General features: G+C 40.7%; 45 protein-coding genes. 23 read left to right on the top strand and 22 right to left on the bottom strand.

Going from position 1 to position 54742, the window contains the following annotated elements:
• Positions 1-506 precede the first annotated feature (506 nt).
• Positions 507-2687, top strand: a complete 2181-nt coding sequence (locus JIG41_RS15470) for a PHB depolymerase family esterase (RefSeq protein WP_199525057.1) — start codon at positions 507-509, stop codon at positions 2685-2687.
• Between the two features lie 39 nt (positions 2688-2726).
• Here the strand turns inward: JIG41_RS15470 and JIG41_RS15465 are convergent, their stop codons facing one another.
• Positions 2727-4805, bottom strand: coding sequence for a TonB-dependent siderophore receptor (locus JIG41_RS15465; RefSeq protein WP_065978976.1), 2079 nt, complete (start codon positions 4803-4805; stop codon positions 2727-2729).
• A 563-nt stretch (positions 4806-5368) separates the two neighbouring features.
• Between JIG41_RS15465 and JIG41_RS15460 the strand changes: the two genes are divergently transcribed.
• A complete protein-coding gene (locus JIG41_RS15460; protein WP_036972258.1) occupies positions 5369-5824 on the top strand; it encodes a globin family protein in 456 nt (151 codons plus the stop codon).
• Between the two features lie 61 nt (positions 5825-5885).
• Here the strand turns inward: JIG41_RS15460 and JIG41_RS15455 are convergent, their stop codons facing one another.
• Positions 5886-6764: an EamA family transporter gene (locus tag JIG41_RS15455; RefSeq protein WP_036972256.1), complete on the bottom strand. Its 879-nt coding sequence runs from the start codon at positions 6762-6764 to the stop codon at positions 5886-5888.
• Between the two features lie 363 nt (positions 6765-7127).
• Between JIG41_RS15455 and JIG41_RS15450 the strand changes: the two genes are divergently transcribed.
• Positions 7128-8477: a flagellin gene (locus JIG41_RS15450; RefSeq protein ID WP_199525056.1), complete on the top strand. Its 1350-nt coding sequence runs from the start codon at positions 7128-7130 to the stop codon at positions 8475-8477.
• Between the two features lie 15 nt (positions 8478-8492).
• Here the strand turns inward: JIG41_RS15450 and JIG41_RS15445 are convergent, their stop codons facing one another.
• The 7 genes from JIG41_RS15445 to JIG41_RS15415 all read right to left on the bottom strand — a co-directional run bounded on the left by JIG41_RS15445 (position 8493) and on the right by JIG41_RS15415 (position 14712).
• Positions 8493-9482 (bottom strand): Gfo/Idh/MocA family protein, encoded by a 990-nt coding sequence (locus JIG41_RS15445; protein WP_199525055.1) that lies wholly within the window; start codon positions 9480-9482, stop codon positions 8493-8495.
• Positions 9483-9484: 2 nt separating this feature from the next.
• Positions 9485-10285 (bottom strand): class I SAM-dependent methyltransferase, encoded by an 801-nt coding sequence (locus tag JIG41_RS15440; protein ID WP_036972252.1) that lies wholly within the window; start codon positions 10283-10285, stop codon positions 9485-9487.
• A gap of 4 nt (positions 10286-10289) precedes the next feature.
• A complete protein-coding gene (locus tag JIG41_RS15435; RefSeq protein WP_036972250.1) occupies positions 10290-10661 on the bottom strand; it encodes a hypothetical protein in 372 nt (123 codons plus the stop codon).
• 54 nt (positions 10662-10715) lie between these two features.
• The gene (locus JIG41_RS15430; RefSeq protein ID WP_036972248.1) at positions 10716-11135 is read right to left on the bottom strand and encodes a DUF3429 domain-containing protein; all 420 of its coding nucleotides are present in this window, start codon (positions 11133-11135) and stop codon (positions 10716-10718) included.
• Between the two features lie 114 nt (positions 11136-11249).
• Positions 11250-12785, bottom strand: a complete 1536-nt coding sequence (locus JIG41_RS15425; RefSeq protein WP_036972246.1) for an AMP-binding protein — start codon at positions 12783-12785, stop codon at positions 11250-11252.
• Positions 12769-13596, bottom strand: a complete 828-nt coding sequence (locus JIG41_RS15420; protein WP_118845251.1) for an SDR family NAD(P)-dependent oxidoreductase — start codon at positions 13594-13596, stop codon at positions 12769-12771. The genes JIG41_RS15425 and JIG41_RS15420 overlap by 17 nt, the downstream gene beginning before the upstream one ends.
• Positions 13597-13677: 81 nt before the next feature.
• Complete coding sequence (locus tag JIG41_RS15415) at positions 13678-14712, bottom strand: AraC family transcriptional regulator (protein ID WP_036972243.1); 1035 nt, start codon at positions 14710-14712, stop codon at positions 13678-13680.
• A gap of 150 nt (positions 14713-14862) precedes the next feature.
• On the opposite strand from JIG41_RS15415, the gene JIG41_RS15410 reads away from it, so the two are divergent.
• The 4 genes from JIG41_RS15410 (at position 14863) to ahpF (ending at position 18933) form a co-directional block, all read left to right on the top strand.
• A complete protein-coding gene (locus JIG41_RS15410; protein WP_118845253.1) occupies positions 14863-15864 on the top strand; it encodes an NAD(P)-dependent oxidoreductase in 1002 nt (333 codons plus the stop codon).
• A gap of 42 nt (positions 15865-15906) precedes the next feature.
• Positions 15907-16410, top strand: coding sequence for a 2,4'-dihydroxyacetophenone dioxygenase family protein (locus tag JIG41_RS15405; RefSeq protein ID WP_036972241.1), 504 nt, complete (start codon positions 15907-15909; stop codon positions 16408-16410).
• 206 nt (positions 16411-16616) lie between these two features.
• The gene (ahpC, locus tag JIG41_RS15400; protein WP_036972239.1) at positions 16617-17186 is read left to right on the top strand and encodes an alkyl hydroperoxide reductase subunit C; all 570 of its coding nucleotides are present in this window, start codon (positions 16617-16619) and stop codon (positions 17184-17186) included.
• 166 nt (positions 17187-17352) lie between these two features.
• Positions 17353-18933: an alkyl hydroperoxide reductase subunit F gene (ahpF, locus tag JIG41_RS15395; RefSeq protein ID WP_199525054.1), complete on the top strand. Its 1581-nt coding sequence runs from the start codon at positions 17353-17355 to the stop codon at positions 18931-18933.
• Between the two features lie 95 nt (positions 18934-19028).
• Here ahpF and JIG41_RS15390 read toward each other — a convergent pair whose 3' ends face one another.
• The 10 genes from JIG41_RS15390 to JIG41_RS15345 form a co-directional block, all read right to left on the bottom strand.
• Positions 19029-19499, bottom strand: a complete 471-nt coding sequence (locus JIG41_RS15390; RefSeq protein WP_199525053.1) for a DM13 domain-containing protein — start codon at positions 19497-19499, stop codon at positions 19029-19031.
• Complete coding sequence (locus JIG41_RS15385) at positions 19496-20308, bottom strand: hypothetical protein (protein WP_199525052.1); 813 nt, start codon at positions 20306-20308, stop codon at positions 19496-19498. Before JIG41_RS15385 ends, JIG41_RS15390 begins: the two co-directional genes overlap by 4 nt.
• Positions 20309-20344: 36 nt before the next feature.
• Positions 20345-21970, bottom strand: coding sequence for a methyl-accepting chemotaxis protein (locus JIG41_RS15380; RefSeq protein WP_065978983.1), 1626 nt, complete (start codon positions 21968-21970; stop codon positions 20345-20347).
• Between the two features lie 252 nt (positions 21971-22222).
• Positions 22223-24421 carry a carbohydrate-binding family V/XII gene (locus JIG41_RS15375; protein ID WP_199525051.1) on the bottom strand — a complete coding sequence of 733 codons (2199 nt, stop codon included), beginning with the start codon at positions 24419-24421 and terminating at the stop codon, positions 22223-22225.
• A gap of 88 nt (positions 24422-24509) precedes the next feature.
• Positions 24510-25346 carry a patatin family protein gene (locus tag JIG41_RS15370; RefSeq protein WP_065978985.1) on the bottom strand — a complete coding sequence of 279 codons (837 nt, stop codon included), beginning with the start codon at positions 25344-25346 and terminating at the stop codon, positions 24510-24512.
• 83 nt (positions 25347-25429) lie between these two features.
• Complete coding sequence (locus JIG41_RS15365) at positions 25430-25882, bottom strand: NfeD family protein (RefSeq protein ID WP_036972229.1); 453 nt, start codon at positions 25880-25882, stop codon at positions 25430-25432.
• 9 nt (positions 25883-25891) lie between these two features.
• A complete protein-coding gene (locus tag JIG41_RS15360; protein ID WP_065978986.1) occupies positions 25892-26845 on the bottom strand; it encodes an SPFH domain-containing protein in 954 nt (317 codons plus the stop codon).
• Between the two features lie 138 nt (positions 26846-26983).
• Positions 26984-27871 carry a bile acid:sodium symporter family protein gene (locus JIG41_RS15355; protein ID WP_036972225.1) on the bottom strand — a complete coding sequence of 296 codons (888 nt, stop codon included), beginning with the start codon at positions 27869-27871 and terminating at the stop codon, positions 26984-26986.
• 9 nt (positions 27872-27880) lie between these two features.
• Positions 27881-28636, bottom strand: a complete 756-nt coding sequence (locus tag JIG41_RS15350; protein WP_244887014.1) for a class II aldolase/adducin family protein — start codon at positions 28634-28636, stop codon at positions 27881-27883.
• A gap of 3 nt (positions 28637-28639) precedes the next feature.
• A complete protein-coding gene (locus tag JIG41_RS15345) occupies positions 28640-28960 on the bottom strand; it encodes a DUF962 domain-containing protein (RefSeq protein WP_036972220.1) in 321 nt (106 codons plus the stop codon).
• Between the two features lie 98 nt (positions 28961-29058).
• Between JIG41_RS15345 and JIG41_RS15340 the strand changes: the two genes are divergently transcribed.
• Together JIG41_RS15340 and JIG41_RS15335 are read left to right on the top strand one after the other, a co-directional pair.
• Positions 29059-30018 carry an AraC family transcriptional regulator gene (locus JIG41_RS15340; protein ID WP_143474465.1) on the top strand — a complete coding sequence of 320 codons (960 nt, stop codon included), beginning with the start codon at positions 29059-29061 and terminating at the stop codon, positions 30016-30018.
• A 163-nt stretch (positions 30019-30181) separates the two neighbouring features.
• Positions 30182-32116, top strand: a complete 1935-nt coding sequence (locus JIG41_RS15335; RefSeq protein WP_118844829.1) for a methyl-accepting chemotaxis protein — start codon at positions 30182-30184, stop codon at positions 32114-32116.
• Positions 32117-32212: 96 nt separating this feature from the next.
• Here the strand turns inward: JIG41_RS15335 and JIG41_RS15330 are convergent, their stop codons facing one another.
• On the bottom strand, positions 32213-33652 hold the full coding sequence (locus JIG41_RS15330) for a diguanylate cyclase domain-containing protein (RefSeq protein ID WP_036972214.1): 1440 nt from the start codon (positions 33650-33652) through the stop codon (positions 32213-32215).
• Positions 33653-33864: 212 nt separating this feature from the next.
• Between JIG41_RS15330 and JIG41_RS15325 the strand changes: the two genes are divergently transcribed.
• A complete protein-coding gene (locus JIG41_RS15325; RefSeq protein ID WP_036972213.1) occupies positions 33865-34776 on the top strand; it encodes a cation diffusion facilitator family transporter in 912 nt (303 codons plus the stop codon).
• 138 nt (positions 34777-34914) lie between these two features.
• Here the strand turns inward: JIG41_RS15325 and JIG41_RS15320 are convergent, their stop codons facing one another.
• Positions 34915-39450, bottom strand: a complete 4536-nt coding sequence (locus JIG41_RS15320; protein ID WP_312000533.1) for an EAL domain-containing protein — start codon at positions 39448-39450, stop codon at positions 34915-34917.
• Positions 39451-39620: 170 nt separating this feature from the next.
• Between JIG41_RS15320 and JIG41_RS15315 the strand changes: the two genes are divergently transcribed.
• From JIG41_RS15315 to JIG41_RS15290, 7 genes are all read left to right on the top strand, one after another.
• Positions 39621-40175, top strand: a complete 555-nt coding sequence (locus tag JIG41_RS15315; protein ID WP_036972211.1) for an isochorismatase family protein — start codon at positions 39621-39623, stop codon at positions 40173-40175.
• A 77-nt stretch (positions 40176-40252) separates the two neighbouring features.
• Positions 40253-40732, top strand: a complete 480-nt coding sequence (locus JIG41_RS23310; protein ID WP_409372744.1) for a hypothetical protein — start codon at positions 40253-40255, stop codon at positions 40730-40732.
• Positions 40733-40780: 48 nt separating this feature from the next.
• Positions 40781-41719 carry a methyl-accepting chemotaxis protein gene (locus JIG41_RS23305; RefSeq protein WP_409372743.1) on the top strand — a complete coding sequence of 313 codons (939 nt, stop codon included), beginning with the start codon at positions 40781-40783 and terminating at the stop codon, positions 41717-41719.
• On the top strand, positions 41703-42239 hold the full coding sequence (locus JIG41_RS15305; RefSeq protein WP_075593216.1) for a DUF6436 domain-containing protein: 537 nt from the start codon (positions 41703-41705) through the stop codon (positions 42237-42239). Before JIG41_RS23305 ends, JIG41_RS15305 begins: the two co-directional genes overlap by 17 nt.
• Positions 42240-42299: 60 nt before the next feature.
• Positions 42300-42476, top strand: a complete 177-nt coding sequence (locus JIG41_RS23180; RefSeq protein WP_312000534.1) for an RHS repeat-associated core domain-containing protein — start codon at positions 42300-42302, stop codon at positions 42474-42476.
• Positions 42477-42611: 135 nt separating this feature from the next.
• Positions 42612-42890 carry a hypothetical protein gene (locus tag JIG41_RS15295; RefSeq protein WP_409372742.1) on the top strand — a complete coding sequence of 93 codons (279 nt, stop codon included), beginning with the start codon at positions 42612-42614 and terminating at the stop codon, positions 42888-42890.
• Entirely contained in the window at positions 42890-43237 is a 348-nt protein-coding gene (locus JIG41_RS15290) for a hypothetical protein (RefSeq protein ID WP_199525050.1), read from the top strand. Before JIG41_RS15295 ends, JIG41_RS15290 begins: the two co-directional genes overlap by 1 nt.
• A 142-nt stretch (positions 43238-43379) precedes the next feature.
• Here JIG41_RS15290 and JIG41_RS15285 read toward each other — a convergent pair whose 3' ends face one another.
• Positions 43380-45656 (bottom strand): CHRD domain-containing protein, encoded by a 2277-nt coding sequence (locus tag JIG41_RS15285; protein ID WP_199525049.1) that lies wholly within the window; start codon positions 45654-45656, stop codon positions 43380-43382.
• 459 nt (positions 45657-46115) lie between these two features.
• Between JIG41_RS15285 and JIG41_RS15280 the strand changes: the two genes are divergently transcribed.
• From JIG41_RS15280 to JIG41_RS15255, 6 genes are all read left to right on the top strand, one after another.
• Positions 46116-46310 carry a (2Fe-2S)-binding protein gene (locus tag JIG41_RS15280; RefSeq protein WP_036972167.1) on the top strand — a complete coding sequence of 65 codons (195 nt, stop codon included), beginning with the start codon at positions 46116-46118 and terminating at the stop codon, positions 46308-46310.
• Positions 46311-46632: 322 nt separating this feature from the next.
• On the top strand, positions 46633-48174 hold the full coding sequence (locus JIG41_RS15275) for a phospholipase D family protein (protein WP_081759752.1): 1542 nt from the start codon (positions 46633-46635) through the stop codon (positions 48172-48174).
• 242 nt (positions 48175-48416) lie between these two features.
• Positions 48417-50672 carry an acyl-CoA dehydrogenase gene (locus tag JIG41_RS15270; protein WP_036972165.1) on the top strand — a complete coding sequence of 752 codons (2256 nt, stop codon included), beginning with the start codon at positions 48417-48419 and terminating at the stop codon, positions 50670-50672.
• A 403-nt stretch (positions 50673-51075) separates the two neighbouring features.
• Positions 51076-52587, top strand: a complete 1512-nt coding sequence (locus JIG41_RS15265; RefSeq protein WP_199525048.1) for a Fic family protein — start codon at positions 51076-51078, stop codon at positions 52585-52587.
• 67 nt (positions 52588-52654) lie between these two features.
• Positions 52655-53818, top strand: coding sequence for an RHS repeat domain-containing protein (locus tag JIG41_RS15260; RefSeq protein ID WP_199525047.1), 1164 nt, complete (start codon positions 52655-52657; stop codon positions 53816-53818).
• A gap of 12 nt (positions 53819-53830) precedes the next feature.
• Entirely contained in the window at positions 53831-54466 is a 636-nt protein-coding gene (locus tag JIG41_RS15255; protein WP_065978999.1) for a hypothetical protein, read from the top strand.
• Positions 54467-54742 lie beyond the last annotated feature (276 nt).

Raw genomic sequence — 54742 nt, 5'->3', positions numbered from 1 at the left:
GCCAGCGACTTGGAATACATTTTTTGCCAAATCAATTGATAATGTGCTAATTTTCATGACGGACGTTCCCTTTTAACTGAGTGTGAGTTAACCAGTTTGGCGCATTGACGCCGTTTAGGGGAGCGTCCATCTCATCACCCATTTGAACCAACTAGGTGCAACGGAGGTTGCTCAACTTGTGTTAACAGAATTAAAGAAGATGAATCACCCCTTGGTTGCAAAAGTTAGGAAGCCAGACCCTAAACACCTAAAGCGTTAAATTTGAGCGTTAAGTTGTATTTTTTACTGAAAGCCTAACAATAAGATTGTCAGGCTTTTTTATTGGGTTTTGTTAATCGGTTTTGGTGTAATTTCACATATTGATATTATAAACGCGTTGCTTCTTTTGGCTTTATTGTCCTTAATTTTATAGCACTATAGTTATAGTTCGCTTTTTTAATTGTTCTACTACATTGGGTTAGTCATCAACTGACAGACAGCAATGATAACAACTATAAAGGCGATATATGCAAAAAATAACACAATTATGTAAACGAAAATCAGCATCGTTTACGCCTGTGGCCGTGCTCTGCGCTGCTATTTTCTCACAGCCAAGTTTTGCAGGTAGTTGGCAGCAAAATGTCAGCATCGGCGGTTTCAATAATGTTCATATTTACACGCCAGATACGCAGTCGAGTATCGGTGATGGTCATTCATTAATGTTAGTCCTGCATGGCTGCGTGCAACCAATCAATAACTATTTAAGTGCCAATTTAGAAGAGGCCGCAGAGGCTCATGGCATGGTGATAGCCGTGCCTGATGCGATGAATAAAGCGGGGTATAGCTGCTGGTCCTATTGGCAAGGTGCAATAAACCGCAGCTCTGGCGATTATAAGAATTTGATTAATTTAGCCAATGCTTTAAGTGGTGATGTAGCCCGTAATATCGACCCGAAACAGGTCTATATTGCTGGCTTATCATCTGGGGCTGCGATGGCCGCGCAAACAGCATGTGTGGCACCTGATGTATTTGCAGGGGTTGCACCCAGTGCGGGTCCTACTATTGGTACCAGTTCAAGTGGCGCTATTTCGACCTGTGAAACAGTCTCTGAAAATACGTTTGTATCACGTTGTGAAAGTTATGCTGGTAGCTACAAAAATAGTTTTGAAACACAAATCGCAGTGGTTGCTCACGGCACAGCCGATACCACAGTAAACACATGTTATAACCAACAAAATGCCAATGGGTTTGCAGCGCTTTATGGGGTTAATCAGTTATCGGGGACAACAACAATTAGCGACGACGCCACTCGCACGGCAGAGCAATCACACTGGCAAGATAATCGAGTAGCTATGCTGTGGTTGAATAATTTAGACCACTCATGGTCAGGTGGGCAAGGTGCTTCGGGTGATTATGTCGCAGCAAATAGCATTAACTTTGCAACATATTTAGGCGAGTATTTTACAGCGAACAATAAACGTGTTGATCGCAACTCTGGCCCCGAAATCAGTAATTTAAATGCCACAGACAGTAACAGTCAGCTCACCATTACAGGCAGCGCAATCGACCCTGAAGGCAGTGTAACGAGTGTGAATATAAATGTGTATAGCCTGGCCGCAGGGATGACAAGCTTAATTGAATCTCTCAATGTGCAAGTCGATGCGAATAATGCCTTTAGCGGGGTGACAAGTGCACTCACCGATGGTCTTTATGAAGTGCGTGTAAGTGCCACAGATAATGAAGCTAAACAAGGTAATGAAGCAAATCTTACTGTACGTGTTGGGCCAGAACCTGCGGCCACAGCACCTGTACTCAGTGATACTGCGGCTAGTGTAAATGGGCAATGCGCTACAGTAACAGGCACCGTTATCGATGATAATCAAAACGTAAGCACGGTTGTGGTTAGCTTTAGCAATGGTGATGTGACTGCTACGGTGAATGGGCTTGAGTACTTTGCTGAGCAATGCAATCTAGCGGGTGGCAATAATACCGCAGTGATCACAGCAAGCGATGATACAGCCCTTACATCAACCGACAGCATTAGTTTTGTCATCGATGCTGGGGTTACTGGCGATTATAACTTGCACATTAATGAAGGCCATATTACGTGGGGAGAAGGTTATTCGGCGTGTTATTTAGCGTTTGGTACCGCAAGCTTCACGATGCGGGAGTATGCGGCAGGAACAGAACAATGTCAGTGGATTGCTGATGATGACTCAAGTTGTGCAGGGCCTTTACAGGCATGCAAAACCACCACAGAACCTAGTAATGACGCAGACAACGACGGTGTGCTCGACGGCGCAGATAATTGCCCGAATGTAGCGAATGCTGATCAAGCCGATAACGATAATGACGGGATTGGTAATGTGTGTGACAGCACTCCAGATGGTGAAACGAGTGACTCTGACAGCGATGGTGTCAGTGATAGCTTAGATAACTGCCCGCTGGTGGCAAATAGTGATCAGCTAGATAGTGATGCAGATGGTGTAGGTGATGCGTGTGATTCAACACCGAATGGTGATTACCAATGCACCGAAACCACTTCAAGCAACTATGCGCATGTGCAAGCAAACCGCGCGACGACGAATGGCTCTTACGCTTATGCGTTGGGCTCAGGTGATAACTTAGGTCTTTACAACACTTTTTATACCAGCACCTTAGCGCAAACTAGTGCGGGGTATTACGAGTTAGGCAGTTGCCCTAATTAATAAAATTGTGTCGCCCCGATGGGCGACACATCCACCCAGTTAAAACTTATAAGTTAAGGTTAGGCTGCCGTTTGTAGGCGCACCATAATAACCCACAGTTTGTAAACTATTAATGTACTGCTCGTCAGTGATGTTGTTGACGTTTGCTTGTATGTCAATGTTGTCGTTGATATTCCATCGAGCAAAGGCATTAAGTAAGCCATAACTTCCTTGTTTTACATTGTAGTCAGTGCTTTCGATTTTAGATTGCCAACGGCCATTTAAGCCCACAACCACCGCATCGGTCACCGCATAATCTACTGTTACACCTACAACATCACGAGGCGCCCATTTATTGGTATCATCACCATTTTCATCAGTTACATCAATATGTGTATAAGAAGCGACGATATTGATGTTGTCGGTAATCTTTCCAGTGACTTCAAATTCATAGCCTTCTGACTCAATAGACACGCCTTTATAGTAATAAATACCATCTTCTGTCAGGCCCGCGTATTGAGCAAAGTTATCTTGCTCAGCAGTAAAATAGGCAAACGTTGTCATTAGTGCATCGTCAAACCAAGAAGCCTTAACACCTGTTTCAAAGTTAGTGCCTTTGGTGGGGGCTAAGTATTGGCCGTTGTAATCTGCTTGCTCTTGCGGCTGATAAATATCAGAGTAACTTGCATATAAGTTTAAATCGTCGTTTAACTTATAAGTAAAACCAACATAGGGGCTCGTCTCGCTCTCGTCATTATCAATTGATGCACCGGCATTCATGCCTGAGCGCTCAAATTCAATAGTGTTAAAACCAACTACGGTAAATAATTTATCAGTAATGTTTAACTGAGCAGAGCCAAAGTAACGCGTTAGCTTTTGTTCGATATCAGAATATAAAACAGGCGCTAACCAATCTGGCTCAGGTATAGCATCTAAGTCATATGGAAATGCTGGGGTTGGACCATAGGCCGGTGTGTTTGCAAAATCAAATGGGTGTTGATACATCACGTCATCACTTTTTGCATGGCTTACACCAACGCTTGCCTGATGTTCTTTACCAAATAATTCAAAGGCACCAAATGCTTTGATTTCAAATAAGTCTGCATCTATATCACTGTCATAACGACCCGGCCAACCACTTAAGCCTAAGTGAGTGTCTTTATCAATCGTGCCGCTGGCATAAAATAGCTTGTCTTGCTCTTCAAAACCGCGGAAGTTATAGCTTGCTTGAAGTTGCCACGCGTTAGCAAAAATATAGTTGTATTCAATAAATGCAGAAGTGTTGATGGTGTCCCACATTGTCCATTCTTGGGTGGTTGTGTCGCTCACATCCCATTTTGCTTGGCTGCCATCTGTGTAGTTATACACCAGCCCACCCCATGTATTACCATCGGTATCAGCATCTTGATAAGAATAACCAGCGGTAACAGTGGAGTTATCTGTTAATTGACCATCGACAATAACAGAGAAAAACTCACGGTTATTTTCAAGCCCGTCAAGGTAAGATTCTTTATCTTCAGCAGCCGCAACAAAGCGGGCTGCCCAGCTCCCCGAATCAGTTAAAAGCAAAGAGTAATCTGCTTGAAGACGTTTAAAGTCCCATGAGCCAAATGAAACACCTACTTCACCACCATTTTCATTTTTTGGGCGCTTACGAACATAGTTAATCGTGCCCGATGCATTACCAACACCCGTTAAAAGGCCATTTGCTCCACGGATAACTTCAATGTTTTCGTAGCCATAGGCTTCCATAGCCCCGGTTACAATGCCCCAATCATTTGGCAAACCAACCCCATCAATTTGGGTGTTTTTAATTTCAAAGCCACGCGACGTGTAGTTAGTACGATTTGTTTCCCATTCTTCAACATTGATGCCTGGGGCTAAACGTAGCGCATCGTTGATATTAAAGGCTGAATAGTTTTTTAGTTGCTCTGCGGAGATGATACTGATTGATTGTGGTGTTTCATCAATCTCTAGTGCAAGGCCAGTTGCGCCTTCACTTATACGATTTTGGCGAACACCCACAATCTCAAGTGTTTCAATATTCGCTTCAGCCTCAGCAGTTTGCTGTGCGAAACTGAGTTGTGGATTCAATGCATAAATAATAGCGGTTGCAAGTGGCAACTGAGTTAATTTCATTCTTATCTCCGCGTGTTGTGAGCAGTAAATGGCAATGGTTGATTATTGTTTTGATTAAAATAATTCGCGGTAAACTTATCACAACTGATAATAATTATCATCAAGATTTAAATCTAAAGTGTTATGTTAATACAAATAAATGTAACAAAATATGTCAGTTTATTTTGTAAGAGGGCAGCTTATAAGGCGTATTTCATTTTGTGCTTACCGTCTATTTTAATAGTGGCTTATCGCTGCTTAGCAACATGTAAAATTATGAGTAATTTTAAGGAGGTATCACCATTTTACTCTTGGTCAAAATTGTTAGCGGAATAACGTGTGGAAGAGGGTGTATTGCGTGTGCTAAATGATGACATTATAAAATAAGCCACTGGCATAAAATCGAAGCCGTTGTGTAGGCTAGGTAAATAAAGTGCGGCGTCCAGAGTCGCTATTTTAAAGTTAATTCAGTATGCGTTATAAGGTTAATAAAGTGGGGTCATACAAAAATTGGGTATTTGAGGAGTAAAATCGTCTTTATGTACTAGTATGAAATAACAATCTTCATTATAAAAGGAATAGGCATGCTCAGCGCTTATCAAAAACAGTTAGTTCAAAATAGCTTTAAAAAGGTAGCCCCCATAGCCGACGACGCAGCAGCCATTTTTTATGCCAAATTATTTGAGTATGATCCTAAACTTAAAACACTCTTTAAAAGCGACTTAAGGTCACAAGGAAAAAAATTAATGATGACCTTAGGTATTGCAGTTAAAGGGCTCGACAATTTAGATGAGCTCGTGCCAGTACTTGAACAACTTGCACGAAAACATATTGACTACGGTGTAAGCGTGGATGATTACACACCGGTAGGAAATGCATTGTTATATACGCTAAAAACAGGCTTGGGGGATGATTTTACCCCTGAATGCAGAAAAGCATGGGTCATTACTTTTAAGGCCATTGCTGATGTAATGCGAACTGCGGCATACCCCAGTTTTGACCCCGCAACTTACAAAAATGTTAAGTATTATCACAAATAATTTTATTGAATCGGGTGTATTGATATAAAGCCCATTGCTCATGGGCTTTATAGTGAAAGTTTTAAGCGTTACTTTCAACTTTTGTTTGTTTTGAGGTCGACATTGAGCTTCCGACCGATGCGGTGATAACGAGCAAAATGGCTAACCATTGCCATACACTTAAAAACTCAGCCAAGATAATAAAGCCAGCGAGGGCTGCTACCGCAGGCTCCAAACTCATCATGATACTGAAACCCTGTGCGGGCATATTTCTAAGTGCAACCATTTCAAGTGTATAAGGCAGGGCACTTGACATAATGGCAACTAGAATACCTAAAGGTAAAACGTCCCAACTTAATAGCGCCATGCCTTGTGAAGCTGCACCATAGGGAACAAGTACAATAGCTGCAATGCTCATACCTAAAGCGACGGTCATGCCGCCTGAGCCTTGATTGCCCGTTTTTTTACCGAATAAAATATAAAATGCCCAACAGGCTCCTGCCGCTAGCGCTAAAATGACCCCAACAGGGTCGAGACTTTCCTCACCTTTCATATCAGGTAATAACAGCACAATACCTGCTATGGCGCAGGCAACCCAAAATAAGTCGCGCTTTTTACGAGATGATAAAAGTGCGACCGCTAATGGACCAGTAAATTCCAGTGCGACACCAATACCCAGCGGAATACGCTCGATAGCGTAGTAAAAAAGTATATTCATACCCCCTAAGCTTAAGCCGTAAATAATAATCGGCATGCGCTGGCCAATAGGAGGAAAGGCTCTCCAAGGCTTAAAAACTAAACACAGAATCGCCGCCGAAAAACCGAGGCGCAATGCAGTGGTCCCTTCAGGGCCAATCAATGGGAATAATTGCTTAGCGACAGATGCACCTGACTGAATGGTGACCATGGCTAATAACACGCAAATAACAGCAATCAAAAACGGGGGGATGGTACGCTGCATCACTGTCCTTATGAATAAATAAGAGCTGAAGTTTGGGGGCGATTTTACTGATGTTTTGATGATTAAGAAATGTTTTTCGTTAAACGGTAGCCGATTTTCGATGAAACCTAAGTTGTGGGGCATTCATAACTGTAATGTATTGATTATCAGAGATAAAGTGCATTTTCAGGTGCTCAGTCGCAACGGACTGAAAAACGCACGTCAGGTGCACAAAAATTTATCTTAAGAGTACCCGGCAGTATTTATTGTGATTATTTACTCGTGAACAAGCGATGTCTGAACAATGCGTCATTTCTAATTATAATATACTAGTAAATTGGTATGGGTTTTGCATTGTTTAAGTTTTTTGCCAAGGAAGACAAAATGTTGACGATCAATTCGCCACGACTACGTACGCCTAACTCACTACAAAACACGCAATCAATTACCTCGACTTATGAGAAGTTAGCCTCGGGTAAACGCATTAACTCTGCGAAAGATGACGCCGCAGGCTTACAGATAAGCCACCGCTTAACAACGCAAATCGCGGTGAAGCAACAAACGCTTCGAAACTTACAAGACGGTATTAGCTACGGACAGGTTGCCGATGCGGGTTTATCGGCGCTCACTGATGCGCTTCAAAGAATGCGAACATTAGCTCTGCAAGCTGCTAATGGCTCTAATACGGATATTGATAGAGCCGCTCTAAATGAAGAGTTTTCGCAATTAAGGGAGCATATAAATACCGTTGTAGCCGACACTGAAATTTTTGGTAAAAAGCCATTAATGTCAAAGCCAGAGCAGGAAACTAACTTGGACAATGTGCCGGTATTAAATGAAGTATTCTCGAATAATATGAGCTTAACTATGAGCTCAGGTGAAGTTTCATTAGGTTTAATTCCAGCTGGGTCTACAAATGTAAGAATTCAGATTGATAGTTTTTCTATGAATGATGATATCAATCTTTTCTCACAGTTTGGAGAGCACTTAGTTGGGCAAGACTTATCAAGTATGAAAGATGTTATTGAAAGTAATTTATTTACCCCCGCGAATGGTTATCAGGGAACAGAAACATACGATAATACTGATTTATTTAATGGTGATGGTTTTAATTATCCTGCGACAAATTCACAAACAGTGAAAGGAATGAACTTTAGGTACTCTGGAAATGGTAATCCAGGAAATAACTTTGAAGAAATTATAGTTGATTCAGTGACCGAGCCATTGTTATTAACTGTTTTTGGTAGTGGCTCTTTTAATATTACTGCTAGCTGGGACACGTTGGGGAGCTTAAATTCATCGTCAGCTGAGTCGAGTGACGGCCCGATGTTAGTTACATCAACCGACCGTGCTATTGGCGAAGAGGGGTATATTATGTTTGAAGATATTGATGCCAGTACGGGTTCTTTAACAATTGATGGTATTACCATAAGCAGCGAAAATTTAGCGCAAAATGCAATAACGAGAATAGACACCGCATTGTCACGTATTGGCGGCTTTAGGGCTGAAATAGGCGCAAAAATAAATGCGATTGAATCGACCATCCGTAATGAATCAAACCAGTCGTTGATGCTAAGTTCAGCGAATCAGCGTATTGAAGACACCGATTTTGCAAAAGTCATGGCTGAGAAAATATCACTCGATATCGTTCAGCAAGCGGGAGTAAGTGTTGCCATGCAAGCTCGCAATATTACAAAAGAGGGTATTTTGAGTTTGCTAGGGCAACTAGAGTAGTTGCCCTCAGACTTATTAGTCATTATCAGCAGGATACACGACACCTAATTGAGCTCTCGCTGTATCCAGCACGTCCATAACCTGTTTTGATAAGGTGTGTGTGTTTACAGCAGACTCAATGTGTCCGGCTTTGGCTGCTGCTATAAAGTGACTTACTTCATAGCGCATAAAATGCTCGTCAAATGGCTGAGCAAGTTCTTCAACCGTGCCATCATTACCAATAAACTGCATACGTTTTAACAAAGAAACCGCTTCGATTCTAATGCGGCCTTTTTCACCTTGAATTTCGGTAAAGTTGTCGCCTTGAGAAATTTTAGAATAACTAATAACTGCTTGTTTATCGGCATAATTTAATAGTACATCACCTGCACCATCAACCCCAGTTTCCAGCAAAACTCCACTGGCTTGCACACTCTGTGGGGCGCCCCAAAGAGCTAACAAAACATACAAAGGATAGATCCCTAAATCAACCAAAGCGCCGTTAGCAAATTCAGGCAAAAAGGTATTGGGTCTTTCCCCATTTTTGTATTTGTCGTAACGCGAAGAGTACTGACTATATTGACCTATATATTTGCGCGGCGTGCCTATTTTGGTAAGTGCGTGTTTAAGAATGGCGAAATTAGGCAGGTGAGTGGTCATCATCGCTTCCATATACAGGTGCTGATGCTTTTTTGCCGCGAGAATAATTTCATTTAACTCAGTACTATTTGCCGCTGATGGTTTTTCACCCAGTACATGTTTGCCTGCGGCTAAACACATAACCGCGTAGTGTTTATGCAGACTATTTGGCGCAGCAATGTAAACAGCTTCAACCTGATTATCGTGGCACACTTCGTCGATACTCGTGAAAACTTTGGCATTATTGCTGGTATGTTTAGCTAAAAACGAACGAGCAGTGCTCTCTTTACGAGAACATACACCGTATAAATCGAATTCTTCAACATGGGTTGCTGCGTCTAAAAAAGTGTCGCTTATAAAATTAGTACCCACAATGACAAATTTCATGTTTACTCCTCGCTATTAAGTGCAAGCCAAGCCTGCCAGTCTTGTTCAAACTTTTCCATTTGCAGGTGTTTTTTGCTGCGCAAATGTTTGTCTTCGTCTTCTTTTGCCATGTAGGGACCCACACGACACAATGCACAGTGTTTTTCACCCAAGTATGGCGGAATCGTTAGCATTGAGCAGATGTCGTTGTCTTTTTTACTGCTAAACACATACGTGATGCCGCTGGTGTCTTTTACATGCTTATCACGGTCGACGTTGCGAATTTTGTAACCTGGGAAACGGCTAATATCAAACGGCATTTGGCCAATATAATGACACGGTAAACCTTGGTTTAAACTCCCTTCAATGTTCCATTCTCGGTAAGGTTTAACGTCTTTTGAAGTAATAAAACACAGCATAGGGCCGTTTTTATCAAGTGCAAAGCGATGCGCATATTTTAAGTATTGATAAAGCAATGCGCGATTCAGCACATTCATGCTTCCAGAGCCTGTTTGTGCTTTAAAGGCGGCTTCACCTTTGAATGCAGGAATGAGTGGAAATTGAAAAATAACCACATCAAAACGTTGTTGGTCAAGGCGTTGCCAAGCACTGGGTTTCGTTACATCAAACTCTGTGAGCACACGAATACCTAACTTACGCAGTTGTGAAAGGGCGTTGTCGGCGTATTTATCTTCTATTGTCTGTGCTGCATCATAGGTTGAAGCAGTAAGCTGTGCTGGTTTTACATGCTTGGCAATGGCATGCGAAAACGATAAATCGCCATCACCGACCGTTAAAATACGCCACGTTGGATCCAAAAACATTGACTCAGTGACCTTGCTCAGCGAGGTCGCTATTTTCTAGTTTAGGGCACAAGGCTAAACGTGTTTTTAAACCCTCAATAGCGATTTGCTTTAAGATGAGGTTAAAACTTAACAGCACCGCAATCACGATATGAATAGGCCCGTGCGTAAATCCTGCATCAGTATCGAAGAGCATTAAGCCAAACAATAAAAACATAACGGCTAAGAATATTTCGATAAGTTGATTCGAGTAAAAGGTGATGAGCCCCTGATTTTTATGATCTTTCTTTATATGGATTGCACAAAAAAAAGGGATCACCTTTATTTTAAAGTGTGCACCTTTTTCAACGTAGTTCTCACCAAGATGGTCTAGTTTAGCGCGTAGTTGATCTATCATACCAAGTCCTTAAACAACTGAGCCGCGGATGTTACCGCAAACACACTGAAAGGGCTACTCAGGATAGACGCTAATACCAATTACAAATATATGGCAGACAAACACCACGCCGGTAAGTACAAAGCGCATTTTTTGATAGTCAACGTGGTAGTTTTGCCATTGAGGTGTGCTCTTTTCAAATAATAACACCAGCCAAAAGCTGGCTGCGAGCCAAGCCAGAATCCATGCTGGCGGTAGAAAGCTCAAAAAGGCAATAGGTATAATAGGCAAAACGGCTTTGATGGCATCGGCATAAGTTTGCTGGCCCGCATGCCATAAATTACCGGCCATAAATGCCAAAATTGCTATGCTGTAGAAAGTGAAAAATTCTAAATTAATGGCACTACTGCCCGTGATCAGCGGCCAGCCTACGCAGCCTAAAAACGGAAGTAGACCTAAGTAACCAAGTTGAATGTGATTGATGAACTTTTCCATAATTGCCTTTTAAACCGACATAAAATAAGTAAAAGCATACCTGCGGGTATGCTTTTTCTTTTAATCAAACTCGTTGTATTTTATACCAGTTAAGCGCCTAAAACGATCGCTTTATTATTTACGTAATTCACGACGCAATATTTTGCCAACCGTTGACTTGGGCAATTCTTCCATAAAAATAATCGACTTGGGTACTTTATAAGCACTTAAGTTTTCACGGCAATAGTCTGTTACTTGTTGCTCATCAATTGGCTCTTTTAAAGTGATGTAGGCACACACTCGCTCACCTGTTTTTTCGTCTTGAGCGCCAATCACAGCCGCTTCACAAATGGCTGGATGCTGACAAAGTACGTTTTCAACCTCGTTAGGGTAGACATTAAATCCAGAGACAATAATCATGTCTTTCAAACGGTCGACTATTTTGTAATTACCACTTGGCAGTTGTAATCCCACGTCACCGGTTTTGAAAAAACCACCTTTCATACACTTATCTGTTTCATCTTGGCGTTGCCAATAGCCCATCATGACTTGTGGGCCTTTCACAACAATTTCACCTGATTGACCTTCAGCCACAGGCTGATCGTTTTCATCCCAAATCTCTACAACGGTATTAGACAATGTACGGCCGATACTGCCGATTTCTTCTTTCTTGAAATCATTTAAGGTCGCAACGGGTGATGTTTCTGACAGTCCATACCCTTCGGTAATTGTGCAGCCAGTGACCTTCATCCATGCATCTGCAGCAGCATGGGTCAGCGCAGCTCCTCCGGAAACGGTCATTTTTAATTGTGAAAAATCAAGCGCTTTAAAGCCTGGATGCATGCATAAACCAATAAATAGCGTATTAATTCCTGAAAAGTAATTAATGGTGTGAGGCTCTACTTGTTTAACTAAAGCATCTAAATCACGAGGATTCGGGATCAGTACGTTAAACTGACCCATCGCGAATAAGCCAATCATATTCACGGTGAATGCGTAGATATGATAGAGCGGCAACGGACAAATTCCCGTTTCTTGGCCTGGCTGCATGATCTCAGCAAAACGCTCATTCATTTGTTCAGCGTTGGCTAAAATATTGCCGTGACTAAGCATGGCTGCTTTGGCAACCCCAGTGGTTCCACCTGTGTATTGAAGTACCGCTATATCATCGCGGTTTGCGTTGTGTACTTTAAGGGGGGCTAGTTGTTCACCTTGCTCAATAAGCTCAGGGAGAGAGAGTTGTGTGCCTTTGACTGCTGGTAAGCCAACCGCTGCGGTCACTATGACGGTATTAATGGATGTTTGGTCAATGATAGTCGTGAGTTTATCTGCTAAGCCGTCGAGGAGCACAATCGCTTTAACGCCCGCATCATTAAATTGGTGCAGCATTTCTCTTGCTGTGTAAAGTGGGTTGGTGTTTACAACAATTAAACCAGCGCGAAGAGCTGCATAGGTGACGATAGGGTAGTCGACAATATTGGGTAACTGAATCGCAATACGGTCACCTACTTGCAGGCCGCTGTGTTGTTGAAACCATTGTGCCAAATAGCGAGATTGCTGCTCTACATCACTAAAAGTTAATGTTTTACCTGCACTATTGTAGGCCGGTAAGTCAGCATAAGTTTGACAGGTATGGTCAATTAGCTGTGTGAGATTATCGTGTGTGTTCATTCGGACTCCTTAGCATATTGTTCTTATTAGAGTGTTTGATGATGCGCTTCATTACAGGGGTCATCATCCAAGCAGGTAAATAACGGCTTAAGCTATAAGATAGTCTAGATTGAAAGCCGAGTATCACCATAAATTTTTGCTTATCTAATCCACGCATCAGTCTGGTGACGCGACGGTCTTGTGTTAAGTAACGACTTACTTTATTGATGATTTTAGTGTTTGTGTGTGCGCAGTTGTGTTGGTCACACTCACTTAAATAAGGGGTCTCTGGTGCATAAATTACACTGACTTTAATGCCATCCGGTTTTAATTCTTGGCGTTGTGTTTTGGCAAAGTTCAAGATTACATCGTCAGCAATACGTTGATCTTGCACGTATTCAAAAGGGGTCATGGGGGCATGTGAAGTGATAAGTGCAAGGTGGCTATTCATGGTGAGGTACTGACGAATTACGGCGCTAAAGTTAAGAGTGCGAATGATATTAGCTTGTAGGCTACAATGATTGTTAGTGTCAGAGTGCTTTGCTAAAGACTCGATATTCTTAGTGCTGGGGCAGTATATCGCAACCTCAGGCTCACCAATGGCCACGACCGCATTGTTAACTTGAACAGCCAACGTTTGCGTATCGGCCATATCAACAGCAAAAAATTCAATGTATTGAGAATCATCGCTCAGTGTTCTAAGCGCATGTTTACTTTGCTGGCTAAAGCGTATATCAAATAATGCGACATCATCACCACGCTTTATGTATTGTTTAGCAAGTTCAAAGCCTAAACCACTATTTGCACCCGTAATAAACACCCTTCTTATCATTGCACGACCGCTTATCAGTGAAGTTAGCGAATCAATATATATAAATTGTTAACGCAATAATTAGCTTTTAGCGACCTATTTTTAACTTTTTACGCCATTATGCAGTAATGACTTACGGTAGTCTTTCGGAGGTACGCCATACCAACGCTTAAATGCGCGGGTAAATTCACTGTAGTTCGAAAAGCTTAAAATATCTGAAATATTCGACAAGCTTAAACTTGATTCTGTTAAGTACTGGTGCGCAAGATTACAGCGTATGTCATCAACAAGCTCACGAAAGGTTGTCCCTTGCTGAGTTAAGTGCCTTTGCAGGCTGCGGGAACTCATAGACAGTTTTTCAGCAATTAAGTTAACGCCAAATTGTTCGTGTAATAAATACTGTTTTATTAACACTTCAACGTGATCAGAAATATTTTCTCTTTTTGAGTCATTAAGGTGACCAAGTTGTTGGCTCAAAATTGAAAATAGTTGTTTATCAGAGTTCTTGATGGGTAGCTTTAGGTATTTTCTGTCAAAGATTAGCGCGGTGTGCGGACAATTGAACACTGGCACTTGCCCGAGTGCTTGACGATAAACACTGGTATTTGTATTGGCGCTGTGAGGGAGCTCGAGGCGGTGTAACTTTATCTGATCATCCGTAAGCTGTTTAAGTAAGTTAACGCCAACACTTAATGCTAAATCGGCTCCATGATACACACTGACCTTCAGTTTGCTGCGTACTAAAAACGACAGTTTCACGTAATCTTGGCCGATTTCGAGCAAAAGATCGGCGCTATTTTGATGGACATGATAATACTTAGTTAAGTTTTTTAGTGCCATTTCTAAGCTGTCACAGTTACCCATTAAATACCCAACCGAGCCGAGTATGTTCAAACTCTGCCAGCGACCAAGTTCTAATCCAAAATAAGGAAGGTCGAGCTCTTTTGCTGTGATTTCTAGCAGTTCGATTAATTGCTGATACTGAATGAAGTTGTTGGGCTCTTGTAATTGTTTTCTGTCTAACCCAACGCGCGATAATAGTGCATCAGGGTTAATGAGCTTGCTTTCAATTATTTCGATGTATCCATGTAGAGCCGATACTCTAATTAGGTCAGGTGTGTGGGGTGAACGGGGCATAATGTGCTCTTTTTTAGTGCGCTGGCGTAAAAAGTAAAAAAAATTGCGTAAAAAGTAAAGTAAATACAGCGATTAAAGTTTAACAATGTATTAACGATGATGGTCTACTATTTAAAATTAGGCCATTAACAGTACTTATAGGAATACGCAATGAATTACACAAAAGTCTTTATAAGTGGCGGTAATGGTTTTATTGGCCGCAAACTTGCGCAGTATTTTAAAGATAGAGGCGTACAAGTATGCGGTGTTGACTTGATGCCGTGTGATGAATTTAACATTGTGTCGGGTAATTTAAGTGAGCCAGCGAGCTTTAGTCACTTGATCAAAGACTGCGATTTAGTCATTCACACTGCGGCTATTGTGTCTAACGCATTGAGTTACAAACAAACATGGCAAGCAAACGTCGGCTGGACAAAAAATTTACTTGATGCCGCAGTACATGCTGGCACGGTGATGCGCTTTATTCATATTTCTTCAACGGCCGTGTACGGCAGCGATTGGCAAACAGCGATAAGCGAAGATGCACCATTACTCCCTGATGGGCGTGCTTATAACGATTCTAAAATGATGAGTGAACACTTATCTTTAAGTTATCACGCCAGTAAAAAGTTGAATGTAACAATTATTCGACCTGGCGATGTCTATGGTCCAGGGTCAAAACCATGGATAGCTTACCCCTTGCAAGAAATTGCAAAAGGAACCTTTATGGTGCCACAGGGTATGTTTGGGCCAGTTTATATTGATGACCTCGTTAAAGGAATTTATTTAAGTGCGATGAGTGAGCAGGCTAGCGGCGAAATTTTTAATTTGTCAGGGCCTGAACAAGTAACAAATCAAACATATTTTAACTATTTAGCGCAGGCACAGGGTCAACAGCACGTGAAAGTTGTTAATTTAAAGCTGGCATTGAAACTGACCGGCTTCATTGAGTGGTGTTATCACTTAGTTGGTAAAACGACAGACATTAACCCGTCGACAATGCGCATGCTTAGCCGTAAAAGTGCCGCTTATAGTAATGAAAAAGCAGAACGTTTATTAGGGTATAAACCTGAATTTAGTTTGCAGCATGGTATGCAGAGCGCACTGCAATGGGCATTTGAGCAAGGACTTTGTAAAGCGGCTCCAGAACAGCCTGCTGTCAAAGTTAACTAAACAATTAACAACATTTAAAGCAAGTGAAAAGAGGACACACACATGGCATTACCAGATATTATTAATCATCAAGACTTTCTATTAACGATTCATACCAATGATGAAAAACTTATAAAAAATGCATTACCGGGTGTTCATATTTACCCATTGATGCTTGATTCTGAAAACGGGGTATGGGTATTACGCGTTTTATTTGAACCCGGTACAGTATTACCAAAGCATTTTCACACTGGTGTTGTACATTTATATACTTTGTCTGGTAGCTGGCATTACACAGAGTACCCAGATGATGTGCAAAAAGCGGGTAGCTATTTATTTGAACCAGGTGGTTCTATTCACCAATTCCAAGTGCCTGAAGAAAACACCGAAGTTACTGATACGTTCATGGTGGTTATGGGCTCAAACATTAATTTTGATCCCGATGGTAACTACATGAACATTATGGATGCAGGCTGGATTGAACAAGTCATGTTAGCGGCTGCAAAAGAACAAGGTTTTGAACCTAAATATATTAAACCAAAGAGTTTGTACGGTTTTAATAAGTAATTTCGTTCCCACGAAAAGAAGCCCTCATTCATGTAAGTGATTGAGGGCTTTATTCTTTTTAAAGAATTTAGGTTTGCAATCTAAAAAATCAATTAATTTAATCTAAACAATCAATTTTATTTTAATCGCTCAGACCTCTATTGTATTAATCAAGCAGACGCAAGGCTGCGTTAATTAAACTTTTAAATACATCAATGAGGAAAACTATGAGCACTTCATTAATCAACACAAAATTACAACCATTCAATGCAACAGCTTACCACAACGGTGAGTTTGTAGAGCTAACAGAAAAAGATGTGCTAGGTAAATGGTCTATCTTCTTCTTCTACCCAGCAGATTTTACGTTTGTATGCCCAACAGAGTTAGGTGACGTTGCAGACTACTACGCACAACTTCAAGAAATGGGCGTAGAGGTTTACTCAGTATCAACAGACACTCACTTTACTCACAAAGCATGGCACGATACATCTGACACGATTAGTAAAATCAAATTCCCAATGATCGGTGACCCAACAGGTCGCATTACACGCAATTTCGGTGTGATGATCGAAGATGAAGGTCTTGCTCTTCGCGGTACATTTGTAATGAACCCTGAAGGTGAAATCAAAGTGATCGAAACTCATGACCTAGGTATCGGCCGCAGTGCAAAAGAGTTAGTACGTAAAGTACAAGCTGCACAATACATCGCGAACCACGACGGTGAAGTATGCCCTGCATCATGGCAGCCAGGTGAAGAAACATTGGCTCCTTCACTAGACCTAGTTGGCAAAATCTAAATTGCGACTGCACGTAAGTGCTTAAGCGAAGCCACGCTTCGCTTAAGCGAGCAATACGAATTTAATTGCCCATCACAACTCACACACATTAAGCACATTAGCGGGTGGTGGGCAGTTAATCCTGTCATTTTTCGAGATTATTTATTCTGAACTCAAGGGCTAAGCCATGTTAGATACAAATATCAAAAACCAATTAGCAAGCCACTTTGCTTCTATTACCAGCCCTGTTGAGCTGCTTATCGCCTTGGATGACAGCAATAAATCAACAGAACTTAAAAACTTAGCGACTGATTTAGCATCGTTAAGCGACAAATTTTCGGTGCGAGACAACCCAGACCAAGGTGTACGTCGTCCTTCAATGGTGGTGTCTTCACCTGTAAACAATACGCAAATCATTTTTGCCGGTGTGCCAATGGGCCACGAATTTACTAGCTTGGTTCTTGCATTACTGCACACAGGTGGCCACCCAAGCAAAGCGTCAGACGCTGAAATTGAACAAATTAAATCATTAACTGGCCCGCTTAATTTCGAAGTATATATTTCATTAAGCTGTCAGACGTGTCCGCAAGTAGTACAAGCACTTAACTTAATGGCGGCGCACAATCAGAACATAACAGCCACAATGATTGATGGTGCTTTGTTCCAAGATGAAGTGAACGAGCGCAATATTCTGGCGGTACCGGCTGTTTATTTAAATGGTGAATTGTTCAGCCAAGGTGCTGTGAACTTAACCGACATTTTAAATAAAGTAGACACCAAAGCTGCAGCACGACAGGCTGATGCGCTGAACGACAAAGCGTTATTCGATGTATTAGTTGTAGGGGGCGGCCCAGCGGGGGCTTCTGCGGCTATTTACTCAGCGCGTAAAGGTTTAAACACCGGAGTGGTCGCAGAGCGATTTGGTGGTCAGGTTGCAGACACATTAGCCATTGAGAACTTTATCTCTGTAAAAGCAACTGAAGGCCCTAAGTTAGTTGCGCAACTTGAAGAGCACGTTAAAGAATACGGTGTTGATGTGATGCAAAACCAACGTGCTGCGTCATTAACTAAACAGGATAACTATCAAATTACCTTAGAAAATGGTGCGGTATTAAATGCCAAATCGGTTGTATTGGCAACGGGTGCCCGCTGGCGTGAAATGAATGTGCCGGGCGAGAAAGAGTATCGCGGCCATGGTGTTGCATACTGTCCGCATTGCGACGGCCCGTTATTTAAAGGCAAAGCAGTCGCAGTGATCGGGGGGGGTAACTCAGGTATTGAAGCAGCTATTGACCTTGCTAACATCGTTGAGCATGTCACCGTGCTTGAATTTGCTGACACATTACGCGCAGATGAGGTACTTATTCGTAAAGCGAAAAGCTTAAGTAACATCACAATCATTAAAAACGCGCAAACAACCGAGGTTGTTGGCGATGGCAAGCGTGTAACAGGTTTAAGCTACATTGATCGTGTCTCTGGCGATGAAAAGTCGCTTGCACTGGCTGGCATTTTCGTTCAAATCGGTTTAGTACCAAACACTGAGTGGTTAAAAGACTCAGATGTGTCATTGACTCGCTTTGGTGAAATTGAAATCGACAGTAAAGGGGCGACTTCTTTACCCGGTGTGTATGCTGCGGGTGATGCCACGACAACACCGTTTAAACAAATCATTATTGCCATGGGCAGTGGTGCAACGGCAAGTTTAGGTGCATTTGATTATTTAATCCGCCACAGTGATGAGGCTCAACACACTGAAAATGCAGCCTAAATGGATAAATAAAGACTCTTGATTAGGCAGCTCAACACCCATAGCTGCCGCTTTAAAGCCGCCCTCTCCAAAGGCGGCTTTGTTTTGCATACTATTTATTGATAGCGCGCTGCGGTAATGAACTCATTAAAGCTTTCGCACCAAATAATGACGGTGTTGTATTCGCTTATATTTACGCCTTGCGGAACACGTATTTTAAAGCCATTAAATGAGCGTACTTCGGCTATTCGTTGCATTGTGCCTTTATAGGAAAGGAAGTCATTTTCGTTATCAATAAATTGGTGAGATAAATACAGTTGATAATCAGGCCCAGGGGCAAGTTTACCTTGCATTGAGATTGCGTCATTACTTAAATACACCATCCCATCATCATAATGCAGGCTGTCAGAGCCTTTTAGATCAGTTTTAAACTCCCCCTTAAACAAAGCACGATTAGCATGCTGTTGTAATGTGGTGATAGCGGGGGCTGGTGTTGCCGTAAGAATAGGTAAGGTATAAATACCCACCATAAAGCCTGCAATAAACACCGCAATAAAGCTAAGCAAGAGAATGAACTTTTTAATCATTGTAGTGCCGTTTTTTCAAGTGTAATGGTAAGGCGTTGTTTGAGTTTAAGCCTTTTTTCGACGTCGCCAAAATAGTGCAAATAAATACGCTCTAATTCACCTGAACGCTGAAGTTTTTGCATTCCTTGCTCGAGTAAATCCGCGATATGTTGGTTTTCTTTACTTAAATAAAAGTAGTAATTGCTAGGATATTGCAGCATGAGAGAGGGTTCAATGATCAAATGAAATTGCTTTAGTTTGACAAGTTCAGATTCTATAGCCAACACCGAACGTGGGAAGTAATCGCCTAAACCTGTTTCTAGCGCCTTGATCATGCCTAAATAGTCCAGATCCCCATTAACAGTTAGGCCGTTGTTTCTCATAACCGTGTAATCGTACCAACTCTGTTGTTGTAATCCGATTAATTGTTTTAGAGTGTCAAGGTTATTCACTTTGTGAAAAGTCGCTTCATCGCCTTCACGAATAATTAGCAGACGCTTTCCATGCAAGCCTTTGTACAAGGGAGTAGTTGTTCTAACCAAAGAGTCAGGTATTTCGCCAGGGAGCGATAGCCACGCTAATGTAACGGCTTTATTATGAGTCAACTGCTCTACTATTCGTTTATCATTCATAGGCTTAACGTTGTAAAGTAGGGTGGCATCTACTTTCATTACTGCAAAGCTCTTTTCTAGAACATCATGAATATACTCATTTTTTTGAACTAAAGGGTAATCGGGCCGAGCAAGTTTTATAACAAGCTGCTCATCTGCATAATTTGCAAAACTAACCATGACACATAGTATAAAAGACACACGTCTTAGGGTATTCATCTGTGTATTTCTCTATTAAGTGCACTGTGTTTACGTTTACACTTTAAAAACATGTACCTGCTGTTGTAATCGAGAAGCAAGCGATGCAAGCTCTTGGCTCGCTTGAGCATTTTGTTGTGAGCTTTCGCTGACCAGTGAAATACTGCTACTAAATTCATTAATATTACAACTGAGTTCATTAGCAACGGTCGTTTGTTCATCCGTTGCAGTAGATACTTGATTGTTCATATCGGCGATTTGTGCCATTTCTTGTGTTATTTCAATTAGCAACTGCGATGACCGTTCAGCAAATTCAACACTTTGCTTGGCGCTTTCATCGGCATTGCCCATTGCTGTAACTGCTTGCTGTGCCATTGATTGCAGTTTACTAATCATTTCATTGATACTGGCTGTCGCTTTTTGTGTATTGTGCGCAAGTTGCCTCACTTCATCGGCAACGACCGCAAAGCCGCGCCCTGATTCGCCAGCACGTGCCGCCTCAATTGCTGCATTTAATGCCAGTAAGTTTGTTTGTTCAGCAACACCTTGGATCATCATCACCACTTGGTTTATGTCGGTCGATTGGGTATTAAGTTCATTGATTAGCTGCGTATTTGCATTAACGATATGTGACAAACGATTGATTGAATCAATGTTTTCTTGAACTGATTGCTGCCCCATTTTTGCTGTTTTGTCGGTGTGTGAGGCTTTTTCTGAAGTAGCAAGTGCGTTAGCTGCTACTTGCTCAATCGCACTACTCATTTGCGTAATTGCTGTTGCTATCATTGCAGATTGGTGCTCTTGTTCCGTGGCTGTACTGGCGACTTGGTCACTAATTGAATTCATCTCTTCGGCCGCCGAAGACAGAGTGAGTGTTGCACTTGTTACGTCATTCACTAGCGTATGAATACGTTCCATCATGGCATTAAAATGGCTGGCTGCTTGGGCTATTTCATCGTTACCATGGGTTTTCGCTCTGAGCGTTAAATCTGCATTTTTAGAAATTGAGCCAATGGTTCCACTCAATGAAAGTAATGGATTATGAATCGAGCGATAAATCATAAAAGCGACAATTAGCAAAATAATGATGAGAATGATGACGGAGGCCGTCATGGCAATGCTGACTTTTTCAAAGCTTTTGTCTGCCGTGTTTTTAAACTTATAAGCCTCTGATAGTTGTAATTCAATTAACCCTTGATAACTCTCGCTAAGGGGATCGAATACAGCGTAGAGTCTTTTCACAAACTGATCGTCTGGAATTGACTTCAATTGATTATTTTTAACCGCAGTGAGAAGCGTATCGAGTTCTGATTTAACATTGTCTAAGTTCTTTTCAACATTGTTGACTAAGCGTTGCTCTTCGCTGGTGAGTTTAGTGCTTAAGTAGCTCTGCCATTTACTGTCTGCTAAGGATTCGGCTTCGTTTACAGACTGAAGAAATGCTGTTTTAGAAATTTGTTCTGCTCGGTATTTATGAAATAAATCGACAATACTTACGGCGTAATTGTCCGATACTGTTTTTATTTGTTCTAGCGGCACAACGCGATCGTCATACAAGCTGTCGATACCTTTTACCATGCTATGCATCATGGATATGGTAAAAATAGACGTGATCACAAAAATCGACACGGGTAACAGCGCTAACACAGCGAGTCGAGAACGAACAGAGTAGTTATTTAACATGATAAAATGAACTTTTATAGTGGCTTAATATTAAAGCTAATAAGAGAAACGTATTTAAGCAAGTTTTTGCAATAGTTTATAGTTATCTTTTGCTTGAATTTGTGCAAATAGTTGATTTACATCATTGTGTGTAACGTTACACACAAACACTTGAGTCTATAACAGCTAATTTCTCTGTGAGTGTAATTATTAAGTTTTAAATAATAATGAAGCCCGAATATTAAATCAGGCTTCATTTTAAAGAGGGTATTATTAGTGACCTCGGTTGGGCATTTGTCGTGGCATTTGTTTAGGTAAATTACGACGCATTTGTTGCCTTTGCATGCCAAGTTGGCGAGCACGGTTAGCTTGATTTAGCTGTTGCATGCGATTTGTTTGCTGTGTATGTGATTGCTGGCGCTGCTGTAAAGTGTGTTTAGCTTTACTCTTATCAATGGTTTGCAATTTATTCTGCACATGTTGTCGGTCAGTATTTTGTATGTGGTCTTTAATCTGCTGTTGTTTATCGCTAGGTACATCTTGCCACTTATCTGAAACACGTTGTTGCCACTTTCCGTCGTCATGTTTCAGTACATTCCCATTACGATCGGCAAATATATTGTTCGCTTTATCGCGCTGACTGATGGCTGTTTTTAAATCGCGCTTTACCTGCGTTTTTGAGGCTAAGCGTGTTTTTATTTGACTGCGTTTATAAATATTATGAAGCGGACGTTTGTTGTTAAGGTTATTTAATTTATTGCCAATATTAACGCTATTGCCAATGTTTATATCACCAGTATTAATGACTACGGGGCCTCGGTAGCCGCCGCCATACCAACCATTACAGCAATGGTAAGGACGGTAATGTGTGGGCCAACCTAAATCCCAATTCATTCCTAAGCTTAAAAAACCATTGCTCCAACTTACGCCGAACGACCAGCCAGTCCAGTTATTATAGCCAATATTAAAGCCCCATGTTGACGGCCTAGGGTAATAGTAACCACCTCCCCAATATGCTGGGTAATACCACCCAGTGCCATAAACAGGCGCGCCGTAATAAGGATAAGACCATACATAACCCGGGTAGTAACCTGTGTACACAACGTCTGGGGTTGATTCATAAATCTCGACATAGGTAAGGTTATAAACGGGTGAACTGGGTGGGATTTTGGCGATTTCATTTTTTGGAATGCTGTCAGCCACTAACCACGGCCCTTGCGCTGAATCAGCTTTAAACCATACTGCGTTATCGACAGCATAATATTTTCCTTTTATTTGTAGCACTTGTGCATCGGTATTGATGGCGTACGACACGTTAGTTCCTGGAATGCGCTCAAATTTAGGCTTATCATCATAGTACACGGTCAAACGCGCGTCTTTACGACTGATCGCTGCTGTTTGTGGCACTTTTGCATCAAGCACCGCTTCATTTGCCTCTTCGGTGCCCGCGACAGAGTCACGTAAGCCACCAAGGTCTGATTCTGGTGGGATACTTGCGAAGCTTTGAGGCAGCTCGTCTGCTCGTACAAATGTCCAAGGGCCAGTGTGTTGTTTCGCCCTAAACCAACGTCCAGAAAGCAATACATACATGTTATTGGTTTGCATTTCTCTTAGCCACGGAGTTTCTGTATTAAACACGTACATTAATTCTCCACCGCTTAGGCTCTTCCATTTGGCTTCGCCATCGGTTACTACAAGCTCAGTGGGCTTGGTAGCAACAACAATCTCAGGGGGGGATGAAAGTGGTGATGTACTTGTGTTTTTGGGGAGCATGTTTGCTAAATCGGCAGGCACAGATTGGGTATATTTATAAGGGCCTTTTGCTTGTTTTGCCTGATACCAAAAGTGTCCATCGGTTAGGTAAAGCGATTTGTTCTTTGTATCTTTAATAACGGTCATCGCAGTATTTAATGCACGTTCATAGTGTGTGTCTTTGATAGCACTAAATTTAGGTTCACCGTCAAAGCTTAATAACACCGCAATTTTGTCTTTAAAAATAATGATCGGAGGGTCTGTTTTTAATTGCGCTAAGCTTTGCTCTGCAACTTCTGCGTTTTCTAAACTGGCGGTCAGTTGCGACAGCGAGGTATTAAATTGACTGGTTTTAATCGCTTGGTTTACGACGGTGGTAAAGGTTTGTTCTCCCGCATCTTTAGATTCTGGCCAACGCACATCAATGACGCTCATATCGCGTACGGTGACGCTATCGTTTTCTCTGTCGGTATCAATTTTTGCGGTAAACCAAAAAACACCAAATATGGGCTCTTTGTTTTGTGTAAATGACATGGCCGCTCGGGCAGTAAGCGCATTGCCAATTAACTTTTCTGGTTGCGGCTGATAAACAATCAAAGTGCCCTCAGTCGTATGCACTTTTTGAGGCCACTCAATTGCATTGCTAGGAAAGCAGTATATTACACTGCTAAATAAGATGAATAATTTGAAAAAACGATAAAAAGGCGCGTCATGTTTCATGTTCAATCCTTGTCGAATACACGTCAAATAAGTGTAGCCCAGCAAGAAAAAACTGCGTTAAATTTGTTCCGTTTATCGTAAAATTTTATCAACAATGCTCAGCAACAAATTGCGCCCCCGCATCGACCCCCATGTCATAGCCCGCTGATAATTTTGCAAATGACTTTGTTGTTCGCCCAACAGCAAACTGTGGAGGTGGGGCAATGATATTTATGTTGCAGTCATTAGGTGGGTTCATAATAAAATCAATGCTTTGATTATAGTTATTTGCTCGGCGCAACGTTGCTTCAGCAAGGGCAGGCGTGTCTTTGTATAATCGCTTAACGAGCCAAGGGGCTTTTGCAGGTTTCTTTTTATAACCCAGCGGTTGCGATAAAACGACCGTGATATCTTTATTACCCATTTCATATGCTTTTTGCACGGGGATTGAGTCTGCAACGCCGCCGTCGGTCAGTTGAATATCATTAATAACGGGGTAGTGCCGATAGGCAATGGGTAAAGCGCATGACGCTTTAAGTTGCTCTTCCATTAATTGAGCATTTGCTTTTAAATACTCTGCGTGACCGGTTTTGATATTGGTTGCGACAATGTAAAACTCACTCGCTTGATTATTGAATGTATCTAAATCGAGGCGTATATCCCGAATAGTTTCCTGCCACAACCAATCTAAATCAAACAGATGGCCGCCTTTAGCAAAACGGATAAAATTTATAAATTCGGGGCGACATGAATAATCGGTGATTACGGCATGGTTTCGTTTATATTGTGAGCATAAATACGCGGCGATATTGGTAGCGCCAGCAGACACACCATAACACTGTTGAAACGGCTGATAACAGGCTTTTAAAAAAGCATCTAGTACGCCTGTGGCAAAAATACCACGCATTGCGCCGCCTTCTACAACCAGCGCTTTGTTCTGTGTCATTGTATTCCATTTCCCTTGTAATCGTGTTTACTAAACCATAGCAAACACGATTACAAAACAAAATAGAGTTTTGGCTCTAAGTGTTAAATTGCTTCAACCCAGAGCACGCCTACTTGCTTTTCTGTTACTTTAACAGTACTACCTGCTGCAATAGGGGTATGGCTTTTGAGTTGCCATTGGATACCAGAGTATGGATGTGTCGTTAAACCTCTGTCATCAACATCTGAATTAATAACAAAGGTGATGTCGGCAAAGTCATTGTGCAATGGTTTGGTGTCTGTTTTATCTTGCAAACGTTTGAGTGGTTGCCAAAGCACCACGGCAAAACCAAGGGTAAACACAATATTGCTCCACAGTGCAGTAGTGTAGTTGCTATCAAGCAAGCCAATATTCATCAGTAGACCACTGGCAAATAAAGACAAACCTAAAAAAAGTAACACATAGGTGCTCATTCCAAGCACTGCAACTTCAATAATTAGCGCAAGCACGCCTAAAATCATCAGTGTTTCGGCTAAATAAGTATCTAAAAATGCCATAGGGGAAACCTAACTTTTTTGTTTTTGGTTCAAAGAGTTAATAATAGACATGCCTTGTGCTACTAATGAACTGGCATCGGTGCCGCTATCAGGGAGTAATACCACTGATGATTCACGCGCAATAGCTTCTTTTGCCGCAATGGCTTTGGTTGCAAGATCAAGCTGAATTGCTTTTTGACCTTGCTCGGTATCGGCTGCTTCACCAACCTTGCGCAATGCATCTGCTTGGGCTTCTGCTACTGCAATAATGGCTTTTGCTTCACCTTCGGCTCGTAATATTTGCTCTGCTTTATCGGCTTCTGCGGCGAGAACTTGCGCTTGTTTTTTACCTTCTGCAACGTTGATATTTGCTTGTCTATCACCTTCAGACTCTAATATTTGTGCACGTTTTACACGTTCAGCTTTCATTTGAGCTTCCATTGCTTCCATAACGGATTGAGGAGGAACAATATCTTTAATTTCGTAGCGTAAAACCTGAATACCCCAAGGCTCCGCAGCTTGGTTAATGGCTGATACGATATTGGTGTTTAATAGGTCGCGCTCTTCAAATGTTTTATCAAGCTCCATTTTACCAAGCTCAGAACGCATTGTTGTTTGTGAAAGCTGAGTTACTGCGAACACATAATCATCTACGCCATAGGTTGCTTTGTAGGGGTCTAACACTCGGAAATACAATACGCCATCGACAATCAATGAAATATTATCCTTCGTGATAGCTGACTGTGAAGGCACATCTTGTGCTTGTTCTTTTAAACTACGATCAGCGGCTATGCGGTCAATAAATGGCACAATAAAGTTAAGGCCGGCTTCTTTTGTTGATTGGTATTTACCAAACCGTTCTATTAACCAAGCACGGTTTTGAGGCACGAATTTAACGCTACTTTTCAAGAGCACTAAAATGAAAATTAGAATAAAAACTTCGACATTCAATAGTAAATCGAAAATTTGCGATAGGGGATCCATGTACTTTCCTTAGAGACTGTTAATGTTATTTTTTTCCAATAACTACATTATCACTGGGAAGCATGTCGCGCCATAAATTTGTTAAATGAACAGCCAGCACCCACACTCAGTTGTGAGTGGCTGGCTGTTGAGGGAGTATTAAACGTTTTTTATGAGCCGTGCTTGTTTATTGCTATGGGCGCTAAATAGGTAACAAAAAATATACCCTGTTAGAAACATAAATAAGCTGTATGTCGCACCGGGTATGGCCATCGTGGGATTATTTATGAGGGTGCTAGCAATTAAAATAGCAAGCGTTCCATTTTGCAATCCAACTTCGATTGCAATACTCATTTGCTGTGGCTGCGATAATCCGGATATTTTGGCAAAGAACAGCCCTAGCATCAGTGTGGTTAGGTTTAAGGTAAGTGTAGCAAGGCCGCTGGTGGCAAAAAAACTAAACATTAGATCAGCATTTTTATGAATAATTGCCACGACAATAATGACTAAAAATACGCTCGAAAGTCGGCGAATTAATGGTTCAATTTTACTGCTAAGGTGGGGTTTAAGGTTGTTGAATAGCATACCAATAGTGACAGGCAATAAGGTAATAGCCAGCATTTGTATAATCGTTTTTACTATTGGTAACGTGAATTCATTCCCCGGCACACTAAATGATGACATAGCAAAGTGTACAATAAACGGCAAAGTAAAGGGGGATATAAAGGTTGCTAAAGTGGTTAAACTAATCGATAGGGCCAGGTCACCTTTAAATAGATAAGTATATAAATTAGATGTTACGCCGCCTGGACAACATGCGACTAAAATTAAGCCAATCGCAAGTTCAGAAGGAAGCTTTAAACCCATGGCAAGTAAAAAAGCCACCATAGGGAGTAATAACATTTGGCATGTTAGGCCTAAAATCAGTGCTTTGGGGCTTAAGAATAAAGCCCCAAAATCCTTCTTTTTGAGTCCTAAGCCCATACCAAACATAATGATAAACAGTGCTAATGGCAGCACTACTTTAGTCAAAATATCTATTTGCATGGTATGCCCTTATTGGTCGTAGCCTGGACTTTTAGAATCTAATAAGCGCAGCAGAGCAGGCCAAGCAATTGCACCGCCAAGTCCTTTAGTTGCGATTTCTGTTTGTCCTTTTATGCCATCAACAATGGCTTTAGGAACCTGTACTAAGTGTTCTGTATTTTGGGTCGTACGGGTTTGAACAGCGCAGGCCGCTTCAAATATATACATAAACAAAAAGGCGTCGGCAACGGTGCTGCCCACGGTTAACAAGCCGTGATTACGCAACATTAAAAAGTGATTGTTACCTAAATCATTGACCAAGCGACTTTGCTCCGCGGGATTAAGTGCTATTCCTTCATAATCGTGATAACTGAGACCTGAGTGAACAACCACAGCTTGCTGTGATATGGGCAGTAAGCCGTCTTTATTTGCAGACACTGCTGTGCCATTTAATGAGTGAGTGTGAATAACGCAATGAGCATCTTCACGTGCCATATGTATACAACTGTGAATATTAAAGCCCGCAGGGTTGACGGGGTATTCACTGTCGTGCAGCTTATTACATTGTTGATCAACTTTTATTAAGCTTGATGCTGTGATTTCGTGAAACATCATGCCATAGGGGTTTATTAAAAACTCGTTTTCAGTACCTGGTACGCGCATTGATATATGCGTAAAAATTAGGTCATCCCAACCATATAAAGCAACGAGGCGGTAGGCAGCTGCAAGTTCTACACGTGCATGCCATTCTTGTTCTGAGACTGAATGTTTCATGGTCATGATGATTTCCTAAAATGGCACTTTACGAACGATAATGTCTTTAAACATAACCCAGTCACCAATAAAGCTATAAAAAGGATGGGTAAAAGTGGCTGGGCGGTTTTTTTCAAAAAAGAAATGACCAATCCAAGCAAACCCATATCCAACAACAGGGCATAACAGCAACCAACTATAGTGCTGTTGGTATAAAGCAGCGAACAAAATAGCTAACACTAACCAGCTACCAACGAAGTGTAAGCGTCGGCAGACTTTATTTTTATGCTCTTGAAGATAATAGGGGTAAAACTCTTTGAAGCTTGTGAATTCACGTTTACTGGCTACAGTGCCCATAATACTTTCTCCGTTGTTAATTAAAGGTTAACAATAGGCTTTTATTTTTTAAATTACTTGATAATATGGGTCATTGAATTGTTTTTTGAGGACAGTGTGTGCGTACTCTTTCAAGCTGGTGGTTACGGGCTATGGCCGAGTCTTTTAAATGGCAAGGCTTACCGATTAACGAGTTATTTGAAAACGCGAATATTCGACTCACTGATCTGAGCAGTCAAAGTGCTCGGTATCCGCAAGCTCATGTCAGTTTGCTTTGGAAGCAAGCGCAAGCCATGTTGCCAAACACACACTTAGGCGTATATGTCGGTAGCAATATGAACGTACGCGCTATCCCTGTTGTGGGAATGGCTATTATTCAATCAACACAGTTACTCAGTGCGTTTAGACTTATATTGCGTTATCAAAAACTGATGGGAGATACTCATAATGTGTCGTTAATTGATCATGGTGATGAGTATGAGCTGCGCTTTAACTTTAGTGACGGCGAGCGTGATATGTCATTATTAAGTTACGAAGCCCCCATGGCTTTTTGTTTAAAAATAGCCCGTACAGTGAAGGGTAAAGACTGGTGTCCAACACGTATTTGTTTACAGCGTAAAGAGCCTAACGCTGAAATTGACGAACACTTTAATTGCCCGATTGAATACGCTGCGAAAACACATAGTTTGTTTTTTAGCGAGCAAGTACAAAGCCAGGTACTTTTATCGAGTAATATAAAGTTAGCATCACAAAGTACAGTAACTCAGATTTTGCGTATTCTGTTGGAAGAGCATTTAATTCAAGGTCAGTTTAGTTGTGCTGTGCTCGCTAAAGCATTGAATATGAGTGAAAAAACATTACAACGTCGGCTAGCTAAGGAAGGCACTAATTTTAGCAAAGAATTGGCGTTACTCAGAAAGCAAAAAAGTGTGTCTTTACTGACAGAAACGGATTTATCACTGACTGAAATAGCTTTTTTATGTGGTTATTCTGAGCTAAGTGCATTTCATCATGCTTTTAACCGCTGGTATGGTGTGTCGCCTAAAGTGTACCGAGAGCAAATGATAGCCCTTGCTTAATAAGAAAATAGGTTATTAGTTTACTGAAGATAATTTACGTAATAACAATTGTAAAAATATAAATAGTAATTGCTTAACAAAGGGTTATTGCCTAAAATCACCCCTAAGACGCAAGGATGATCTTAACTATTTAATTTACATATAAAGTCTGAGGTCTACTCACATGCGTAACTTGTCACTTCGCACCATTTTTATAAGCTTTGTTTTCTGTACTTTGCTTATTGTTACAACGATAAGTGCATTGATAAATACAAGCCAATTTTCAAAACTGTATTATCAGCAAACAGAAACCCAATTGTTACCTGATGCGGTGGGTAAAGTTGCAGCGCAAATTGATGCACAAATGCGCTACCCTATTTCAGTATCTCAGTCATTTGCCGAAAACTTGATGTTACATCAGTGGATGAGTGAGGGAGAAAAAAATTCAAATATCCATCATCGTGTTATGGATTATTTTGCTGATTTAAAAGTTAAAAGTGGCGCCTCTTCTGTCTTTTGGGTTAGTCGCAATACCTTAAGTTATTACACTCAGGCAGGTTTTTTTAAAGCTGTTTCGGCAAACGAACCACGCGATAACTGGTTTTTCGATTTCCTAAGCTCTAATGAACGTCAGGCACTTGCATTAGATGTTAGTGAAGAAGGAGGGCAACTTACACTTTATGTAAATACTTTAGTGCAAATTAATGGTGAAAAAGTGGGGGTTGCAGGCCTTGGGTATGACATTTCAGACATATCGAGCATTGTGACGTCACGCAAAATAGGTGAACATGGTTATTTATTTTTGATAGATGATAGTAACCGTGTTATTGCGCATGAGAATAATTCTTACATTGGTAAACAAGTATCAAATATTAATGAATTGAGTTCATTTAAAAATATTACGAATGCTAACAAAAATAGCTTTACACTTTCGCAAATTAAACTTGATGGCAATGATGTTTACGCCGGATTGATGCCCATTTCAGGCATGGGTCTAACGTTGGTTGCGATACAGCCAAAAGACGAAATTTCATCGGCTATAAATGCAGTGGTTATCATGTCAATCATTGTTAGTATTGTCCTTGCCGCAATTTTCCTCGTACTAACTCTGTACTTTGCTAATTGGTTGAGCGCAAAAATTCGTGGTGTGGGTGACGAACTGCTCGAAATGTCTGGTCAAGGTGGTGACTTACATAAGCGCCTAGACGACAGCGTTGATAATGAATTGGGACACCTTGCTAAAGGTTTTAATGCAATCATAGGAAAAGTGGCTGAGCTAGTTGATGAAATTAGCATAACGGAAGAAGCGATGCGTAAAGGGATTGATGATCTAGCCGTTTCAGCAGATAAAACGTTTGCAGCTACCGATGATCAAAAAGCGCAAACCGATCAAGTCGCAACGGCTATCACTGAAATGGGGCAAACTATCAATGAGGTCTCTGATATTGCTCATCGGACTGCAAGCGATACAGAAGAAGCGGTTAAAGAAACGGCTGAGACCACTCAAAGTATGGCAACCACAGCTAAGACCATGACAGAACTGAATAATATTTTAATGGATGTCGATAAAAGTATCGGTGAGTTCGCAGCTCAAGCAGCTGAAATTAACTCGGTAGTAGAAGTAATTAATGCAATTTCTGAGCAAACTAACTTGCTGGCATTGAATGCTGCTATTGAAGCTGCAAGAGCGGGAGAGCAGGGTAGAGGGTTTGCTGTCGTTGCAGATGAAGTTCGTTCACTTGCACAGCGCACACAAAACTCAACATCTGAAATTCGTGAGCAAGTGTCTCGATTGCAAAGCTCTTCGCTACAATCGCAAGAGGCGATAGCCCAAGGTACGTTGAGTAGTCAAAAAGTAACAGAGTTGACTCAGGTTGCGTTGTCATCTTTGCAAGCTATTCAACATAAATTTGAAATGATTAGTCAAGGCAACCATCAAGTTGCCGCAGCAACAGAAGAACAAGGCACAGTTGTTGAGCATATAAACCAATCTGCTCATGAAATTTCAGGGAGTGCAACTGAGATTCATAATAACGCTCAACAGCAACAACTAGGCACACAAAGTTTGTTATCGCGAGCTCAGCATCTAAAAGGTTTGGTTAGTCAGTTTAGAGTGTAATTTGTAAGGTAGTTGAGAATTTCAGCACAGTTTAAAGTGCGCTTATCTAATCAACTGAATTATACGATATAGAATATTAATCGAAGCGGGTTACTCTTAGCCCATTTCGATTCTATTTCGGCCATTTTGCTTGGCTTTGTACAATGCTTTATCGGTTATATCGAGCACGGAATCTGCTGTTGTCTGTTTATTGGGTGTGCATGTATAAATGCCAAAACTCATGGTTAACAAAGGATCTATGTTCGAGCTTGGGTGTGCAATAGCGGCCTTCTTTATTGCTTTTTGCAGTTTTTGGCAAAATGTCAGGGCATGCTGGCTATTGGTTGCAGATAAAACGATGGCAAATTCTTCACCCCCGTACCGTGCGGCTAAATCACCTTCACGTTGGCACTGTTTTGCTAAAATACTTGCAACGTCTTTTAATGCTAAATCACCTTGTTGATGACCAAGTGAGTCGTTATAAAGCTTAAACGCATCAATATCACAAAGGATCAAACTCAGTGGTAAATCGCTTCGAGCACAACGATTGAGCTCTTGCTGGAGTACAAGGTCGAGCTGTCGGCGGTTTGCGATGTTTGTTAAGCTATCAATGTGAGCTTGTTGATGTAGCTCTTTATTCGCGGCAATCAGCAATTGCTGAGTGTGCTCAAGTTTATGTTTGTATTGCCAGCTTTTTAACGCGTTGGCGATCATGTCGCCCACTAATTTGATCCGCAATAAGTCTGTTTGCGACCACTGGCGTGCTTGTTTTACGCAATCACAGCCTATAAAGCCAAACAGTGTTTGCTCACTTACTAAGCCAATACATAATACTGATTGAATGCCTTCATTGGTAAACTCGGCTTTTTCGGCCGCAGCTTCATCGGGCAGCTCAGCGGTATTAGATGCATTAAATACATGACGAGTTTGCATTTGCTGAAAAAAGTAAGGCAGGGAGTCGCGTGGAATATTTTGCAAGTGCTCCTTAAAAGGAACAATGTCCGTATTTACCCACTCGTAAGTGTTACTCATTGATAAGCCATCATCACTAAACTCAAATATATAGGTGCGATCAGCTTGGCAATTTAAGCCAATGGTTTTTAGCGCTTTTCCTATTTGCTTATCCATACTTTCGTTTTGAATATCGATAAGTTCTGTGGAAATTTGTGAAATTAGCTCATCAAAGTCTTGCCTTTGATCGTGGCTTTTAAATGTCCGAGGTTCACAAATAGTAATAAATAAAGACTGACTGAGTGAGGCAAATTTGAAATCAAGTAACTTAAGCGTATTGTTTTTACTGTTTGCCAGCGTAATACTCAGTGGTTTGCTTTTTTGTGCGCAAGGTAAAAAATCATCGTAGGATAACAGACGGCTCGAGTGTGTATCGCTTAGGCTTAAGTGATCGACATTTAAATCGTGTAAATTAGCGTATTCTTCAACTGAGAATAACGATTGTGCAAGTGAATTAAAATAAAAGCGATTCTGCTCTTCATTAAACATGATTATTGCAAGCGGCAGAGCCGATAACGTTTGCCATGTTTGCTCACTTGAACCCATCGTACACTTTACCCTATATAAACGAACAGCATAAGTTTACATATTTTAACAAATAATTGATATAAAATTTTCCTTTGAGGTCCTCTGAAAGCCATAAATTAGTTTAATAGGTAGGATGAATTAAGTTTTTAGTGCGTTTAAAGGCGTCACGTATTACAATTGAGACTGTATATCATTACTTTTTATCCAGCGAATAGGTTACTCTCTTCTTCATGACAGATATTACAACACACCAAGCATCAAGACGCCGTTTATTGATCGCGCTAGCCATAACCTGCTCGTTTATGGTTATTCAGATCATTGGCGCCTATTATTCAAATTCGCTTGCTGTTCTTGCTGATGCTGGGCATCTGTTTGTTCATAACAGTTCATTATTTATAGCTTTGATAGCTTCAAGCATGGCAATTTATTTTGCAAAAAACTTTAATGATGGCTATCAACGAGCTGAACTAACAGGTGGGTTGATCAATGGTATTTTATATTTAAGTATCAGTTTGGTGATTCTATACGAAGGTGGAGAGCGATACTTTCATCACAGTGATGGCCATGAGTTACACATCAATAGTTACCTAATGTCTGTAATATCGGCGATAGGCTTTCTGTTTCATGGTGCAGCAGCATGGGTACTGTATAAAGGCCGAAAAGCCAGTATTAATGTGTATGCAGTATTTTTGCATTCATTTTTTGATTTGATTTCAACCGTTTCTACGTTCTTTGCGGGTATTCTGATTTATTTAACAGGGTGGGCAGAGGTCGACATTATTTCGAGCATGTTGATTGCCATGTTTGTATTATTCACGGGTGTCAAAGTTATTAGTCGGTGTTTAAAAGGTCTATTTGAAAACAGCGGAAAGCTCCCAGACGTAAATGAAATAGAGCAAAGTATTGCGTCAGTTGAACATGTTGAAAATGTTCATAATGTGACCGTGGTTCGCCAAGACAAAGAGTTAGTTGTAGGGGCTCACGTGGTTTTAAAGCAACATTGCACTGTTGAAAAACATGATGAAGCTTGCCGCTTAAAGGTCGAAAAGCTATTACTGTCTCGTTTTAAAGTCGCAAAAAGCGTGCTACAAATTGAAAGCCATGAATGCCACCATGATATACCATTCCGCAAAAATACTTAATCATTTTGAGTGATTAAACCAGTCGCTACCTGCGTTAAAAATTTCTGATTTAGAACAACTAAATAACTAAATTTTTGCCTTGTTATCAACGCGGTTTTTTCAGCTCTAAAGAGCTCATTTAATCAAGCAAATTGGGTATTACAGTTTGTTTAGGCGTTCGACAATACTTTGAATAGTCTGCTGTGCAATCAGTTCATCGGCTAACATGGGTTTAGCAAAATAATAACCTTGCAGGTCATTACAGCCCATATTTCTTAAAAAGTTTATTTGGTCGAGAGTTTCCACCCCTTCAGCAATACAATATAAGCCAAGGTTTGATGAGAGTGCATGAATAGTACGAATGATTGATTCGTTGCTTTTATCTAAGCCAATGTTGCGTACGAAGCTCTGATCTATCTTAATCACATCAATAGGGAACTGGCTTAAGTAAGTCAGTGATGAGTAACCCGTACCAAAATCATCTAAAAGAAGTTTAAACCCGGCATTTTTTAGCATTTTTAATTGTTTTGATGCTTTTTCTTTATCTTCGAGTAGTGTGCTTTCTGTTATTTCAAGTCGTAACTGAACAGGTTTAATTAAATGATTGCTCAGAATCATGAGTAATCGCTCAGTTAAGTTAGACTTTAAAATGTGCATTGGCGACAAGTTCAACGACAAGTAAAAGTGCGGGTTTGCGCGAAGCAGTGGCAATAACTCAGTCAGAGCGCGATCGAGTGCTTGTTCAGTTAATAATTCTATTAAACCAATTTCTTCTGCAATGGGAATAAATTCAGCAGGCGAAACAAACCCTTGCTCGTTTCTCCATCGCATTAATAATTCAGCCCCATGTATTTCTTTCGTTTTCGCATTAACGATAGGCTGATAATTATTAAATAACTCATCATCTTTAAAGGCATCTTTTAACGCGTTTTCGAGCAACAGTTTTTTTGTCAGCTGATTATTCATTTGCTCGGTAAAGTACTTAAAGTTATTTCTGCCAGATTGTTTCGCATGCATCATTGCTATATCAGAATTACGAATTAAGTCGTCAGCCGTTTTGGCATCAAATGGGTAGAGTGCAACCCCGATACTGGCTGAAATATTAATAGAAAAGTCATCGATAATTACTTTGCTCGCGAGCTCTTCGGTTAGCTTTTTAACCAGTTCACTCAGACTTTGAGGAGAATGTAGATCTTTGACCAACACTAAGAATTCGTCACCACTTTGGCGGCCAATAACAGCGTTTTCAGGCAAAATTAAGCTTACGCGTTGAGTAATATTACACAGTAATTGGTCACCCACAGCGTGACCAAATGAATCATTAACCGGTTTAAACTTATCAAGGTCGATAAACAACAGTGCTGCTAATTTGTTACGTTTTTTAGAGCTATTGATACAACTATTAATTTTAGAGTGCATTAATGTGCGATTAGGAAGCCCTGTTAAAGGATCGTAATTTGCTAAGTAGCGAAGTTCATCTTCAGCTCGTTTTTGCTCTGTTAAATCTGAAATAACAATAACATAATAGTTAATGCTTTGGCTGTCTTTGGCCACCGCAGTGACACTGATGTGCACTGGATGAGCAGGGCTTTTTAGTGTGCGAATATAGGCTTCTGTTTTCCAGTTTTGTTTAGGTTTAAGTGTTTTTAGTACATTTAAGTATTCGAGATAATGAGATTTGCCAATCGCACCGATAAAGTCTTTAACTGTTAACTCGGTAATATTTTTAGGTGTTGAAAAGGCTTCGCTAAAGCTCGTATTTGCTGAAAACGGTTTAAGTTGGCTATCTAAAATAAGTAACCAATCGTTAATTTGACTAAAGGCCTCACCTAGCACAGCTGCTTGTTGTGCATTGGCTCTTTGCTCTGTGATATTGGTGTAAATACCTGAAATTTTTAACGGCTTATTATCATCATCTGTTTCAACAACACGGCCAACATCTTGGTACCAAAGCCACTCTCCATTTTTGTGCTTTAATCGGTATGTTACATTCCATTGTTCATTATTTAATTGTTTAGAAAATGATTCCCATTGGCTGATAACTAATCGGCGGTCAAGAGGGTGAATAAGTTGTATGAAATCTGCAATGGGCAGACTGTCTTTAAATTCACTGTAGCCAAGCTCCACTGCACAGCGGCTATTAAAAAAGGTTTGCTCGGCTAAGTTAGCCTCCCATACGCCACTTTTATTACTGCTTAAAGCTAATTCAGTTTGTTGTTGAGACTTTAATACTTCATCGTGCGCTTTACGAATCGCTTTTTGACGGGCTTGATATTGCCAGAAAATAAAAAACAAAATGGCCAGTGTTATCATTGTATAACAGGTATAAGCAAGGGGGGATGACCACGTTGCATAGGCAACTTTAAAGCGTAATTGTCTACTTTCAGAAATAATATTATTAAGGTCAGACACTGAAGAAACAGATAACGTATAATCGCCAGGAGGTAATTTTGTGAAAAACACTTTGTTTGTTGTTAGTCTGTCGTAATGAAGTGATGTAGGGCCTTCAAGCGTAACTTTGTACACCGTTTTGTCTTTATTTATAGTGTCAAAGTTAGAAAAATTGACCTCTAATCCCATATCATCAGCGGTCAATTGTAGCGGATCATCGACGTATTTATAGGGATGATAATTTAATTCTCGAGAAAGCAAAGACACATTAGTAATTTCTGTTTTTACATTACCAGGCTCTACAGGTGACGATAAGAAATCTTCAGGAGACACAAGCAGTACACCGCGCGTAGATCCAAAAGCCAACTGGCCATTATGTAATGTTGCATCAGCATCGTAATTAAATTCATTAACGGCAAGGCCATCACGAATAAAGTAGCGGTCGAGTTCTAACGAACTTAAGTCTAAACGGTATAAGCCATTTTGAGAGCTCATCCATAAAAAGCCAAAGCGATCAATTTGCAAGCCAAAAATTGATTTAGCTTTTAAACCTGATTGCGTATTTATGCGGTATTTTACTTCATAGTTTTCGGCATCAAGACCTATCAGCCCTTCATCTGAAGAAGCTAGCCACAGTGTGTTGTTGTAATCAATAATCCAATCAGTGGTAACAAAGAAGGCCGATGGGTTATAGTTTTCGACTTGGTATAGTAATGTCAGCTTTTGTGTTTCTTCGTTATAGCGATAAAGCTTGCCCGACATACTCAATAAGTACTCATTAGGGTGGGTTGGTAATGGCTTTAGAAAACCATTTGCGTTGATAATTTCAACTTGTTCTTTTAGGCCTTCTATAACGCGTAGTTCACCCGTTTTACCATCGTATCTATAAAAATCATTATCGGTAATAAATGCGAACTGATCGGGTCCAATCACGTGAAACCCCCAACTTGTATAAGTTGTTAAAATACGTACTGTTTCTTCATCACCTTTTAATGGAACCAGCTTGCCTGTGAGCTTATCGAAAAGGACTAACCCCATGTATCTCATAACCCACAAATAACGTTTTGTATCTTCGATATCTGCTTCTGCAACGCCAAAAATACCATATTCGCCGTGGAATGCTTTTTCGTCGGCACTTGTTAAATATGCTTGAGCTCGTTTGGTTAGTTGGTTGTATTTCATTAGACCATTATCGGTCCCGATCCAAATGGTGTGGTCTTTATCTTGTACAACAGACCATACATTATTGTTAAAGTTATTGGTGTCGTTTTTTAACTCTATATGCTTAAACCGTCTCGCTAGGGTGGACCATGTGAATACCCCTTGTGAGCGAGATGCTAGCCAGAGTAACCCTGTTTTATCAACCATCATGTCAGGGATGGTGTTGTCGGTCATGTTGAATTTACTTTGATCGAAGCGAAGAATATATTCAACTGACAGAGTTTGACGGTTGAATTCATATAACCCTTTTTCTGTAACTATATACTCACCAAAAGAGCTTGCCGAGTAGTCCCAAATATTTAACTCAGGAATTAATAACTTAACGCTACCAAATGCGAACAAACGTTTGTTATCAAAGGGGATGGCATACATGCCCTCAACGGTGCCAACAAGTAACCCTAGTTGCGGATCTACACGCAATAATTTTACGTTTTTGTTGTCATTCGTGACTTTTTGTTTTTCTGTTAATGGAATATTTGAAATATGATCATCGGCTAAGTTTTTAGAAAACAAGCCATTAGATGTACCCATATACAAAAAGTTATCATGTATGATGAGGGCTCGTACAATATGCTCTTCTTTGTTTATAGAAAACTCATGTAAGAACTTTTTTGATTGCTTGTGGTAAGAGTAAACATGCTGAGCAATAGCAAAATAAAAATAACTATCGTCTTCTGTTAAAGCGAGTATAGGTGAGAAAAACGCGTCTTCTGGGTCGAGCTTTCCAGCGTAAATTTTTTCTACCTTGAGTGTTTTAGGAACGATAAAAAAAGCGCCCGAAAACTCGGTACTTACAAATATTCTTCCGTCGCGAGTTTTGGCTAACGTATTTATCTGGCGCTGATCGAGAATATGTTCTCCCGCAAACGCCGCCATTTGGTAGCCATCATAACGGTTTAAGCCTTGGTAAGTACCAATCCAAATAAAGCCTAAATCATCTTGAATTACTTTCGTTACACTGCCTTGTGTGAGTCCTTCATCTGTTGAAATACGTTGCATTTGCAGTGCATAGTTTTGTGCATACGCGTTAGGAATAAGCGCTAAAAAAAGATAAATGAAAACAAAATGGAAATGTTTAGGCACTGACTGATTAACCCTAAATTATTATTTGCGCAAAACTTTTAACAAAATATAGCACAATTATGGATGTAATTGAGGCCCCTGAAAAGATAATTTAGTAAATAGTCGCACGCGAAACATAAAATGAGTGTATGTGCTATAAATACCTTAGTTAAAGTACGTTAAGGAATGAAATGCGCCATTCGTTTATTTGCCAAAAAAAGCAGGCCATTCTATTAGTTATTGATGAACAAGCAGGGCTTGCTCCTGTCATTACTGACTTTGCCGTTGTTGTTGAAAATACATCAAAGTTATTAAAGACAGCGTCATTATTGGATATACCATTTATATTTACTGAACAAAATCCAAGCAAACTAGGGAGAACGAGTCCTGAGTTAAAGTCCTTTATCCGTAGCACGAATATGTATGAAAAAATGCATTTTAGTGCCTGTGTAGAGCCTGGGTTTATTCATATGCTCGCTGAGTATCAAAGACCGCAAATTGTTGTGACTGGGACTGAATCACATGTCTGTGTGTTACAAACAAGTCTTGATTTAATCGCGGCCGGTTATCAGGTGTTTGTTGTTGAAGATGCAATAGCATCGCGTAATAAACAGCATAAAGCATTAGCCATTAAACAATTGAGTGCAGTGGGTGCAATTGTTACCTGTGCTGAAAGCGTGTTATTTCAATGGTTAGAAAAAGCGGGAACAACGCAGTTTAGAACTGTTTTACAGTTAATTAAGTGAACTATGTTGCAGGTTTCTTCGTAAGACGGAGTCTGCGTTTTATTTAGTGAATTAGTTTAATTTTTAAGGCTTTAGTTATGACCAGTGTTAGTCGCCTTTTTACCTATTTGTTCATCCTATTATTTTTAGAGTCATTAATTTTAGGGGTTGTGTTTTCTACTTTGCTATCTGGTGTGCTCACTGGCCTTATCTTGCTTTCACTGCCTTTATGGATGTTACACAAACACCCCGACAGCGCATTAACAGCGCACATAGTGGCTGCGGGTTGTATGATGTTTTCATTTTTACATATTCAACAAAGCTTTGGTCTCATAGAAGTTCATTTTGAAATTTTTATATTGATGGCTGTTCTTATCATGTTTGTTGAGTGGCGCGTGTTTATAACCGCTTTAGCGTTTGTAGCTGTTCATCATTTGAGCTTTTATTATTTGCAAATAAATGATGCGGGCGTTTATGTATTCGACCCAGACAGGCTGTTTTTTAGCACCGTACTTATCCACGCAGCCTACGCTATTGTTGAAGCAATTGTAGCGGGTTACATAGCCAAAACATTATAACGAGAGCGCAGCGCAGGCTTATCGTTAAGTAACACAACCGAACAAATCATGGCGAACGAAAATAGCATTAACATCGGCTTAAGAGCAGATGAAAGGCACAGTGAAGCTGTGGCAGGTTTTAATAGACTCTTAGGGTTTCTTTCACGTGTTGTTGGCGATGTTAAAAGCCAAAGTAGTGTATTAAAAGATCAATCTAATCAACTTGTAAAAGTACATGATGAGTTGCATGAGCTTGCAACAAAGCGTGAGCGACTCTCTTTAGATATTGCTGAGTCTGGCGAGCGAGTAGCAGAGGGGTTTTCACAGGTTGAACATGAAAGTACAGAACTGCAAACACAGTTTAAACACTTACATTTAAGTGCAAAAGAAGCGTTAAATGAAGTTGCTAATACCGACAGTAAAACTGCTGAGCTCGCAAATAATTTGCACCAAGCCGATAAAAATATTTCTCAATTAGTCAGTGCTTGTAGCCATATATCTGACTTATTAAATGAGATTTCATCAATAGCAGAGCAGACAAATTTACTGGCACTTAATGCCGCAATTGAAGCTGCGCGGGCAGGTGAACAAGGAAGAGGCTTTGCCGTTGTTGCAGATGAAGTCAGAAATCTTGCCACACGGAGTAAAAATACCACAGATAAAATAACTCAAACTCTAGAAAGCCTGTTGCAAAACAGTGCCTCTTCTACGGATTCAATGCAAGGCAGTGTTGCACTTATAGAACAATTGACCGCAATTAGTTCGCAAATGAAACAACAGATTAGTGTTATGACAGAGCAAGTAAGCTTAGCTGCTACGAGCTCAGAATCAGTTGCTCATGTAGTACAAAGCCAAGCGGCAAACACGCGTGCAATTGCACAAAACTCTCAAACATTGATTGAAAACCAAGCCAATGACAATGAAATGATTGAAAAATTAACTGAGCGCGTACAGTTAATTGACGTGAGTATCGATGTATTGGAGCAAGGTATTGCCAAATTTAAATAATGCCAAGTTAGGGGTTGTAATTGCAGCGATAGGGTGGGTATTCGCGGTGGTATTCGCTTTGTACCTTGCTTATCAGCAACAAACACAGGTTTTTGATCCTGATAACAAAATGGCTCAAACTGATTGGTTGCAATCTTTTCACGCTACGATGGGTATAAAATCAAAGGGTATCGAGTTAACCCATGCCGATACACTCTATATTGTTGATGAGAACAGCTGTGTATGTTCAACCCGTTCACAGCCTCATATTCAGAGCTTGTCAGAATATGCTCTAAATAATGGCATTCATGTTGTTAATTTAACGCCTACCCCAGCCCTTGCCAGACTCTTACCAGCACAACCTGCAGCTATCCTAGTATCAAAAGAGCAACAGCTTGTTTACGCCGGCCCATTATCAAAAGGTTTAGCATGCTCAAGCCAAAACGGCTTTGTGGAGCTAGTAATTGCAAACTTACGCGCAGGATTTAATAGTCGTTTTATTAACTCTGATGCCAAAGGCTGTTATTGCCAGATTAGTTGAGATAATGTCCGATAGTGAGTAATGCTTAGACAGTATTGAGCTAATTTATATGCAGGCACGATACTATGCTCAGTTATCGGGCGTTTTTATTCGAATGATCCGGTTGGTTCTCTTGAGAACTTCTCTAGAGGTAGTGTTCAAGGGTTAAATAGATTTAATTACGCATATAATAACCCTTATAGGTATATAGACCCTGATGGTCACAAGCCGAGAGATCCATTTGATACACCTGAATAAGCAGGAAAGGATGTGGTCGAACATATTAATGATAAATCTACATAAGATAATCTAGAGTATGGTGGCACGATAAATAGAGTAGTTTCAAAAGACAAAGATGGTAAAGAAATCGTAAAATATGTTGCAAGTGATCCAGTGAAAGGTGATGAGACAGGAGTCGGTTTTGAAGGAAACGCTAAAACATTGGTTGGTTACTACCATTCTCATGGAGATTATTCAAAAGAAAGCGATGGAAAAGTTGTAAGGACTACAAGGCGGAGTGACGAATTCGATAGCGACAGGTTTTCAAGCGAAGATAGAAAAACAGGTAGGGCTTTTGCTGCGGCTATAGAGAAATATCGCAAGACCCGAGGTGAAGAGTATACGAGAGTGCTGGGTAGTCCTTCAGGAAAAATAAGAGTGAAGAAATTTTGATGATTATTAGATTTTTATTATATGTTCTGCTGGCCATTTCTTCTCCATTATTACATGGGATGCAGGAGAATATAGTTGCTACGACAATAGATATTAAGAGTGCTAAAGCTATTACAACTGCTTATTCAAAGTTTGCCACGAACGCAAAGGATATTAATTGTTTTGAGGCGTATGTTGAAAGTACTGAAAATGAGATCGTTGTAAGTTTCTTAATGAAAAACGCAGTTATTTTAAAAGGTGATATTATCTCCAAGTCTAAACTAGATATTGATCACTGCGGAATTTCTAAATCATATATTTTTGATATAAACTCAGGTGAGTTAATAAAAGAATTGTTCCAAAAGTAGAAGCTTTAATTTGAATCCAAAGCCTAGCACTCTGAAGTGACTCTTCTCTGATTAGAATCCTTTCTCTAAATTCCTTAGCACTTTCTAAAATAAAGGCCAAGTTCTGCTTGGCCTTAATAGTAAGGAATGTAAAGGTAAAGCTTTATTGAATTTGACCTCTTAACTCACCGCTTGGGTTTGCGGGAGTATGCACATTTACATAGTGTCCATCCATGGCGAGTACTGAGAAAATATCAGCATTTATCATCGTGCCAGTGCTGGTCATCCAACGGTTCATATCGCTTTCATCTTGCTCTAGGGCAACAAGAACAGGGCCATTTTCACCTGAAACCCCTGTATGAATATGCGCGGCTGAGGCATCGCTCACACCGGAGGTTAAAACTTGCAGTTCTACGCTGTAATCAGTGGTATTGACTAATGCATAGCCATCACCAAATGCGTCAGTCGTGACCGCTGGGACTTCTTGGGCTCCACTTAATGGGAAGGTAACAAATACATAGTTATCCGTTAAAATTTGACCACGTAGTTCACCGTTTGGGTGTGCTGGGGTATGAATATTAACGTAATGACCGCCCGACGCGAGAATTGCGAATATATCTGCATTAATCATGGTGTTTTCAGGTGTTTCCCACAGGTTAACGTTATCTGCAGATTGCGCCAGTGCTGCAAGCACCTCACCATTCATGCCAATACGGCCTGTATGAATATGGGCTGCTGTAGCATCGCTCACGCCTTGGGTGAGTGCTCTTAACTCAAGGTGATAGTTATCCATATTGACAAGAGCATAACCGCTGCCCGATGCTGTAGTATCAACAGCGGGCACTTCTTGCATACCGCTTAAAGGAAAGGTCACAAGTTGGTAATTATCGGTTAGGATTTGTCCTCTAATTTCGCCACTTGCATTTGCTGGTGTATGAACATTGACATAGTGACCACCAGACGCAAGCACTGCGAATATATCAGCATTAATCTGGGTGTTTTCAGGTGTCATCCATTTACTTGAATCGGTTGGTGATTGTTCAAGTGCAACAAGTACTTCGCCGTTTGTTCCAATTCGGCCTGTGTGAATGTGAGCACCAGTCGCGTCATCAACACCGGTCGTGTTAACACGCAGCTCTAGATTATAATCATTCATGTTGATGAGTGCATACGCTTCGCCGCTGGCATCGCTGTCAACCGCTGGTACTTCTTGAGCACCATTTAATTTAAAGCTGGTAAATGCATAGTTACTAGTAAGAATTTGACCACGCAATTCGCCACCTGTGTTTGTTGGTGTGTGAACATTCACATAATGGCCGCCTGATGCTAGTACGGTAAAAATATCAGCGTTGATCATGGTGTTGCTGGGTGTCCTCCATACATTTGGATCATCCATTGATTGTTCTAACGCGACTAACACATCGCCATTTTCACCAATTCGACCGGTGTGAATGTGCGCTGCGCTTGCGTCATCTAAACCAGAAGTTACCACCGTGAGTTCCACACTGTAGTCAGTGGTGTCGACGAGGGCATAGCCATCACCTTCTGCTGTGGTGGTCACCATTGGGACTTCTTGAGAGCCGCTTAAATCAAAGGTAGCAACAGCATAGTTATCTGTTAGTATTTGACCACGAATTTCACCGCCTGCAAATTCAGGTGTGTGTACATTGACATAATGCCCACCATCAAGCAGGACTGCTAACGTGTCACTGTCGATAGTGGTACCTTCTGGTACAACCCAATCAGTCATCACTTCATCGTCTTGTTCTAATGTGACAAACACATCACCATTAGAGCCTAACTTACCAGTGTGAATATGAGCTGCTGTGGCGTCGTCTACACCCATGGTGACTGCTCGCAAGCGTAACTCTGTGCTCGCACTGTCGTACGAGGCGTATCCGTACCCCATGGCATCAGTGTCATTCATAGGTACTTGTTGGCTGCCGTTTAAGGCGAAAGTAATGATACTTGTTGTATCAGGAACGATTTGGGCGCGTAACTCGCCATTTGCAAATTCTTCGGTGTGAACATTGATATACCAATCACCATCCATTAAATCGGCTATTAAAGCTTCGTCGAGGTCAGTAATAGCAACCTCGTACATGCCCTCACTTGTGGATTCAAAAGTGAATGCAACGTCGCCATTAGCACCTAAATCACCGTCATGAATATGAGCAGCACTAAACCCTTCGACTGCACTCGCATCAAGAGTTGCGCGGAACTGCATTAAGCTTTCGTCTAGCTCTACGGTTGCTGTTGCTGTCTGCGTAGAGGCATTCATAGGAACTTCTTGTTTACCGCTCAGCGTCACGGAATACGTTTTACTGGGGCTAAATTCCTGAACAGGAGGGGGAGTTATAATTTCTACGTTGTTGTCGTCGTTATCATCGCTGCATGCGCTGATGAACAATATACTGCTTAATAAGAGTAAATATCTCATCGTTGTTCCTTATATATTTTTTTATGTTCGGACGTTACGACGTGTCCATTTCAATTAGGAATACGGCGAGTAAATATAGAAGGATCAAAATAGTACAATAAAGTAAAAATAATAATGCTTTTTACTTAATTTTCATCAATGTCACACACTCACTTTATGAACGACATGCTGGCTTATCTCGGCGGATATAAAATTGTTTGCGTTAATGAACATATTGCAGGCATTGGGTGATGAGTGGTACATAAATAATCATCGCCACAACGAACAAAAAAGATAAAAATTTTCACTGTTCAAAGTTGCAGCTAACCTAGTAAAACATAAAGGGAAAATGGCAGCTGCATTTATTTCAATGTGGCTATGGCTAAAATTACAGCAAATATTGCCCATAATACTATTGCGAACTATTACCGTTTAGATTAATATGCATTTATTAAATGTAATTGAGAGTGGTTTGCATTCATGTATATTTGTTTATGCCATGGTGTAACGGATAAAAAAATCGAACAAACGATTGATAACGGTGCTATGACGATGCGTGAGCTATCAAAAGAGTTGCAGGTAGGTAGCCAGTGCGGCAAGTGCTGTGGTTGCTGTAAAAAAATTCTTAATCGTAAACTTATCGAAATCGCTGACATTACAGAGCAAGTCGCTTAATGTACTTGCTCTTCATTTAATTACTTCTTTTCTTTGCCCCTTACCCCTTGATTCCAGTTTTTATTTGCTTTTAAGCCTTTCATTTATTACGTTATATCTAAGTTTTATGTGTGTATCGTACGTGTTATTTGTTCGGTTTGGCGGATAAACCCGATGCGTGCAGCGTTAAAAGTTGCTGCTTGTAGCTGTACGGGCATATGCAATTGCACAATCAGACTAAATAACGAAACGTGTGCTTTGTTACAAACAAGGCTTTTTTGTCTCAAAACACATCATGTAATGTAGCGAACTGGTATCACCTGGTCATCATTGGTAGGGAACCATGATAATAAACTCTTTTAAAGCAACTTTTTGTGCAGTACTTATCTTTACTATAACGGGTTGTGCGCAGCTGCCTTCAAGGGAATCTATTCAACCAAGTTACGCTATTTCTGCTGATACACCGAGTACAATAGGAGAGGCTGTGGGTAGTAATCATCCAGGTTTGTCAGGGTTTTATCCTTTGGTAGATGGTGTCGATGCCTTCGTCGCAAGGCTTGCACTGATTGATTCTGCAGAGCACACCATTGATGTGCAGTATTATTTATACCATAGACAACAAACCACCATTTTATTTACCGCGTTTTTGCTGAAAGCGGCAGAAAGAGGAGTGAGGGTTCGCTTACTGCTTGATGACTTATCGCAAGCCGACAGTGAGCTTGATTTAGCAGCACTGGCTGTTCACCCTAATGTTGAGGTTAGGCTGTTTAACCCGTTCCCAAATCGACGGTTTAGGGCTCTGGGGTTTATAACTAACTACAGCCAACTTTCTAGACGCATGCATAACAAGAGCTTTATCGTCGATAACCGTATTTTTATTACGGGGGGGCGTAATATTGGTAATGCTTACTTTTCAGCAGAAGATCATTCTGAATTTATCGATTTAGATGTCATGAGCGTGGGTGATATTGTGCCAGAAGCCTCAGATGCATTTGATTTATATTGGAATCACACACTTTCATACCCTGTTCAAAATTTACATGGTGAGCGTGATGAACAATCACTTATCGAGATAACCAAGACACTAGAAAATTATGTAGCAGACAATCAGCAAAGCAATTATGTTGAACAATTACGTGAAAGTGCCTTTGTAAATCGTTTGCTTAACGATGAAATAGAGTTTGACTGGCAGGAGTCGACCTTATTTTACGATCACCCAGATAAAGTAATGAATGATGTCGATGAAAAGTCGGCAAATATGTCGCCTTCATTGTTTAAAAAGATGGGAGAGCCAAAGCGCAAGGCTATTATTGTATCGCCGTATTTTATTCCTCGCGAGCAAGGTACGCAGTTATTAACCAGCTGGGTTAAAAAGGGCGTTGATGTTACTGTGCTGACTAATTCGCTGGCTGCTACGGATGTGTCTGCTGTGCATGCGGGCTATAAAAAATACCGTGCTGATTTAGTGCGTGGCGGTGTTAAATTGTGGGAGCTAAAACCAAGTGACCTAGTGGCAATTAAACGAAAAGCAGGCAGAAAGGTTACCGGATCATCACAGGCAAGTCTGCACGCAAAAACGATGACATTTGATGATGAAAAAATATTCGTTGGTACCATGAATCTTGACCCGCGATCACTTGATTTAAATACCGAAATGGGCGTACTAATAGACAGTGAAAAGTTGAGCGGCTTTTTAGCCCACTGGGTTGATAAAAAGATGCCTGAGTATGCGTGGAAAGTTGAGTTAAAAAGCCCAGATGATGACGAACTAATTTGGCTTGATACCATAAGTAATCAGCAATTTGATGAAGAGCCACAAACCTCGTCTTGGCGGCGTTTTCAAGTATGGTTTATCTCTTTATTTCCTATCGAAGACGAGCTTTAACGTTATTTATTCCTAAGCCCAACTTTTTAGTGGGGCTTTTTATTTTAATCCTTTAGGTTTAACTATTTTGCTATAAAAAATCGAAATTGGGCGTACACGTGTAAGTTCAATATATTCAACTGCTTAGCGTGCAAGGAAAAAATAAATATAAAAAAATGTTAAAAAAACTGGTTGGACCAATTGATCTATTGTGCAATTTATGACGTAATGTAGGTATTACTGTCTGGTCGGATGAGTTTATTATGAGCTTACGTACAAAATTAAAAAAAGTATTACCTAGTATTTCAATTACAGAACAAGAAGCGTTAGATGCAGGTGATGTTTGGTTAGAAGGTTCAATCTACCAAGGTAAACCTGACTTCGATGCACTTCGTGATGTCCCCGCTGCAAAGCTGAGCGCCGAAGAGCAAGCGTTTTTAGATGGCCCTGTTAAAGAATTATTATCGATGATTGATGATTCTGAAATCCAAAATGGCGTTCATCTTCCTGACTACATTCTTGATTTCTTGAAAAAAGAGCGTTTTTTCTCGCTTATTATTCCTAAGTCATTTGGTGGTTTAGAGTTCAGCCCTTATGCAAACTCAACAATTGTTGGCACGATTGCAACGAAGAGTTCTGCGGTCGCGGTAACGGTTATGGTGCCTAATTCATTAGGCCCAGGTGAGCTATTACTGCACTTTGGTACTAAAGAGCAACAAGATCATTACTTACCTCGCCTTGCGAATGGTCGTGACATTCCATGCTTTGCGTTAACGAGCCCTGAAGCGGGTTCTGATGCCGGTGGCATTCCAGATATTGGTGTTGTTAAGCGTGGTCAATTTAATGGTGAAGAAGTTTTAGGCTTAGAGATCACATGGGACAAACGTTACATTACGCTTGCACCCATTGCGACTGTATTAGGCTTAGCGTTTAAAGTTGTTGACCCTGATGGTTTACTAGGTGGCAAAGAAAACCTAGGTATTACCTGTGCGCTTATTCCTAAAGATCACCCAGGTGTTGAACTTGGTAATCGTCATGACCCAATGGGCATCCGTTTTTACAACGGGACTACTCGTGGCGAAAAAGTATTCGTGCCAATGGATTTCATCATTGGTGGTCAAAAGAACATTGGTCGTGGTTGGCAGATGCTGGTGAGCTGTTTAGGTGCTGGCCGTGGTATTTCGCTTCCAGCGCTAGGTGTTAGCTCGTCACAAGTGGCATTTAAAGGGGCTTCTGAATACGCTGCTGTTCGTGAACAGTTTGGTTTAGCGATTGGTCAATTTGAAGGTATCCAAGAGAAACTGGCTGATATTGCAGGTAAAACATACCTACAAGAAGCTATGCGCGTACTAACAACCGAAGGTTTAGGCATGGGCTTAAAGCCATCGGTTGTGACTGCAATTGCAAAGTACCATATGACTGAAATTGGCCGTGATGTGCTCGATTCAGCAATGGATATTCAAGCTGGTAAAGCGATTCAAAATGGTCCGCAAAATACTTTAGCCAGTGGCTATGTTGCTCAACCGATTGCTATTACGGTTGAAGGTGCGAACATTCTTACTCGTAACCTAATGATTTTTGGACAAGGTGTAATGCGTTGTCACCCATATCTGCAATCTATGGTTGAGTCTATTCATAGTGAAGACAAAAACGCAGATAAAGAATTTAACCGTATTTTACGTAAAACAGTGGGCTACAGTGTCGCGAACAGCTTACGTGCATTCCGCTTAGGTGTATTACCATTTACAGCAGGTGCTAAGTCGTCGTTACCAGAAGTTCGCGATTACGAAAAAGCGGCACAAAAGCTGTCGGCTAAATTAGCTGTTTATGCTGATTTCTCGTTACTTGTGTTAGGTGGCAAGCTTAAACAAGCAGAAATGCTATCTGCACGCTTAGGTGATGTAATGAGTTTCTTATACGCTGCCATGGCATCAATTAAGTACTACGAGCAAAAAGTAGCAAGCAGTGAACGCGAGCAAGCTGCGCCGTATTTCCACTATGCAACACGCTTTGCACTGCAAAGTGCTGAAGAAGCACTGCACAAGTTCTTAGATAACTTCCCTGCAAGTGGTACGCGTAAGTTCATGCGTTTCATCACCATGAATTATTCGATGAAAATGCCGAAAATTAGCGATGATCTAATTCGTGAGCTAGCAACACAAGCACAAATGGATACTGCGTTTAAGGCACAAATCACGCACTTAGTAACGCCAATTGAAGGTGATGGTCATTACATCAACGAGCAGGCTTACAAAGCTAAAATGGCGTGTCTTGAACTACTTGCAAAAGTGAAGAAAGCATTGCGTGCTAAAACAATTAAACCGGGCGTTCGTTTTGCAGAAACACTTGATAACGCACTTGTTGCTAACGTAATTAATGAGCAAGAATATGCGCAATTAATCGATTACAACAAGAAACGCGAAAAAGCTATTCGCGTTGACGAGTTCGATTTTGATATGAACTTGCTAGACGATAATGCAAAGCCAGTTAACCCACTTAAAAGTGTGGTAAACGAGTAAGTCATTCAACAATGCAAGTCCTCAGCAGTTTTAGGACTTTATCTTTAAAAACCCGTGTTTAACACGGGTTTTTTATTGCCTAAAAATAGACCGCTTAATTAAGCGAATGGAATAACTCAACATAGCCATAGTACAAAATGTACAACAGACCTGCATTATGAACCCCAAGCAGAGATACTTTGAATTCGATGAATATTTTCAGTTGCATCACTCTTAAGTAAGTACGGTTGTGGAAAAAAGGCCTCAACTCGTGATGTGTTGTGTTTATCTTCATTACTAGCTTTACCTGAAAACATTAAAACCTATAAATGATGTGACATTAAAACCTATAAATGATATAACTCTAAAACCTAGCGATGAAGTTAATAACGGGTAAGTATCGTAAGTAATGGTTGGAGCGAACATGAATGACATATCACAAAAACTGGCAGCTTCGCTTGAGCAATTACAACAGCTTCAGGAGTCAGGAGTTGTAGCCATTCAGTCAAAGCAACTTAGTCGAGTGCATCGAGAGCGGCTCTTGAAGCATGGCTTTATTCGCGAAGTTATTCGAGGCTGGTACATACCGGCTATGCCAGATGAAAAGCCGGGCGACAGTACATCTTGGTATACTTCTTTCTGGGATTTTTGCGGTGCATATTTATCGGAACGTTTCGATAATGCCTGGTGTCTTTCACCTGAGCAATCACTTAGTCTACATATTGGCGATAGAACCGTACCTCAACAATTGCTGGTACGTTCGCCTAAAGGCAACAATAAACCCACCGCTTTTTTACACAATACCTCTATTTTCGATGTTAGGTTAAATTTACCTGATGTTGAGTATATTAAAAACGTAGCAGGACTAAACGTATACAGCTTGGCTTCAGCACTGGTTTATTGCTCGGCTAACCAATTTAAAAATGCACCCATCTTAATGCGTACAGCCTTATCAATGGTGACAGATGCATCAGACGTATTGTCTGTTTTACTTGCCGGTAATCACAGCGTGATTGCAGGCAGATTAGTGGGGGCTTTTAGAAATATTGGCCGCGACCTAATTGCTGACAATATCTTAAAAGGTATGCAGGCAGCCGATTTGAAAGTGCAAGAAGAAGACCCATTCGCCGAGAATTTACAGGTGAGTTTTGGTCGTCGTGATGTATCGCCCTATGTTAATCGCATGCGGTTAATGTGGGCGCAAATGCGTGAAAGTGTTATTGCGCACTTCCCTGAACAACCACACCAAACCATCGACATCGAAACCTACATGGCAGAAGTAGAAGACAAGTACGTTACCGACGCCTACCACTCACTGTCTATTGAAGGCTATCGAGTGACGCGTGAACTAATTGAACTTGTTCGTTCAGGTTACTGGCAAATTGATGGTTCAGACGAGAGTAAAAAGCACCTAGATACCATGGCTGCTAAAGGTTACTGGGATGCGTTCCAAGAAGTTAAAAAAGCCGTTTTAGCAGTATTAGAAGGTAAGAACTCTGGTGACGTATTGGAACAGACGCACAGTGATTGGTACCTTGCCTTATTTGGCCCAAGTGTTGCGGCCGGTATTATTAAACAATCGGACTTAGCTGGTTACCGATCAGGGCCTGTTTATATTCGCCAGTCTATGCATACTCCCCCTAATCGAGATGCGGTACGCGATATGATGCCGACATTTTTCGATTTACTCGCAGAGGAGGGTAATGCAGCAGTCAGAGTTGTAATGGGGCACTTCATTTTCGTTTACATCCACCCTTACTTTGATGGTAACGGCAGAATGGGCAGGTTCATTATGAATTTAATGATGGCCTCTGGTGGTTACCCATGGACTGTTGTACCTATGGAGCGACGAGACGAGTATCTGCAAGTATTAGAAGCTGCTAGCGTTGGTGAAGCTATTGTACCATTTACCAAATTTTTAGCCTCGTTACTATAAATCTATTAAGTACATTAAAGGTCAGATGTTTTCCACTCTTAAAGGTTCGTAAAGCTGCACTATCCATATGAACGGTCGGGTGTACGATCCAACGTTGGGTCGATTTGTTCAGGCTGATCCGTTTATACAGTTCCCAAATAATTCACAATCATATAACCGTTATAGTTATGTGTTGAATAACCCAATGAGTTTTACTGACCCAACAGGTTATTTTAGCTTTAGTGGTTTTTTAAAGCAGTCATACAAACGAACAATGATGATTGACGGTCGTTATACTGCTCATAAATTTAGAGGTCGAAATCCAGCTTTACACAGTATAGGGGTTACAGCGCTTAATTTTATTCCATATTTTGGCCCGCTAGCTGCGGCTCATGCAAACTTCGATCATGCTCTTGTTAATACAAGAAGTTTAAGGGCCGCTTTCACTTCAGGAGCGACCTCATTAGCTATTTCAGGTGTGTTTTATGGCATAGGCCAAGCATTTGACGCTCCCTCAGGGTTTTGGCAAACAGGAGGTGCAGCACATATAGGAGCGCATGCTTTAGCAGGCGGTGTCATATCTGATTTGCAAGGTGGTAATTTTGGACATGGTTTTTGGTCGGCAGGAATCACTAAAGCTGCGAATGTAAATTGCCTAGTCGGTACACAGCAAGGAATTGAATGGGATGCTCTTAGAATAGCTGTAGCTGCTACTATTGGGGGAACTGTTTCCAAGCTCACTGGTGGTAAATTTGCAAATGGCGCAACTACTGCTGCATTTGCTCAAGCGTTTAATGGAAATCAGTACGCTAAGAGAGAAGATGCAATTAAGCAGTTTCAAAATCTTCCAGTTGAAGAACAAAAGAGTATCATTGTGTCATTAGCAACAGAGTTGGCAGGTAGAGCAGCTAATATTGTTGATAGCTCAGCAATGGTGAACCCTGAATTACCTGATTGGTTATATCGAATGGTTAGGGGGTTTTATATTCATAGGGAATTCTCTAAGCTAATAGACAGTGCTGAAATTCCCGGGTTCAGAGGTGAGGGTCCCTCTTACAGATATGGAGAACTAAAGTGGTGGGGTTTTTCTTCCTCTAGTAGACCAGATGCTACATTTGGGCCTATTCAAGCTCCATACCTAGCATTTGAATTAAAAACTGGTTGGCTAGGGATATCACAATCCCAAGCCCTTAACTACAAGATTAATTTACCGAGTAATACGGAGTTGGTCTTTATCCAACCTTTACAATAGGGTTAAAAGTTAATGAAACTTAAAAGTATTAAAGAATTGGTTAGTATATTTCCTGAGTTACGGTTATTTAAAGCAAGTGGCAATGACTTTTTGTTAATAGATTCGGCATCTAAGTCTGAGGTATTGAGAGGAGCGAGAATAACAAATTCTCGTTTTTCGACTAACTTTTCAATTTGGCTAACTCCGAAGGTCTGTTTTCCTTCCTCTGATACAATAGTGTACAGTAACTATCAATTAGTTGTTGAAGATAGTCCGCAGGAACTGACTCTCAATAAAGATTTGATTAATGAAACTCAAATGTTTCATAAATTTAAGGACGCTATTGAAAATAATTTACTACCACTGAATAGCGTGGATTGCCTATCGTCACTAGAAGACTACTTATCATCTAATAGTGATAGGTGGCTTGTGTCTGCTTTTTCTAAGGCTCAGTATGGGCTTCTTTCATTTTATAACCATAATAATAACAAGGCCCTAGATCTAATTAAAACTATTTATGCATCTTTAAATGCTCATAACCCATTGACCAAAGATGTTGAACAGTTTCTAATTTTAATTGAAAAAAATGATTCTGAAGAAATTAGTAATTACTTTGGAAATTTACGTTCTTTAGGTGATATGAGAATTAATAAATTGCTTAAAAAATAAAGAAATAAAAGAGGCGGTGACATATGCGTCTTATTCGCATTTAATGACAGGCCTAAAAATTTCATAGCTGTCAAAATAGGACAAGTTTGGGAGCAACCAAAAGGCGTAGCTAACAAGCAAATGAAAGCCAGCGAGAGCTTAATGCCAGTCAGTTAAGCAGTTTTTTGAATAAATATGTGAATATTATTCAGTTAAAGCTGCTTAAAGCAGGTGGGGACAAAATTAGCTAAAGACCATATAGCAAAAGGGCTTCAGTAAGATTTTTATAAATCATCG

This window comes from Pseudoalteromonas sp. bablab_jr011, from assembly GCF_016464045.1.
GTDB classification, from domain to species: Bacteria; Pseudomonadota; Gammaproteobacteria; order Enterobacterales; family Alteromonadaceae; genus Pseudoalteromonas; species Pseudoalteromonas lipolytica.
This window is presented reverse-complemented; position numbering and strand designations above follow the sequence as displayed.

Bases quoted from the DNA above. Each gene is read 5' to 3' on its own strand.
- JIG41_RS15435 (WP_036972250.1), bottom strand. From the start codon at position 10,661: ATGATAGATCAACTACGCGCTAAACTAGACCATCTTGGTGAGAACTAC.
- JIG41_RS15265 (WP_199525048.1), top strand. From the start codon at position 51,076: ATGAATGACATATCACAAAAACTGGCAGCTTCGCTTGAGCAATTACAA.
- JIG41_RS15380 (WP_065978983.1), bottom strand. From the start codon at position 21,970: ATGTTAAATAACTACTCTGTTCGTTCTCGACTCGCTGTGTTAGCGCTG.
- JIG41_RS15270 (WP_036972165.1), top strand. From the start codon at position 48,417: ATGAGCTTACGTACAAAATTAAAAAAAGTATTACCTAGTATTTCAATT.
- JIG41_RS15365 (WP_036972229.1), bottom strand. From the start codon at position 25,882: ATGGCATTTTTAGATACTTATTTAGCCGAAACACTGATGATTTTAGGC.
- JIG41_RS15275 (WP_081759752.1), top strand. From the start codon at position 46,633: ATGATAATAAACTCTTTTAAAGCAACTTTTTGTGCAGTACTTATCTTT.
- JIG41_RS15460 (WP_036972258.1), top strand. From the start codon at position 5,369: ATGCTCAGCGCTTATCAAAAACAGTTAGTTCAAAATAGCTTTAAAAAG.
- JIG41_RS15285 (WP_199525049.1), bottom strand. From the start codon at position 45,656: ATGAGATATTTACTCTTATTAAGCAGTATATTGTTCATCAGCGCATGC.
- JIG41_RS15425 (WP_036972246.1), bottom strand. From the start codon at position 12,785: ATGAACACACACGATAATCTCACACAGCTAATTGACCATACCTGTCAA.
- ahpC (WP_036972239.1), top strand. From the start codon at position 16,617: ATGAGCACTTCATTAATCAACACAAAATTACAACCATTCAATGCAACA.
- JIG41_RS15330 (WP_036972214.1), bottom strand. From the start codon at position 33,652: ATGGGTTCAAGTGAGCAAACATGGCAAACGTTATCGGCTCTGCCGCTT.
- JIG41_RS15370 (WP_065978985.1), bottom strand. From the start codon at position 25,346: ATGACACAGAACAAAGCGCTGGTTGTAGAAGGCGGCGCAATGCGTGGT.
- JIG41_RS15335 (WP_118844829.1), top strand. From the start codon at position 30,182: ATGCGTAACTTGTCACTTCGCACCATTTTTATAAGCTTTGTTTTCTGT.
- JIG41_RS15470 (WP_199525057.1), top strand. From the start codon at position 507: ATGCAAAAAATAACACAATTATGTAAACGAAAATCAGCATCGTTTACG.
- JIG41_RS15315 (WP_036972211.1), top strand. From the start codon at position 39,621: ATGCGCCATTCGTTTATTTGCCAAAAAAAGCAGGCCATTCTATTAGTT.
- JIG41_RS15415 (WP_036972243.1), bottom strand. From the start codon at position 14,712: ATGCCCCGTTCACCCCACACACCTGACCTAATTAGAGTATCGGCTCTA.
- JIG41_RS15405 (WP_036972241.1), top strand. From the start codon at position 15,907: ATGGCATTACCAGATATTATTAATCATCAAGACTTTCTATTAACGATT.
- JIG41_RS15430 (WP_036972248.1), bottom strand. From the start codon at position 11,135: ATGGAAAAGTTCATCAATCACATTCAACTTGGTTACTTAGGTCTACTT.
- JIG41_RS15290 (WP_199525050.1), top strand. From the start codon at position 42,890: ATGATTATTAGATTTTTATTATATGTTCTGCTGGCCATTTCTTCTCCA.
- JIG41_RS15385 (WP_199525052.1), bottom strand. From the start codon at position 20,308: ATGAATACCCTAAGACGTGTGTCTTTTATACTATGTGTCATGGTTAGT.
- JIG41_RS15440 (WP_036972252.1), bottom strand. From the start codon at position 10,285: ATGTTTTTGGATCCAACGTGGCGTATTTTAACGGTCGGTGATGGCGAT.
- JIG41_RS23305 (WP_409372743.1), top strand. From the start codon at position 40,781: ATGGCGAACGAAAATAGCATTAACATCGGCTTAAGAGCAGATGAAAGG.
- JIG41_RS15255 (WP_065978999.1), top strand. From the start codon at position 53,831: ATGAAACTTAAAAGTATTAAAGAATTGGTTAGTATATTTCCTGAGTTA.
- JIG41_RS15360 (WP_065978986.1), bottom strand. From the start codon at position 26,845: ATGGATCCCCTATCGCAAATTTTCGATTTACTATTGAATGTCGAAGTT.
- JIG41_RS15420 (WP_118845251.1), bottom strand. From the start codon at position 13,596: ATGATAAGAAGGGTGTTTATTACGGGTGCAAATAGTGGTTTAGGCTTT.
- JIG41_RS15410 (WP_118845253.1), top strand. From the start codon at position 14,863: ATGAATTACACAAAAGTCTTTATAAGTGGCGGTAATGGTTTTATTGGC.
- JIG41_RS15390 (WP_199525053.1), bottom strand. From the start codon at position 19,499: ATGATTAAAAAGTTCATTCTCTTGCTTAGCTTTATTGCGGTGTTTATT.
- ahpF (WP_199525054.1), top strand. From the start codon at position 17,353: ATGTTAGATACAAATATCAAAAACCAATTAGCAAGCCACTTTGCTTCT.
- JIG41_RS15355 (WP_036972225.1), bottom strand. From the start codon at position 27,871: ATGCAAATAGATATTTTGACTAAAGTAGTGCTGCCATTAGCACTGTTT.
- JIG41_RS15445 (WP_199525055.1), bottom strand. From the start codon at position 9,482: ATGAAATTTGTCATTGTGGGTACTAATTTTATAAGCGACACTTTTTTA.
- JIG41_RS23310 (WP_409372744.1), top strand. From the start codon at position 40,253: ATGACCAGTGTTAGTCGCCTTTTTACCTATTTGTTCATCCTATTATTT.
- JIG41_RS15450 (WP_199525056.1), top strand. From the start codon at position 7,128: ATGTTGACGATCAATTCGCCACGACTACGTACGCCTAACTCACTACAA.
- JIG41_RS15345 (WP_036972220.1), bottom strand. From the start codon at position 28,960: ATGGGCACTGTAGCCAGTAAACGTGAATTCACAAGCTTCAAAGAGTTT.
- JIG41_RS15375 (WP_199525051.1), bottom strand. From the start codon at position 24,421: ATGAAACATGACGCGCCTTTTTATCGTTTTTTCAAATTATTCATCTTA.
- JIG41_RS15455 (WP_036972256.1), bottom strand. From the start codon at position 6,764: ATGCAGCGTACCATCCCCCCGTTTTTGATTGCTGTTATTTGCGTGTTA.
- JIG41_RS15280 (WP_036972167.1), top strand. From the start codon at position 46,116: ATGTATATTTGTTTATGCCATGGTGTAACGGATAAAAAAATCGAACAA.
- JIG41_RS15260 (WP_199525047.1), top strand. From the start codon at position 52,655: ATGAACGGTCGGGTGTACGATCCAACGTTGGGTCGATTTGTTCAGGCT.
- JIG41_RS15325 (WP_036972213.1), top strand. From the start codon at position 33,865: ATGACAGATATTACAACACACCAAGCATCAAGACGCCGTTTATTGATC.
- JIG41_RS15465 (WP_065978976.1), bottom strand. From the start codon at position 4,805: ATGAAATTAACTCAGTTGCCACTTGCAACCGCTATTATTTATGCATTG.